Here is a 55864-nt window from a genome sequence, read left to right as displayed (position 1 = left end):
CTTGAGGGCACGAAGTACCCGCGGCACCTGATAGTCGGCCATTGCTGTCAGACCAACGGGATGAGGGGCTTCCGGGTGTTTCGACTTAACCAGACCAGAAATGGCAGACACCGCCAGCTGGGCCTTCTTGAAGTACGGGTCCTCGAATGCACGGGGAAAAGCCACGGCCAACTCCGCTGCATCGGAAACGCTCAGTGCCTGGCTCTGAGCTTTCAGGATAAAACCGCCCACAATCGCTCTCAGCCGGGCCCAGTCAGCCGATAGTTCATTTGCGACAACAACCCTTGGGGACATTGCGGGCAGCCCCGCTACAGCCTCCTGGAAGCGAGCTGCATCAAAATTGATAGCCGAGGCAGCGTCTGTATTCCAGCAATCCCTGATGATGGCGAGCATGGCATTCGAGCCGGTGACCCCCGCGTAGTGCAGCTTCTCTTTGTCTCCGTCCGCATTGATTCGCCAAAAACGAAAGGCCTGAGCAGCAAATACCGTCCAGTAGAGGGCCGCTTGCTGTAGATCCCACTGCTGATCTAGGGGGAACCAGTAGTCGAGTTGAGACCCGGCACCGGCCATGGATGCGGACTGAGCTGCAATGACCCCAACGGCTTCGTCGTCAACTGAGGCAATTTCAGGGTGATAGTCACGCTCTGCCTGAGCCAATATTGTCTGCTTAGTGGTCACCATGTCGTTCCTCTTCACGATCCGTCTTCCAATATCAGCAAACCGCCCAAAACGGCTTGTAATAAAATTTGTCGCAGCCCAGTTGTTTCATGGCCTCATGCTCAGAGATCCCATCTGAGACCATTTGGTTGACCTGCGGCTCGATCGCAAGCAGGTACTGCTCTTGCTTGCGTCCGAATCTGGCGATACCTAATGCCCAAATAATCAGTACAGTGGTTGGAATCAATGATCCGGCACTAAAAAGCTCTGTCGTTGCAAAGCCAACAACCACAATGGCCAGGGCCACAAGGTACACCGCTGCATACTCTTTTCGAGCTTCACGATAGAGGCGTTTCTCTTCTTCGATCGTCATTGGTCCGATTTCCAATCCCGTTAAATTGCGCTTACAAAGGTGTTTTGAGATAACCACGGTTTCGATCCTGGTCCTCCACAAAGACCTCAGTCACGTTCTCCGGATACTGGGCTCGGCCATGTCCAGCTGAGAAACATACAAAAGGAATCTCGCTTCCTCTTTCGTCCTTTCCCAGCATGAGTTCGCTGTGGATGACTCCGGTTTCAGGTATTGCCATTGCCTCTGCAAACACCTTCGCATCTACCCACTTTCCCTTCCTCGTTTCGATTTCCCCGAATTCCATTTTGCTATTGGTTTTTCAGCATCTCACCACGAGACACCCAGCGGACCTTGGGTGAGAAGTAGTGCTGAACAGTCTCCAGTTCCCCGGGACCCGCAATCGGCACCCATATTTCTTCGCCACGTCGTTGGGCATCTTTGAGGTGCACATCGAGACCTGAATCTCGGTACTCCCTACCAAGCCCATCAACATTTGCGGCATCAAGTGCCTGGATGTCCGGAGCGCTTTCGAGATCAGTCGTGGGGAACGCAATTACCCGGTGATTGCTCATAGCTCGAATTCCTTTTAACGACGCGCTCGGTCACGACGAACATCACAGATGACCTTGATAGCGCAAAGTACAAATAACCCAACTCCAGGGGCTGCCGACAGCACTGCTTCGAATGTGCCGTACTGTTCCCCTGCATCGAAGCCAACAATGGCCAAGGCAATGCTAAACAGGGCCATCAAAGGGATAAGTGTCCTGTTATCGTTCATAGCTTCGCTTTCCGATGTCAGTCGCAAGCCCGCCGGAGCTTTACGATAGTTTGAATTGCATCATGGGCTGAGCGCTCGGCTTCTTCATCTAGTGAGCCACCATCTTTAAGCCACTGTATTGCCTCTCTTACGGTGACCTCCGCATCTTCAAGGCGTTCAGCTAAGTTCTTCTCATTATGTAAGCTCATTTACCAATATCCCTCGGATTCCATTGCGTTATTTTGGTGAAGGGCCGAGCTCCGGCCCCTCGCGTAATTCGTTAAGCAGGTCTTCGGCCTGCCGGTTAAGAGTAGGAATTGCGCTGACCACAGTCTGCCAGACGATATCCAGGTCAATATCGAAATAACCGTGAGCAATCCTGTTCCTCATGCCCCGCATTTGCGACCAGGGCAAACCATCATTCTGAGCAACAAAATCCGGATCACTTGCCGCGATCTTCGTGGCCGCCTCGCCAATCTCAATGATGCTCATGACAACAGCTTTCTGGGTCCGCAGATCGGCCTTAAATGCCTCCAGCGTGAATCCGTTGGTGAAACTCAGAATATCTCCCGAGGAATCCACTATATGCTCAAGGTAATCTTCGGTCCGTAGCTCTTTCATACCGGCCTGGCCTCGCTGATCACAGTGTCCCTAAAGCGCCTTGAGAGGTCGCCGGGAGTTAGAAGGTCTACCTTTACACCCAGAAGGGTTTCCAGCTCATCCTGGAGCCCGCCAAGGTCGAAAAGGGTGGCTTCCGGCAATGCATCTACCAGCAAGTCAATATCGCTGGTGTCGTTATCATCCCCGTGAACAACTGAGCCGAACACCCGGATATTCGCCACAGGGTAACGACTGGCAATCGCTTTAATCTCGGCTTTGTGCAGATTGTAGATTTCAGTTGCCTTGCCCATGTGTCTTTCTCCCTCACCACACTATTCTGTCACGCGGACGCGGTTGAAAACTGCCCTGAACACCTTTTCCAAATCCTGGACCGCCGGTCGCGTCTTCCGGTCGATGGTCTCTTTCTGCTTGATGCCTGAGACTCGCATCAGATCTTTGTGATGACAGCCAGCCTCATACATCGCCTTGACCCAGCTATCACGATACGTGGCTACAGTAGCGCCCTCTATGCCTGCGTTCTCAATGAAAGACTTCAGCTTGGCTGACATTGCCCTGGGCTGATAGTCCGTCGACCCTTTCTTGCGCGGCGAGAGCTTATAAGGTTCACCACGGTCATTCAGGAAAAAGGCACTTTGGGGATCGGAGCCCCGGTACCAGGCCTGATTGCTCAAGCACAGTTCTTCAGCCAGTCGCCAGCCCATGTACCCTTCGAAAAACGGCAAAACATGGTCTTCAGTGTGAAGCTCCCGCGCCTCACCGTTGTAGGCAGTGCTGGCCGGCAAGGTCCAGATCCGGAAAAATTCACCAGACTGGTCCATCACATCTTCAAGCCGCAGCAAGCTGGCCTCGGAGGGCGTCAACCCCCAGTAAAGCGCTCCCATAATCAATGCGGCGTTGCGCTTGCCGAGCGGCGGTGCTGAATTCATGTCGATGAGGCGCTGCACATCGCTCTCGTTAAACAATCTCTCAATGGGCATTCACGTTGCTCAAATCAGGTTATAACCGAATATGTGACACAGAATAGCACGACCAAGCAAGGTGTGCAATACAGGGTATACGCTGTTATGTGACATTATTAGCGAGTGCTTATCAAGGAAACGCACCCGCAGATAAGGCTGGGGCTCGACTCATGGGAATATTGGGGTGAGATAACCTCCATGACTGAGCAGAATCTGGTTTTGTCTACAGTGTTCTGCCATTCTGATGGCACTTGAGAACAGAGTACGAAGTTGATGAGCGAGCTTCCAGAGTTAGACCATAAAGCGATCCTTGAAACGCTGAAATACACGACGGCTGATGGCTTTCGCCGTTTGCAGACCACGCTTACCAAAACGGCAAACAGTATCGAAAAAGACGCTGTGAAAGGACGCTTGGGCCTTTTGTTCACGGAAGAAGAGAAGCAGACTCTGGAGCAGGCTGCGGCTCTGTTGCGACAGGTCAAAGGCCGGGTAGAGCACGCCAAGGAAATAAAGGCTCGGGAAGAACGGCGACGCGAAAAGCTCATGCAAGCGCGGGATCAGAAGGTCCGGTCGATCGCCAAGAAAAACCTGCCAACCAGTGCTCGAGAACTGATCACTCTGACTCTATTTCTAAAGCTCCATCACCAAGACTACTCAAGATTCGGTATGTTCTACTGCCTGTATGACGACCCTGAGTTCATCCTGAACAAGATGCGTGATGAGAGCCGATCGTTTAAAGAGATTGCCAATACCATAACGGGTGATCTGACAGACTGGTTGGTGAACGAAAACGTGCTCTCTCGGTCTCTGGACGAAGAGCCTGACGAAAACATCATGGTCTCGATTCTGAAAGACTGTGAAACGAGCTATGACAGGATCCGATCACGGTTTTCAGCGGTGTTCGAAGCTATGGATCGTCGCGAAGCTATGCAGTCAGCAACGAATGTTACACGCCTGAACCCACGAAAGCGCAGCATTAGGTAAATCGTTCATTGGCGTCAGCCAGGGAATGGCGCCAGAGGTGATTGGCGCATGAATATGCCTTTATCAAGGCAAGTGCGATGGATGACCGCCAGCCCTCGCTTTAAAATTTAGCCCGCGTCTGCTTCCAGATGGTCGGCGCCCTCCCCCACCACGCCAGATTTGAAAGTCTTTACCTCCGACACATCCAGCGGGACCGTTATTCTCGGATGCTCAAGATAACGAGCCACTTCAACTGGTAAAGATCCGTCGTCGCCCAGCCAGCTTGCAACGAAATCCGATGTTGCCGGCAGGAAGCACGGAAATGCCTTATCGTGATACTTATCAAACCGCGGGTGGGAATCCCGGGTGATCACGGCGCAGCTGTAACACCCGTTTTCAAATGGGCGGTACAGAGCTCCCAGCAGAAACGGCCGCTTCCCTTCCATCAAGAACTGGTGTTTTTTCCCGTCGACGTACTTCGATTCCCCCAGGCCCGTGGCCACGACAATCGCCCTGTGGTGCTTTAAAGCTCCCGTCCAGTACGGTGATTCAAGGTTCCTCGCGTTGAACGTTGTGCGCCCCCCTACTTCCAGCCCCTCACCTTTTGCCGAGCAGTCAAACCACCAGGTGGCATCCACTGCTCGAGGACCGTCCTCTCCGGGGATGATCAGATGCCGAATGGTTCTATCCGCGTTGCCTCCAAACGCTGGATAATAGTGTTCCACCCCGGATCCGCCAGCAAAGTCACTTGCAAGGTAGCCCAGCCCGATGTCATCAAGCATTTCCTGAACCTCTGGGCTATCGGTCACCCGGCGTATGTACCCGCACATATGTCTCTCCTTCGCGCTTTAGGCTATTCCGCCACCGGTCACGACACTCGGAAAAATGCGCCTTCTCCCCTATACTGTATTTTTATACAGTATCAACGAGAAGTGACCCCCGTGTTCGCACAAGAATTTTACACCGCAGCCCAATTTGATGACTCCCGTGCCATCCCGCTTTACGAGGATAGCGTATACGCCGGATTCCCCTCGCCCGCCAGCGATTACACGGAAAAGGAATTGGATATTTCGGAGCTGTGTATCACCAACCCGCCAGCCACCTATTTTGTCCGTGTCAGGGGCGAGTCAATGCTGGGGGCTGGTATCCAGGACGGTGATGTTCTGGTCGTCGATCGTAGCCTCGAGGCGGTTCATGACGCCGTTATCATCGCAATCCTTGATGGCGAGTTTCTAGTCAAGCGCCTGGACAGATCCGGGCCCACTCCAATACTCCGGTCTGATAATCCCGACTACCCAGATATCCCCATGTCAGAGGGGCAGCAGCTGGAGACGTTTGGCGTAGTCACGTGGTGTCTGCACAGAGTTCACCGATGAGACCGGCGTGTTTCGCTCTCGTAGACGTGGACAACTTCTACGTCTCGTGTGAAAGGGTCTTTGATCCGTCTTTGAACGGCCGGCCGGTCATTGTCGTTGGCAACAATGACCAGTGCTGCGTTGCCCGCTCATCGGAAGTGAAAGCGATCGGGATCAAGATGGGGGAGCCTTTGTTCAAGCTGCAGCCTCAGATCCAGCGTCACGGCATCATTATCCGGTCGTCCAACTACAGCCTCTACGGCGCGATGTCGGCCAGATTCTCGACCATATTGTCCGCCCTGGCGCCCACCGTGCTGGAATACAGCATTGACGAAGCCTTCTTGGACCTGACCTCTCTTCAAGCCCACTATGATTTATCCGAACACGCGAGAGGGGTGAAACAGACGGTGCTCCGGTGGACTGGCCTGCCGGTCTGTGTGGGCTTCTCGACCAGCCTGACCCTGGCCAAACTCGCAAGCCGGGCTGCAAAAAAGTATCCGGCCGCCCGCGGTGTTGTCGATCTGACCGACCCAGCCCGCCAGCGACGTCTGATGGCCATCACGCCGGTTGGAGACATTTGGGGCGTTGGTCCCCGCATTGCCCGTAAACTGCGAGCTATGGGTATTGAGAGCGCCCTGCAGCTGGCTGACACGGATCCCTCACTGATTCGGTCCCGGTTTTCCGTTGTCATGGAACGCACCGTTCGCGACCTCCAGGGGGAGGCTCATCACCGAATAGAGACCAGCCCGCCAGCAAAGGGCCAGATTATTTGCAGCAAGTCCTTTGGCACCCGAGTTACCGAGCTGGCGGATATGCTGGCGGCCGTCACAAGTTATGTCGTCCGGGCGGCTGAAAAATTGCGCTCTGAGAAGCGTGTCGCGGGGAGGTTGAGTGTTTTCCTCATGACCAGCCGTTTCCTTGAACACGGCGGCTACAGCAATGAAGCTTCAAGCTCCCTCGAACGTCCTACGGCTGACACACGCAATCTGATTGTCTGCGCGACCAGGTTGACCCGTAAACTCTGGAAGGACGGGCACCGCTTCACGAAAGCAGGCGTCATGCTTACGGATTTCCGCGATCCTCTGTGTGAGCAACATGACTTGTTCAGTACGGATGCCCGGTCCCAGGGCCGGAGCCAGGCGTTAATGGACACACTGGACTGCATAAACGGGTCCGGACTGGGCCGGATACAGTTTGCCCGCCAGCGTATCAGTGAAGATTCATGGGGGATGAAACGGGAGAGGCTGTCACCAAACTATTTGTCCCGGTGGTCGGATATTCCAGAGGCAAAATAGGACTTGACCAGAGTATGGAAACGATGTGGGGCATGGTGAGGGCCCCACATCGGTTAAGGTTTATTACGGTCCCTAACGAGCAAGACTCTTAAAATGATCCAGGATCTTCTGGAAAGTTGCCATTCTTTCAGGAGAAGCCTCTATTTCAATCGATTTTTCAAGACCTTGAATCACAAGGTTAAGTTCGTACTTTTCCTGTTCGTCCTTTTCCGGACTGCTGCCAGCATCCCGAACGCGCGCACCTTCCAGGTAAATCATTAACCGAATACGCTCGTTTTGGATTTCAGCTTTTACGGATTCATCAATTGCGAGATCAGCCGGCAATTCACCTTGGTCCAGAAGCATCCATGCGGGATCGATGCCCATAAGCCTTGCAACTGAAAAGACATATGCGAGGTTGAATGTTTCGCGACGACGAAGATTCAAAATAGTAGAAAAAGACAGACCAGATTCATTCGCCAAAGAAGCAGTGCTTATTGGAAAGACCTTGCTAAGAATACGTAACTTAGTGGTACATAGAGACTGCAGGTACTTGGACAAACTTCCACCAGAATACTGGCTGTAGTCAACCTGCGACGTCGATTTTGCGACTGGCAGGTTTTCCTCATGAGCTTTGAGACTCTGGTAGTTCTGATGCCCAGCGGACTTAGCTAGGATGTTCAGAACTTCAACATGGGAGGGAATGTTTTCGTAGCCTTTGTCCTGCATTTGACGACGCAGGCTTTTAGAAACAGCAGACAGATCGACTTCAAGCTTCATAGCAAAACTCCATTTGGGGACAGTCTGTTAGTTGCCACCCTTCCAAATCAGTCCCAACAAGAGTTAGGTATGAGTTTGAATGTTTCTAAATAGGATGAATTTAGCAAAATGGTGGCGACTGGGCTTCATCCGGCCCTGCGACAAGTTACAGTTATGAATCATCGAAAGTCAATGTTGTGTTTTCACATCGGCGTGCTGGCTTACGATAAATTCCTAGTATCAGGAACCAAATGTTTACAGAGGTGGCGCAATTGGAGGCTTCGGAGATCACAGCAGCGCGGTTGGGTGGCCCGGCCACATTGAAGCATGTCTGGTGTGAGCAAGAGCAGGCCATGCTGGCCACTGACCAGCTCATCCCCGAAGACCCAGCCAAAGCACAATCACTTCGACGGGAGCTCGCAGAAGCTTACCAGGCCCACAGAACAGATCCACAAACTGCCACCGTTCTATGGCGTTGCCCGATTTGCTGGGATCCCCTTTTGCTTGCCGGCCGGCCAAGTGGCGAAGGGTTCTATATCCGTCACCGGAAAAACCCGGATTTCGCCTGCCCGAACAAAAATGGCGGCCCCCTCTCCCTCGAGCAGTGGAATGCGCTTCGCTTCAATGGCCAAAAGGAGTCATTGAGGCACATTCGATTGAAGGAGCGAATTCGAAAAATGCTCGATGCCTGGCCGGGAGCTGATTCTATTCAGGTTGAGCCAACCGTTCGCGGCGTCGACAAGCTGACCTGGAAGCGCCCCGACATTCTGGCAACAATTATGGGTCAAGAGGTTGCGTTCGAAATCCAGCTTTCCTCGACCTACCTGGACGTGATCGTTTCCCGTGAGCTGTTTTATAGGGAGCGTGGGGTAACTGTGTTCTGGGTGTTCGATCGCTTCACCCATGAAGGGCACCGGCTCTACGAAAAGGATATCTACTACCAGCACAACGCAAATGCCTTTGAGGCCAGCGACGAGGCATTAGCAGCGTCCCGCGACACGGGGATACCGCACTTCACCTGCCATTATCTGGATCCAGCACTGAGTGACGATGGCGGTATCCGCTCAACGTGGAAGAAATCCACGGTGCCCATAACGGAAATCACGCTATGCCCCGATACCTTCCGGGTGTATTGGTTTGATTTTGATTCGAAGATTATCGAGCTGACAGCTCTTCAATCCCTATCGGGATACCTGGACCAGCTGCGCCAGGTGATCAGAATTGATCAATCGGCCAGTTCCCGGCAAGCCGAGGTAAAGGAACTCGTGGATCAGATCTATCTTGCAGCGGGTATCAAAGATCCTGTGCCCTCACCTGACACGGGCGCGGTCAGAATGCTTGAAGTGATTATTTCTGCTCAGGACGGCGAGTTCGTTGGAGAGCTGAGCGCCAGCGGCAATGCAAACTGGCCTTTTTGGGCAAACACCATGTTCGAGCATTACAGCGACTTTGCGAAGGCGTTCATGAGGATCACTCAACATTATGGGATGGCCACAACGTTTACTCATAGGGCGCCATGGCAAAAGAAGAAGATGCGTGTTGCAGAAAAACGCCGGCGCGGGCAGGAAGCCGAGCGCATTGAGTGGTGGCCCCTATTTGCAATGCTTGCACCAGAGTGCCACTGGAATAAATAGCCGCCAAGGAAATCGGCTTTCGGATAGCCGAACTATCCGAAAATCGATTCAATGCTTGTTCCTGAAGACCTCGGCTTGGCTGGCAATCGCGCTCATCACATCGTTATTTTTCGCCTGATTATGGGCGTCGGGCTGCAAAATAGTGATTAGCAGGAAATGATCGTCATTCAATGCCCCTTGGCAATAGACCAAGTGGGTATCACTCGTGCGGTGATACTGAATCGTTCGAATGCCCCAGTTCGATGACTCATCCTGCAGGTGAATGTGTTGAACTTCCTCATGCCGAATCGATGGCAGACTATGGGGGTGATTGTAGGCCGCGTCGCGGCCGAACGTATCCGGTCGCGTTCCTTCGTTTTTGTATTGCTTAAAATCCTCTACCAGTTTATTCAGCTCTTCAGGAGTAAGCAGCTCCCGAATTGCCTTCGCTTTGTAAACAACAATCACTCTTCATAGTCCTCCATGTCCTCTGGCGTCATCTCCAAGACCAGCTCAGCGCCCCGCGCGCGCAGTTCTTTCAACTGAGCCACTGAAGGACGGAACCGAGCCTCAAAGCTTCGGGCCTCTGTTTGTGTTTCGATAACTTTCATCATGTACTCAAAAAGTTCTGCCCCCACCACGTACCCAGCCGGTTTGTTGTGGCTCAGGACAGCAATCGGTTGGTCACTGAAATATTGCGCCGGATTGTTCCGTAACGCGGAAATGCTGACGGTTTTTTCAGCAAGAATGGCATGAGTAGCCATGACCATACCCTCATATTCATCATGTTAATGGTATTCACAATTTAATGCACTATTTTTTGCATAACACTTTGTGCATTTGTTTGAGCATAATAATGCCCTTCCAGATTGGTGTCAAATTTTCCACGCTTTTAGACGCCTCCAAAAGCGACTCCATATCGATCCACGTTTCTGGGCTTAAAAAAGGCTTCCGAAAAACGCAGCCGTTGAAAGCCACTTCAAGAAGTGGGGGGTTCAAACAATAAACCCCGCGCCCCGGTTCGGTGTGTTCAGCGGCGTTTACTGGCACTGGAAACTGTCAGAATGGAACTCCATGCACTGGGAACAGGAGAGAGCATCCCATGGACTTGAAAGACTTTGAGATCGGATTGACGTATCGAATCAAAATCACCGATTGGGAAGCACCTGACGGTGGCACCGTCCCGGGCAAAACGATAGTGCGGCGCGTCCTCGAGCCAGCTAATCAGGCCAACTCCAAATTTGAAGATGGTCCCGCCCCCCGCCATGTGATCGCAGAATGGTCTCAATTTTTGCGAGTCCAGAACCCTGATAGCGGGCAAGTCCACTTATTGCATCCGCGGACTATTGAATCCGCGCTCACCATTCAGTAATTCCAAGGCACCAAAGGCCAAGTGTGATGGCAGTTATCAAGCGAAATTCAGCCGAATGCCCGGGAAAATCTGACAAAGCGAAAAAGCGCCCACCGACCCTTCACGATGAACTGGTTGCCCGTGCAGCCAAGTGGCTCAAAGGTAGCTGCGGGTGCAGCGTTGTGCTGACCGAACTCAAAGCATTTACTGATTCAGGGGAGTGCCCTGATGCCGTTGGTTGGCGGTCAAACTACTCGGTCTTGATCGAATGCAAGGCTTCCCGCCGCGACTTCCTGGCTGACAAGAAGAAGCATTTCAGGGCCACGCCAGGCAGGGGTGTTGGCAATTATAGGTTTTACCTTTGCCCTCCGGGCGTCATCACGATCGACGACCTACCTGAAGGCTGGGGACTGCTCTATGCAGAAGCAGGAAAGATAAAGCGAGAAGTGGCCCCAAAGGGCAACACTTGGGGTCACGGCAACAACCAAAAGTTCATGCAGCCGAGAAATACCGAAGCCGAAATCACCATGCTGGTCAGCGCTCTTCGCCGTACCAGGGGCGCGTAAGACAGCAAAAAGGAGAACTCACGTGAGCAAGTTTCCAGAAAACCCACAACGGGATGCCGCCATTTATAAAGCCGCCAGCCGAGTAGCGTTTCGGTTTAGTGCGGCTGTATCTGTAGTCGCAGCCTTTCTCTTCCTGATATCGATGCTTTTCCAAAGCCAGCCAGCCACGATTGACCTTCCGCTGGCCCTGCTTGGAACCGCATTGATCGTCTCTTGGACCTTTGCGGTGACAGCTGCACTTTGGGGCCACTACTACAACGTCAAGGCACAGAAGAATGTCGCTTCCGTCCTGGAGGGGTCTCATGCACGACACTGATCGAAGCAATGTCTTGTCGGCCTCCGGGTTCACCAACACAAACGTTGAGCATCACCAATGGGCTGCAAGGGTTGTCGCAGAAGCCCGGTCGGTTTTCGGCGAAGCCCCCATCGACGCTCATATCTGGGCGTACAGAGAACAGGGTTGTGATTACCTATCCTGTGACCTTTCCAGTTCTGGTACATGGCTGCCGGTGACGATCTGCGCGGATGGGGACACGTACTTTCCAGACATATCAGGTGGTGCGGCAGAAGCCGATGCTTGCGACATGCCGGATGCTTTGCATATCGCAGGCCTGATCGTTCGGAGTCTCGATGCCCGGGTTACGCTGGGGCGAGGGCAGAATGAATTGAATGACGAGGTGGTGTCACCACCTCGGCGGCCCGGCCAAACGAGCGGGCCTATTGATCTTGCCTTTAACTCTGGAGGGGCGGTGGATCAGAAGGCTGATGTGATTTTTGATCCACACGGAGCAAAGACACACCCAAACATCGCGGCAGTAGAACAGTACCTCGGGGGGATTGGCACGCTGGTCTTTGACGACGACACGCTGCAGTTTGCCGAGCACAAATCCTTTCCGGACACCGTGTACTCCCCTCGCCTGTCTGAAGAGCAGCTGGAAACTTTTTGCCAGGAGCATTTGGACAGATACGAGGCGTATTTCAAAGAAAATTTCGAGGCAATCGAACGTGGCGATGAGAAGCCCCCGATTGGCCGTTTTTGGGAATGATGGGGGCGAATGATGCAATTCGAACCGCAGCAGGTTGAATCCGGGAGCTGGCGTGTCTGGTGCCGTGAAGCCCTGGCTCTATCCGCCCGTCGCCCGTTCGCATTTATTATTCTGACACTGGTGTATTCAACCCTGAGTTCTCTACCCTGGGTCGGGGACACTCTGCTAATGCCCATGACACCGGTTTTCCTTGGACTGGGTAGCCGCCTCGCCAGGCAAGCGGATATCGATAGGCCAAGTAGCCGTGCTTTAACCGGCCTGTCGATGCGTTCCCTGTCGAACCTCGTTGTCGTCGGTTTGATTCCGGTTGCCATCGTCGGAGTCCTGACGGTCATCCTCAATGCTTTACCTATACCGAAATCTGAACCGTCCATTGCGGATACTTTGCCCGCGCTTCCCTGGATACCCTTTGAGGCTGGAGTTGGAGTGTTGGTCGCAATGATGTTCTGGCTGATCCTGTCCGGCAGCCTTATCCTGACCCTCCCTCCGTTGTTGGCGATCGCAGATCTGCCTTTGCGAAGCGCCGGCTCACAAGCGCTACTAGCTCTCGATCGCAATTTTATTCTTTTGCGCCTGGCGAGCGCCTGTGCAGGCATTCTCTTCCTACTGCTCTTTGCGGCCATGGCCGTTGGCGGGATCCCGGCAATTGCGGCCTTCCCGTTCATGAGTTGCCTACTCTATGTATGCTACCGACACATTTGGTGGGACCGGCTGCAAAACGAAAAGCTCCGGGCTGAATCCAATGCAAATGAAGGGGCTCCGGCCGCGGCCTGATTACTCCGCCGATTTCCGCATACCTTTTCCGGCCTTTCTCGGGCCAATGCTCACAACACCGATCCACGTCTTGACCCATAACGCGCTGAGCCTTACCATATTTTTATAGAATAGATACTCTCTGAAAAACAGAAGGGCTCAGCCATGCAAACGTCGAGAAGCAAATACATCACGCTGGAATCGATTTCTCTCACAGAGCTTTTCAAGCAGGAGGTAGGGGCCATAGGTCTTTACATTCCCGCAAAGGGTGAAGATGGCAGTTATCGTAAAAGCATCGCCAGAATTCTAGCTTCAGCCAAGACCGTTGCCGCAAAAGCAAACCTGCGATGCCTAACCCAAACTTTGCTGGTCATCAAAAATCAGGACGGCGATGACCTGCCAAGCATTGAGAAGGTGGTCCAGGTCACCGTGAGAAAACATGACGACATTTCGCCCAGCGGTGCGCGGTATCTGAAAGCAAAAGCCGCGCGAAGTGGTGCTGATAATGAGTAAGCTGAACTCTAAGGCGGCCTTCAGGTACGGGCAAAGTATGCCACTGGCGGGCGCAGATCCGGTTCATTTGTTGGGGGCATTTCTCAGCGAAATCTCAGAAACGACCGCCCAGGCGAGCTATGCATTGGATAACTCAAGGAAGGTCCGGTTTGCCCAATACTTCACCCCAATAGCGGTAGCCAACCAGATGGCAGCCATGCTGGACCTCCCGGCGCGGGCAGTAGTCGGGGATTGTGGTGCCGGTACCGGTATTTTGGGTGCGACCGTGCTCGGTACGACGATCGCCTCAGACTCCATGCAAGACAAAGCAGGTCAATATGAGCTCCAAGCGTATGAAATCGATGACCTGCTCCATCACTCATTTCGGGAGAATCTTTCTCGAGTTAACGATCTGGCTGTAGACCTCTTTCAGCCTGTCCCAACGTGCTCGTTGCACGGAGATTTCACCCGGGGGGCACCGGGTATCTTCCAGGAAGCCTATGAGCCGTTCTTGGACGCAGCGATATTGAATCCGCCGTATCAAAAGCTGCACCAATCCAGCGATCTTGCCAAGCTACTGAGGGCCCAGGCAGCCCCCACTCCCAACCTATATGCGGCCTTCATTCTACTGGCCGTCCAAATGTTACGCCCTGGAGGGCAGCTGGTGGCCATCGTTCCCCGCAGCTTCTGCAATGGTGACTATTTCCGGCCGTTCCGCCTTTGGCTGAAGGAGCAGGGTGCCATCGACTGGCTTGTTCGCTACCAGCGCCGGTCCAATGTGTTTCGGGCGGATAACGTCCTTCAAGAAAACGTGATTTTCCGGTTTCGACGCGGTGCGTCACAGCCATCGGAAATCAGAGTCTCTTTGTCAGATGACCCTGACCAGCCGCCCAAGCTGGATACCCATGTTCCCGATCGGGACATCCTGCCCGAGAACGATGACCGAATTTACGTCCCGGCGACACGGGAAGAACTGGCCGCTATTGACGTCAACCGGGCGCGGCCCTGTTCGCTGGCGGATCTTGGGCTGACCATTTCCACGGGCAAGATCGAAGACTTTCGTTACCGCGATCACCTCTCAGTTGAAAAGGCCGAAGCGGAGGCGTGGGTACCGCTTGTTTACGCACAGCACTGGGAGCGTGGACAGCACAAGATCCAATGGAGACCCGCAGTCAGCGGAAAGCCGGCTTGTCTCGATGTGTTTGATGAAAACCTTGGGCGGCGTCTGGCGCCCGCTGGCCACTATGTCGTACTGAAACGAATTTCCGCGAATGACGATCGCACCGGCCGGTGCCATCCCGCATGGATAACCCCCGATTGCCTGCCAGGTCGCCGGTGGGCCTTTGAAAACCACGTCCAGGTCATTGGCCCTGCCATTGGGAAATCCTTGCCACCCGCACTTGCTGAGGGTCTAGCCCTTTTTCTGGCCTCGCGTGAGGTGGATCTGGTGCTGAAAACGATTTCTGGCACTACCCAGCTCAATTGCAACGACATAAGGCGTCTCAGGTTTCCAAGTAAGGCTGATCTGGTTGCAATAAAGAATGGTGAAGGAAAAGGCGAACACGGGGCTGCTAGTGCAGCGTTATAAAACTCAGGAGCAAATGGAATGAAAAAAAACGACATTGGAACAATCTTCGGATTAATCGCCTTTTTTATAACGGCGCCAGGCCTCGGTTTCGGATTGTCGGCGATTGTCGGGGTTGCCGATCAATATCTTCAGGCATTTCCAATACCCTCCATGCTGATCGGCGCCCTTGCATGTACCATTGCCGTTAAGACGATGCTCAAGGTCATCAAGAATCCAGCCCCAAAGAGGTTGTGGGCCCTAGCCGCAGTAACAGCTTTCATTGGAATGATGGGAGTGATAAGCGGGATAGTAGGGTTACAGGCGGGGAATCGCTGGGCGCCGGAGGCCGTCAATACTCCGGGGGCTCAATCTCACCAGCAGGTTGATAGTATTTCTGATCGCTTTGCAGATGGAGACGGCGTGCCGGCAAAGGAATCAACGTTACCTCAGACCCCAGCGCAAGAATTCTTTGGCACCTCGCCATCAACCAATCATGATTCTGATCTCGACCCGCGGTTTGCCAACAACGTCATGGCCGTCGGACAGTTTGCACCCCTGCTCATGTTGGCAGTTATCCTTTTGACCATTCTAGGGAAGCTGGTTGCGAGTGACGAAGCCCGCAAGCAGGTAAGGCGTGCTCGAGACGAATACGGGCGCCGCCATTAAAACACCAATAAGTTGGGATCAATAATGCCGAGACCAAGTATCCACCAGGAGGCTGTTGCTTTCGCGGAGGCAAACGTTGTGGCTTGCTGCAACGAATTGCTTGAGAAGGGGACGACCGGTCAATTGAAAGATGGGAGGCTGAAAGAACTCGTAGCGATCTGCCAACGCACAGGCATCTACAATCCCCTTGGCTTGGCAGAAGAGTTTGTAAAGCAGGCAGCGATTAACAAGGTGGCCAATATGAAATCTGTAATGCAGATAATCGTGGACGGAGACCGCAATTGTCCCAGCCGGTCAAGTATCTGCGACGACATCCATGCCCAGGCCGATGCTTCACAGCTCAGTGTGGTGTCGTTTGAAGAGTACGACAGCTTTGCAAGTTTCCAACTTGAAGGCTCGATCAAGGGGATCAACCGTCTCAAGCTGAACTGGTTGATGAACCCGATCGTTCGAATTGAAGACTTAAACTGATAGGGCTCAATATGGGATGGCATAACGTCAAAATACATTACCGCATCAGCCAATATGTATACATGAACGACGGTGATATCTGTATTGGCGTGCTGGGAATGAGCAAGGTGGAAGCGGTTATCCGGATCAACACTCACGGCGAGTCGAGGATCGTAGACGACTCATGGTGCAATCGGGAACTCGCCATTTTGCACAGGCAGTTTGTCGACAATCAGGCGGAACTGCGCGAGCTGGCCCAGCGAGATGACAGGTTCAAGCGATCAATCAAGGTCTATACCTACCGTGGGTCGGAAGTCTCCGAAACCCTCTGCGAAAACCCTGGCTGGCCCAATGTCACCCATGATGGCCAGATCATGTACGTGCGCAGATTTTCTACAGACCGGGATACGGTGGTCAACTGGGCCATCGAGGCAGCGAAGGAACGAATTCAGGCCTGTAACGAGCAGTTGGATGAGATTAAGGGCTCAAAGCACTACTCGGCCTATCCGGCAGATCTTTTTCGCAAGATCTGCAAACCCTATGAAGATGGCCGGGCAAAGGGCGAACAAACACTGAAGGAGCTTGGCGCGGCCGGTTGAAAATCAACGACACAGCTTCAATGGTAGAAATTTTGGAAGGATAACTTTATGAGCGAACCAAACGAGTCCTCACCGCATAGTGCGATCAGCAAACATAACCCGAACACTTCAACAGCCTGGGGTTTCCTGGAGCTATTGGGGATCGGCGTCGGGGCAGCAAATCTTCCACTCGGCTTGATGATGATTGTTGGCTCCTATGTCGCTCAAGCAGTGACTTACAAGCAACGCCAGTCTGAAGTCGTTATGCCAGACAGTTGGTTGCAACAAGTTTCGGACAGCCCTGAAGTGTCTCGGAAGGGCCTCGCTCATCTCGCCAAATGCCTGGATAGAAAGGGGTTCGTGTCCGTCAAGGATGCAGTAGTCTGGGCAGAGATAGAGAAGACCGAAGCGGACAAAGAGCGTCGCCAAAAAGATCGGCAGGGGCGCCTGGAAGGAAGCGGTGCTGCTGCCCTGCTTTCTCGGGCTCAACGCGACTGCTCAAGCCTGCTGGGCGATATTAATGTGGATGCCGCACTGGCATCAGTAAGTGACGCCACACGTAAAACCCGGGAGCTGGGAGCTAGGATTGCGGGAAGCCTTCGCCGGTAGTCTATTGGCCGTAACCTACCGCACCAGGATGGTCGGAAGATGAGTGGCGACGTTCAACACCGGTTTTCATTGTTACAATGGGGCATGTTGAACTCGCTGCAAGCAGGAATATCAAGGCGCGATCATGAGGGTAACGTTGTATATAGTGGGCGTCATTGTCATGGCGCTCATGCTCCAAGGCCTGTCAGAAATGCAGGCTGCGGTTGAAGCTGGAGCTTCAGCAAGATCGATATTCATCGGCTCTCTCCCAATACTTCTAACCGGGTTCATTTCCCTCATGGCAATAGGCAAGGGGGTAGCCTTCTCCCCAAATGATCGTGCCGGCGAAACTCAAGATGACCTGATTCGCCAGATCAAACATTGAGCCACCAGCCACAGCTGGCATCAGCCAAACACGCAGGAGATATTGAAATGGAAAAGTACAACCTGAAATGCCGCGAATGCGATTCGGATGATCCCAATCGAGTTGCTGTCGAATTGCCTGAAGGGCTCATGGATCACCAGCTAGACCAGATTGAAGCCGGTGAAACCGTGATCGAGCTTACCGCCCAGCAGGCACTCGGTGACTCCGAACTCGGCCTTACAGACAAAGAAAAGGCTGAGATTAAGAAAAACGGCTACTACACGTATGACTTTGGCGGCTACGACGTGTGTCCTACTCACGGCTCCGATCAGGACTGACTAACGCTAATTTGCTCGAGGGCAGCGCTTACACATGATCGGATCCGCAGTGACATGCCGCCTAATTGACCTCGTGGTTAACCAGGTCCTGTTCCCAATTCGGCTTCGGCGTTGGTGGTTTTTCCGTTCTTCCCACACCGCGGGAAAATTTCCTCTGCCCATCTCCTGCCGCTCGGCGCTCATTGGCGCGGTGGTGATTCGGAAGCATCCCATTCGCCGGTTAATCCCTCTTCGCGTCAGGTGCAGGTGGCATCAAGAGGTCCATAAAGGGTTGTCCAGTTAGGATCCGGCGCCGAGCTAATTCACAACCAGGAAGGCGATTCAATGACACGCGCAACATGGTGGCTCGCCGGCGGGCTATCTATCATCCTTTTGGTCGTTACTCCGCTCGTATGGGCCTGGATTTCCAGTCCATCGTGTCAGCAACAATGGCAGGGCTACCGGGAGTACAAAGCAAACGTTGAAAGCGGTAACAGTCAGGGAGCCCCATTGAAGCCCCGAATTTACTTCGTGTCACCGGACTGTGAGATGGAGGGGGGTTAATTGATGATTGGCAAAGTGGTTGTTGGGGTTATCGGCGCCGCATGGGTTCTGGCCACATTGTGGATGATTGTCTTCTTCTTTACCCATGATGTTTCGCATTACCTCCCCTAACCATCAATATCAGGATAGAGCCCCCAAGATTCCCTTTGGGGGCTGTCTCATCAACTTCTAAGCACAACGCTCACATCTGAAATTTTGGCCCCTGGCTTTCTGTTAACGCGTCATCAACCACCGCTTGAGCGTGACGAACGTTTTCACTCACGGTGGCCGCCAAATATTCCCAGAAACCTTCCTGATTGATCGTTCTTTCCAGTGCCTCCGGCGCGATAAAGCGGCGCATTTCAAAGACGAAATCCTTACGAACGTCTGGATCGTTCAGCAATGCCAAACGTTTTTCGGAACGTTCCAGAAAATCCGTCGCAGCCTCCCCGTGGTCGAGCAGCTTGTCATCCAGAAGCTCCCAGGCAGGCTCAACTCGGCTTTGCGACAGCCAGGTAATGTCCCAAAGGTCACGATGTTTAATCCGCCCGGGGCGCATCGCAAACGCTACCAGCTTGTCCGCAAAGATTTCCTCGCGCGTCTGTGCATTAATGATCATGTTCTCGGTACCCAGGTTCACCCCATAGTGGTTCTGCAGGGTGCGCGGTTGTACCTGATAGCTGGGCACCGAGCAGATATCCAGGTGGATCCGCTGCGCCGGCATGTCCGGCCGCTCAGGTTGTGTGTTGATGCGAAGCTTCCACGTGTCGACGTTACCCTGCTTCTCGGCCTTGGGCTCAGTCACACTGATGGGCATCCCATACTTGTCCTGCAGACGGGACTCCAGGGTGTCCTTGAGGGTATCTAGGTCGGACTTCTTGAAATTGGCCCCGCCAGTAAAATCCAGATCCTCGCTTAATCGGTTTGAGCCATAGCACGCTCGCAAGCAGGTTCCGCCAATGAATGTCAGCTGGCGCAACAAGTCGGCCTGATTCAGTTCCCGCATAACGTCGTGATGCAGGATTTCCTTCTCCACAACCGGCCGTAACGCGCTCAAAGATCGATGGTTTCTCAGTGCCTCATTCACCAACGTGTTAAACATACTCATCTTTAGTCCTCCGATTGAACCAGATCCATCGTCGAGTCACGGCCAAAGCGGCGCATATCGTCCATGGCAAGTTGTGTGTTTGCTCGAAATAGCCAGCAATCGCTGTCGTAGCTCAATTGGTCTGCAATCTGGTCCAATGATCTTTCAGTGTGAACAAACTCGATCGTTCCGTATTGCCCGCAATCCACTGTGGCCGACCGGCCTGTGCTTACCAGCGTGATCCACCCGATCGGTATCTGTGAAATAACGCCGGCATCACTTAGTGCTGTCTCGAGACTGATGTAGTTGAAATGCTGAGGGCGCAACATGGCCGCCGCATGGTGAAGGACGTACCCGCTGGTGTCGGGCGCCCCGGTGTATTGGTAGATCCCCTGGCAAATTCTTTCCAGTAGCCCCCGGCGCTCAGCCCGGTGAACGATCGCCCGATAGGTACCGGCACCCGTTCCTGGGAAAAGGGATCTGAAATCGCCCGTTCGGTAGAGCGTGGGCTGACCACTCCTACGGCTTGTACGCAGCCATTCCTCGAGTCGTTGTGAAGGTTGCATAATTAACTCCGCGCTTTGTTACGCATAGTATAACAAAACGCAGACCGAAGTTGGCAGCTACTGCTCTGCCTTGGCGGGGCTCGAACGGGAAACTCCATAGAGAACTTCCAGAGAGCCGGACATATCACCCAAAAGATTCAGTCGGTCACCAATCGGCGCCGGAACCCCGTTGGTGTATCAGTGACGTCGACGCGAATAGCGCCAGCAGAAACTGGGGTACGAATTTCCATTGCTTCAACGAGACAATCGATCAGTTGGAAGCCCTCATTAATGGCTTGCTGGTAACTGACACGAAACGGAAGCCAGTTGCGGGCGGAGAAATAAAGTCCCCTGGCCCGGTCCCTATGATGAGAGTCCAAATGCACCCCGTGATGGCTCCAGCCATCCACTTCGATGTAGATTTGCCAACGAGGCAATGCAAAGTCGACGCGAAATTTTCGATCCGAGAACGGTTCCAGTTCTTCAACCAGCTCTCCGCCCTGGTGCCACCAGCCGAAGCGATCGGCCAGTAATGGCCTCAGTGCAAGCTCTCCTGGTGATCGCTCAGCAGGGAGGGTAGATGCTGCTTTACGAGCAACCTTGCTGGCGGGAGGTGAAACTTTTGACGACTTATCAATCTCAGCCTCGATTTGTTGAGCCATACCCTTACCGACCCGCCCGGCAATCACCATTTCATTGAGCTGTTTCTTGCTGGTAATCCTCATCGATTCCTCTCCATGCCACCCGTACATTGTATTGCGGCAAATGCTCTAAAAATGGTGGGGAAACAATACCAGCACCCAGCTCCCGGTTATTTTGTCTGGTTTATCCGACATGCAAACAGCCTGGCCATCGGCCACAGGGTGGTACCATTGACAGGCATCCAAGCACCCAGTTATCCCTATTTCGTGAGTCATGGCCATGTACCGACTTTATACAACCGAACTGCCTCAGCCGTTGTGGTGGTCCATCAGGAAGTCACTTGCAGCCATCCAGCAGCACAACACTCGCGCTGGATACCCACGATTTGCATTCAAAGAAGCCCCGCTGACCTTCCGTGATTTCCCCGGTGAGCATTTCCGGATGCCCATGGTGCCGTTAACGCTCAGGGCCGGAGGTCCTGCGCAAAGCGGGAACGAACAGGAAAGACGCCCATTGGCCGAGCAATGGGCGAAGATTGAAAGTGCATTGACCGCGGACTACGAGGATATAGAGCTTCGTGAGCAGGCCCGGCACCGGCCGGTCTATTTCCATACCCTTTCCGTCATGGCCGCAGGAGCCGCCATGGTCCGGATCTCTGGCGGCTGGCAAACCCGGAAAATGAGTGATGAAGGGCAAGCATCGGTAGATGGCGTCCTTCAAGCCCTCAAAGATCCCGCATTCTTTGATTCTCTCGTTAAGCCGGGTGACTGGGACGAGGCCAAGGCAGCACTCTCATACTATCGCCGCTCTGACGGCCTTGAGAGCAGCAACAGCGACTATCTTTCACGAGTTGCCGGCATAGTTACCAGTGATGCAGTCAGTATCCGCCACCTGGCAGTCGCAGGATCCAGCATCAGTGCATGGAATCGCTTTTCTGCGCCGGACGCCGGCGGCAATCAGCGGCCGCTGGCGGATATTCCGATCGGCGTACCGGGTGACCGCATTGAGCGCCCGATGCGGGTGGACAAAATCATTCCGATGGAAGGCAAATACGGGATGAATCATCTGACCTTGTTCCAGGATCGTGAAACCGGGGCTCGGTTAACCTGGCTCAACTCGGGGCAGCAGTCTTTCTATGAAGGCGACACCTATAACATCCGGGGTACTGTGAAGGAACACGAAACCCGTGAAGCTGGCGTTCAAACGAATCTGACCCGCGTCTCAACGCCAGACCTGCGGCCGCACCAAAAAATCAGGGAAGTGGCAGCGGGCAAGCTCGACTTGGACAAGCTGGACCTATCAGATGTGGCTGGATGGTTTAGAGGCGGCAGTGTCGACTGTCGTGACGTTCGTGGCAGGACACCTCTCATGCTATTGAGCGAGCTTCGTTCTACGATCGAGCATGAGCTTGTCGACGAGGCGATTGAATTCCTCGTTGATGGCGGGGCTGATGTGAGCCTTTGTCCCTCTCTGGTGCGCCCTGAAGGCCCTATGCAAAACACACCCTCGATGTCGGTGCCTTCCCCCTAGAAAGACCCTTCTTCAGTGGCCATGGCGTTCATTTGACAATGGCGAACACCATGGCCGCCTGAGCATTCCTAGCGCTTCAAGCACGTTACCAGGTCACGGGAACCGCCACCCGCTTCGAAATATCCGAGGCGAGCTTGTGTAAAGCCACTGGGGCATCCGTTATGCGGGTTGTAGCCCATGCACGACATATACCCGTTTGTGCTGCCGCCACTTTGCATGAAAAAGCCGCATGAGGTTCCGCGAGCCTGATACTTCCACTGTCTGGACGTGGCGATATTGCGGGCCGAGCGGGCCGTAGAATAGGCAGAGTTCGCGGTTGACTTTGCCTGATTGGCTACGCTGAGCGCTGTATTGTAGGTTGAAGTTCCACTGGACATGTTCGCATTTGAGCTATCCGTTGCGGATCGCTGATCGGTGTTCGAAAAGCTGTCGGCATTACGCTCCATCGTATTGTCGATGGCATTTACCCGGACTTCGTCCATGTCCCGCTTCGCATCCTGTTCGATGTCCGTCGTAAAGTCGGCTGCGAAAGAGCTCAGCGTAACCAGGGCGAGAAAAAAGCCTACCCCGGCTTTGATCAGTTGGGTTCGATTCATGTCGCCTCCTTCGGCATCCTGCACAGTAATGAAGTTATGAGCATTTCGTTGTGATCTTCACCCGGCCCTTTTGAACCGGTACTTCCCGCCAGCCGCTGCTGCCGTCGTATTGCATATAAAGCCTGACGGTCCAACTTGAACCGTTATCCGTCACGATCCGTTTAACACCGGACATGAACCGGTTCGAGCCGGATGCTGTGCCCCCAATGAATACTGAGGGGGTAGCAAAAATCTGCGGAGTGAGGCTCCCGGGACACGAGGGCTTGTCCACGGTCGTTCCGGATGGCCCCTCTGTCATGAACTGAGGGCTTTGGATCGCCCGGGCGTATGCTTCCTCCGCCAGCTTGTGGGTCTCGCTAAGCCAGGCGCCGGCAGAGCGAACGTACCCGTCATTGATGTTCACGCTCGACTTGGGATCCTGTTCAGCTGACGTTTCATTCCCATCTTTATCTCGAGCGATCAATGCCCAGTTGTCGTGCCGGGTCAGTAATGGGCCTGTCATTTCACCGACGCCATCTCTCCTGACGTAGATATCTGAGGCAGATTGACTGTCAATCTCAGCTCTCAGGTTGGCACTCAAGACATCACTGTTGTCTGCGTTAGCTATGTGGAACACATTGATGTGCTGATATCCAGCTGCCTCAAGGTGTTTACCAATAACCCGGACCAATGCACCAGCCTTTATCGGATCAGGGCCGTTATCCTGAACTATACCAAAGGAGATGGTCGCTCGCGGCTGGCTTGTGTAATCAAATGTAACAATCGGGGCACCCAGGCCGTAGAAATTGGCGAAATTTGCCGGTAAAGAACATCCAAGAAATGACTCATCCGGGTCGAAACTACCGCCACAGGTATTGTTCTTGAGCCATTCCGTTCCTGAAGCGGTGAATGTGTTGGGACCGGCTGCTGACAGTCCCGCGATCGCTGATGGATCCGGAGGCGTTTGGCCGGTGTCTGCCATGAAACCCGCCAAAGCGTTGAGGTAATCGGCCATGTAGCGCCCTTGCCGCTCTGTTTGGGCCTGCTCCTGAGTCTCATTCATGGTCTTCCGAAGAAGCACGAGCATGGCGCCGATGGCCGCTACGAATATCATCGCGCCTATCAGAAAGCTGCCCTTCTCCTTGTTTGGAGAGGTCATTCGCATACTGGTTCTCCCATTCTGAGGCGATTTGCTTGGTATTGAACATCGTTGGCCAATAGATCGCTGCGACCATCCCGGATAGCGCCGTAGGCAGACGATCCATGCTTCACCCAAAGCGAGTTGAGTCGAACTTGATTGGAAACATTCCGCCGTTGGTGGACAACCAGCTTGAGAGAGCCCGCCAATGTTGCCCTGAAGGCATCTCTCTGCCCTTCAGAACACATATTCAGAATCCTCTCGATGGTCATTTCAATGGTGTTGGCATGAACGGTCGCTATGACCAAAAGGCCATTGAGTGCAGCTTTCAGGCAATGATCTGCCGTTTCCTGGTCACGCACCTCCCCTACTGTCAGGATCCCGGGAACCCCAACCGGATAACAGCGCATGACGTCTCGCATAGCTTGCCCATAGCCACCTTGCGCGACCTCCTTCTGCCAGCAGTGGCCCGGCCCATGGTTGCCTTGCAGCAAAAACTCGACAGGATTTTCGAGGCACCAGGCCACGCCACCAAATTGAAGGAGCCGGCCGGCAACGGTACGGGCCACCGTCGTAGACTTGCCGCAGCCCGGTGGGCCGGAAACGAGTATGAGCCCGCCAGTCTGGAGGCTGGGCTTCATAAGCTGTTGGACGATCGGCTTGGGAATCCGCCCCGGCTTTAATGGCTCAACTCGCCGATCTAGTGCCCGAAGGAAAAAGGTTCGCCCTTCCAATGGTCTTTGGGCACTTCCTCTGTAGGGCTGCTCGTTGTGAACGATGCGAAAGTCGACCTGACCTTCGTTTGCTTTTTGCTGGCAAAGATTCAAGAGCTCGCGGGCTTTGGCATTCTTTTCGCCGTCACTCAAGACGTTTTCGGGATAAACCAAACTTCTTTCTGGTTCATCCTCGATCAACACCCAGTCGGTCGGCTCGGCAACGTTCACAGCACAGGCCTCGATGTTACTTGTTGTAGAGGAACGTGATATCAGCAGCACCACCAGCGCATTGCTGTGCGGCATCGGCCGGATCCACTTGGCCGGTGCTGTCAGTCACTGACGTACCGTCAATGCTCACCTCGTCGGCGGATGTGCCTGTAGCCATTTTTGAGCAAGAGTCTTCTTCGACGCCTTCCCAGACCACTTCAAAACCACGGTCTGTGTTTCCGGCAGTATCGTTAGCCGCCGCCACTGTCACGTTGCCGTTCCACTTGTTAAACGCTGAGCCATCGCTAACCATAGAACTCGGGAAGACGCCGCCATCAATAGCCGCCGATTGATCCAGATTTGAAAAGTTCGCACGCTGCGAGTAAAGATCCTTGACGTTTTTCTGAATGACGTCGAGCTTCGACTGCTCACCATCAACTTCAGTACCGCCGATAAGATCCTTCCCAGCCGCGAGAACAGCCGCGGCCACAAGCCCGGCGACAACAACACCGACAATGATTTCTGGCAATGTATACCCGGCCTGGCGTGTGGGTAGGTTCCGCATATTGCGCATGTTTGATATCTCCATTTGTGTATTCGTGCTGATAATTTTATCGCTCAACAAGGGGTAGAAATGCTTGGTGCACCTCTCGTTCAATTAGTAAGCGGCATTAATGCTGGTTGATATCGCGTACATTGCCGACACCGAAGTAAAAATCATGGCGCCGGCAAGCATCATCATTAATAGGTTCAACAGACGGGAGAGCAGGTGAACAGTACCCTTCGCTTTCTCTCTCGCTTGGTCGGCAATGAACTCAATGTTTTCACTGAATTCTTCCGTCGACCCTCGCCCATAGACTTCCAGCTCAACCTGGGTCCACATCCTGAAAAGTGGAATTTGCAACGCGGCGCCAGGCCCATCAGACATCTTGCCAGCACGAGTAGATTGCAAAACCTTCCCGACATAGTGGCTGAGGTATGGTGACGTTGAGTTTCGATTCATTCGCTCCAGCGATTCTTTCATTGGCTCGCCGGCCGCCAGCAAGTTGGCCAATGTCGAAAGGAAATTGGCACCTGTCATGGCTCGCACCACATTGAAGGGGGGTATGTGATGGAGGATTTCACGTTTCGGTCCCAGTAACCGCTTATTGAGCGTCCGGCAAAGTAAGAACAAGCCAACTAGCGCGCCCATTGTGATGGGGAACCAGATGTAAATGTGCGTCGACAACCAGAAGACTGTCTGCGCTTTTGAAGGCCAATCCTTCACCGGGAGAAGACCGACAAACTCAGGAAACAAGTTTTGCCCCAACCAGTAAAGGAGGGCAAGAAGGGCAAGGAAGATTCCCGATGGATACAGCACTCCAGAAATAACTGTGTCTCGCAGCGCTTTTGCGTTGACCGCTTCCTTCTGTGCGGCGCGAATAGAAGCAGAGTTATTCCCTTCACCACCGGCGACCAGCATCATAAGCTCGGCATCAGGGATTCGACCGCTGAGTACATTAGCGAGATTTTTCCCCCGGCGGATCCCAAAAGCGACGTCTTTGTACAGATCGCCCTCCTTTTCTACAAAGGAGCGGAATACACCGGCTTTTGCCGCCTTCTGATCAATGATCTGTGCGACTTCCTCGCAGGCCTCCTGGGGATTCTTCCCACGCTCAACCAACGTCGCGATGAATGAGTAGAAATCTACCCGCTTCTTATCCGATAACTTATTCGTTTTCATGGGTTTCCTCGCGAGCCTGCGCTGAAACTGACAGCTCTTCCCCGCCGATCATTCCTTCTGTGCCATCGGCAACCGTCCAGTCAGCCTGACGCTGGAAAAGTTCATCACCTTCACCCTCTTCAAACACACCGTCACTCATAATTTGCTGCATGTTGAGGAAGCCGAAATAGGACTCCACATCACGAGGGTCGATCATGCCTCTGAGCATTTTCTGTATGGCGTGGTCTTGGGCTGACAACCCGACAACCTGAGCATCGAGATCCTTATCCTGGCGGTTTTCAGTCAACCCGGAGCGGCGCCAGTGACGATAGGCTTCAGTAATCTCAAGGCGACGGAAATGCTTCTGCATTTCTTCGTCCGGCATGATCACCTCAGCGCAGATTGTCATCGCGTCAGTGCCATCGGGATTATCGGGTGTCGGGGTAGCCACACATATCTCGGCCTGATCGATATTGGGACAAACCTTCAACAAGCGCGTGATAAGATCCGCATCCAGGTGCTCTGCCATGTTGTCCTTCGTCAATCTGGTTTTGGTCTTATCGTTCAGCTTCGGAAGGAGCATTTGATAACACAGTGCTGAAATAAAACTAGGAGAACCGAGGGTTTGCGGTGGCACTTGCATGCCGGGACCAGCCAAGCGCTCAATGATTTCAATACCACTCTGAGCGTGAACGGTGGTTAACAGCGGGTGACCCGATTGGACGCCGCTCACCATAGCGGTAGCTGACATCGGATCCCGAATTTCCCCTATCATCAGGAAATCCGGATCGCGACGAAGTGTTCCCTTGATAGCCCGGGCGTACTCTTCACCGGAAACCTCATCGTTGTCCGATACCGAGGTTTGGAACGCTGGCAGCCGGCGCTCAATCGGAGCCTCGACCGTCAGAATGTTGCTCTCGCCTCCGGATACTTCGTTGTACCACTTCAACAACTGGGCCATCGTCGTCGATTTACCCGACCCAGTTGGCCCGGCAATGATGGTTACGCCACTCGCTTTGGAAATTGCGCCGCGGAGCATTTTTGCCTGACCGCTTGTAAACCCAAGAGATTCCAATGGCTTTACGGCCGTCAACTCACGGTTGTCATTTTCCAGAACACGGATAACGGCATGATAGGCGTCACCATCACCAGGGGCGTGCTCATATCGCAGATCCAGGTCAACGTATTCATCGACTGAGATTTGGATGCGTCGACGAAGGTCCGTTTGCCGATCCCAGCCGACACCCCCGCCACCTTCGCCCAATCCATACCCAACGCTGACAATGCTGTCAGCCCAACTGGTTGACTGCTCATCGACCTGACGCAATTTGCCACGGATTCGATACTTGATCTTACAGACTGTCGAGTAGCGGAAAAAATGGATGTCCGTGGCACCTCGCCGGTGTGCATCCATCACCAGCTGGCGAAAATCATCTTCCTCAGCTGTAAACTCATTGGCCTCCGCTGCCTTGTACGTGTTACGGATAATCGATATAACGCCCTTTGTAACCGCTACTGGCGTATGTACACCTTCCATTGGGGTCCGGGCACCACCAAAAACCTTCTGGGCTCTCAGGACAGCCTTTCTCAAGGCGTTGTAATGCTTCACTTTGGCTTCAGGCGAGATAAAAATTACGGGTTCGCCGTCTCTAGTGACACACACGACGATGTGATCTCTTGCTGCGTCTTCAACTATCGGAGCTTCATTTTCGGAGCTCACCTCTCGGACCCGTATCTCTCCGAACCGTTTATCCAGATCGGCGCTCGAGCGAATTTCCATGACGTCTTCGCGTTTCTGGCGCTCGAGAAGGCTGCGAAGCATGGTCTCATCCACCAGACGTTTCCGGACGAGGATCTTCCCGATAGGAATCTCGCGCCCCTGTTCCTTCAAACGAGCCTGGTCGTCCAAAGCACTCTGGAGCTGGTTCTGCTCAATAATTCCGCGAGCAACGAGCATTTCACCTAATTTTTGGCTTCTTCCCGGCATCTTTCTCGCTCCCGCTTAAAATCCAACGACGAGCGTTTCGTCTGTTGCCTGATGCTTGAATCGAATGACTCCGGATTCAACCGTTGTGACAACCCACTTCCCAAAATGGTCGCCTTTAGCCACCGGAACAGTGGTTCCCCTCAGAATCATCACGGCTTCTCGGTCATCACTACCTTTTCGCCGAAAGGTTCGCTTAATTCGCGCGTCCATCAGCCCCTGATAATCCGGTGAGTCTTTTGGTTTTGTATCGGAATCACCACTTTCTGACTGATTTCCTTCTACCGGCCGGGGCTGAATTTGCTGCTGGGGCGGCGGATAGTAAGTAATGTCACTGCGCTCCTTGTCGTTGGCATCGTCTTTCTCGCTAGGATCCGGTTCTTTACCAATCTTCTGGCCGTCAACCTGGGCCTTTTGGATTCGGTTGGACAGTTCCATGATCTCTGCCTGCAGCGTCATCTGCTCCTTTGTATGCTGAAGACCTTTAATCGTCTCATCGTTGATAACCAGTCCAGCAGTGGAATTTGCACTGGCTACTGCTCCGGTTGCTTCGGATTCCGCAAACCCGGACAACGGCAATGCAACCAACGCGATCGCCGCGAACAACTGAATTTTCATTTCGATACCTCCCCGTAGAAAAATCCGGAAACCTTAATTGCCTTTGCTTGCCAATCCACTTCGATCCGGTCAACGGCAACAGGGGCCTGGCCATGCAAAGGAGACTTTGCCAACTGTCGTAGTTCAGAAAGCGCAATCTCAGTTTGAAATGTGTTTTTTTCCGGGATCTGGTCAGCCGGAATCATCTGACTGTTATCGAATGTCACCGGGGAAAAACCGGTCAGACCATATGCTGCAGAGTCTCCACCACTGGCGGCTACTTCCATCAAGTGATCCCGAACACGCCCTCGAAGGTCGTGTGAGGCCACCAAGTTGGGATACCGGTCTTTTTGAATCTTCAATTGACTGACATCCTGGACGCAGGTCGCCTCCCGTGCGGAAGGTGTGAACGTCAACGAGCAGATCCCACCGATCAAGTTCTGAAGGGTAGATGGCAGCGTGTTTCCCTGATTGGCATATTTCGTACTGCAGGTCGTTTTATCGCTTGCCGTATTTTCACAGGTGGTGCTTTGAACCTCCCATTCGCCCAGGCTCACAGGAAGCTTTCCGACAATTCCCAATACAATGTCGTCGATGGACGATAAAGGTGTCTTGTCAGTGATCGCGTCAATCGTTTCCGCCAGCGATTTCTCCGCCTTCTCCCGAAGGACGGCGCGACGCTGTTCTGTGGACACTTTGGGGTGACTGGTGCTGGTCTCAGGCCACCAGTGCACGACCAGATAGCCAACAGACAGTGCGACTAAGCCGATAACGGCCAAAGACTTTGGGGACAGCCCTTTTAGAATGCCGACGACGCCGACAGATAGCTGTGATCGCTTGAGTGAGTCACGATCCACAAGAAAGCTGATTGAGGTCTCATCGATATTGTCGTCAGGGACCAAGCCTCGAGCCATGCTGCTGGCCGAACCATGGATTTTCTCTCCCTGGTCATCGGCATCCGCCATGCTCAGGTGAGTGTGAAGCTCCTCAACAATCTGCCTTTCATCACCAACAATGTCCGTCCCGTAAACGACACGTCCATTGGTGAGGGCTACAAACCAGTACGTGGGCTCATCCTCGCCATTGTCGAAACGCTCAACGACGCTATGTCGGCCTTCGGGAAAGGCATCTGCCAATGTGGCCGCCAGCGCTATTTTGGCCTTCTTGACGAGAGCCTTGTCCGTTTCCTGAGTGATGCCATAGCAAACCTCCTTGCCCAGATCACTATTGACGGTGAACTGGGTAGCGATGGTGAAGCTTTTCAGGCGTTTACGATGTTTGGTCCACTCGCCAGCCGGGACGCAATCCCAATCAAGCCCTATCAGTGCCGGGTAGGTGCTGAATGCCCCAAAATCGACATTGACTATTTGGGTCATCAGACGTGATCTCCGCTTTCGATGTAAGGCGTTATCAAAATGAGAAGTACCTGGTCATCGGTCTGCCGATTACGACCGCCACCCAGACCCCAGAATGAAGGGTCTCCAGAACCAGTAAGTTGAATTTCGTTGGAGTTTTGCGAGAACCCTGACAGAACAAGGGTTTCTCCACTCTTGAGCCATGCCCGCTGCACAAGGCTCTGGCGATCCAGTTCAGGAATCTGGACGATCGAATTCTCCACGGTTTCAAGCGAAATGAGCGATGACAACTCCATCGATATCTGCAGCTGCAACCGAGTTGCATCTTCAATTCTCGGAATGAGAGTCGCCGAAAAGCCCGTACTGACCGTATCGGTCTCAACCTCGGACGTCACACCGCTATCACTGTTGGCATCGGTCAACTGGTTCACACCCGAGATATAGGTGTTGTCCTTCACAATCCGGATGGGGGCCGGCTGGTTGGTCATCGTGGTAACAGAACGTGATGTCACCTGAGACAAATTGGCTTTAGTGGCCAGCAACTGGAGGGCCGCCTGTGCCTGATTTTTCGTCCGAATGATATTGATCGCGTTGCCCTGTGCCGGAATAACACTGCTGTTTGTGTTAACCCCGACCTGGTAGGCCCCGTCCATTACGGTGTTCAAAACACTGTCCCACGAAGCCTGAAACGCATTACCATCCTTCATTGAGACCGAAACCAACCGAAGTTCCAGATATACTTGGCGCCGGAAAAAGCTATTCAGCTGTTTCACATAGTCTTCCGCACTTGCCAGCGTGTCCGGCGTATCAGTAATCGTTACGGTGCCCGAAGCTTCGGAAATCTGTGCCTTGCCCCATGGTGAGAGCAATGAATGGATGCCCTGTTCAATCTCATCCCATGAGCCAGTGGAATTCTTGTAGGTGATTTCTTCATTCAGAGCGCTGTCTTTGATCTCGTTGGAGCCAACTTGTGCCTCGCTATCCGCGCTGCCTGGATAGCTGATCTGAAACGATCGCGTTTGGGTCCGGAAGAAAGTGACCTCATTCGTTCTCTTGTTGTAGCGCCAATCGATAGCGAACCTGGAAGCGAGGCTATCCAAGGCTCGCTTGAGGCTGGTATTGAAGCTGACGTTAATGGGGGTAGCCAGTGGCTCCATGACCAACCCAGACAGCTTTTCATTTCGACTGTTTCGAGTCAGTTGTGGCATAAGAGGGTTTGCCGGCGTCGACTGACCTGAAGCATCGGTTCCGACACTGTTGCCGCTATCGACTTCGTAGCCGTCTTTGTTGGGCTCTTCGCCCAGGTCCGGATCCAGTGAAATATTGATCCCAGTGAGATCACCAAGTCTCGAAGCAATCTCCGGTAACGTAATGCTTTGCTCTTTCAGCTCTGCGGGGGCACTTTCAAGTGTCGGGTACGCCTGTTTTTTGTGTACCTGGTCGCCCGCCAACCATGGCGTTTCTGACACAAAGGACTGTCCTGTCTCATGGACCTTCTTTTCTGTTTTCAACGTATCCAGGACAGACTGCTGACGGTCGGCAATTTCCTGCTGTCCTTTTTCCTTGTAAAACCAGTTCGCGCAACCGCTCAGCGACGTAATTCCGATCAAGACGATCAGAGCTTGGAATGTTTGGCGCTTTGACATTGATGGGATCCTCATCGTGATTAGTCGCCTGTCACAAACACCCGAAGCACCTTGTTCGGATGGATCTGGGCATCAAATTTGGATTGCTGGCGGATGATCTTAAAAAAGGACTTGGCCGCCTCCTGAAATGTGGTATCCGGGTAGGTAATTGAACCCGCGAGCTGAAGATCCCCTTCATCTGGGCCTGGTTGCCACACAACGTCATAGCCAACCATCGAGGCCCAACGCGTCACCACTTCGCTCAAGCGTTCGCCGGCGTTGGCGTGGAACGTGGCGCCTTCGTTGACCTCGAGTTCAGGGTGGTCCGGTGCCTTAATGCGATCGCCCGGGGAAAAGGGAAAGTCAGCATCGATCTTTTCCAGAGAAACGCTTTCCGCGGTCGCAGGACCGGCCAAGAGCATGGCCATCGAGAAACAGGTCAGCATGAGAGTCAGTTTTTTCATTGCGGGCACTCCGATTGGTCATTTACAACGGCGATGACGTCGCTGTTCCCGCCATAAACGCAGGACTTAACCTTGAGGCGATCAGACAGCTTCTGGACCAGCTGCAGCGGCCTGCCCCGTACAACTTCAGAGCTGGTAAACGTCTTTTGGGTGGTCATCCAGTAAAGCTGTTTGAATCCCAGGAGCTTGGCGAGATCCGTCATGATCTTCCGGCCGTCATCACCACCATTAACGTCGAACGTGATTCGTTCGTTCGGGTTGGTCGGGCTGGCAGGTCTTTCTTCTGGCTGGGCTTTCGCCACCGCATGACGAGCTTGGTCCCGTTCAGCAACTTCATTTTCCGGCTCGACCAGAAGCTTCCGCCCCTCGCGGATGTAGACTTTCTGATTCTGGAAGTCGACATGAAACTGAAGGCCATGGCGAGCACCGAGATTGCGTAAAACATCGAGCCAGTTTCCAGAATCAATATCCCAGGAAACAGTCATGGCCATCTGGGTTTCCTTGTTACGCAAGGCTTGCCATCTGTCCGGGAGCAACAAGTTCAGGGCTGCAGATAGCGGCATAGGATCGCCATAGGAGGGTGCCGGGGGAAACGATGGTGACTTGCCGTACTCCACCAGCGGCGAATAGGTCTTGTCCGCCATCACCAGGTAATCACTGGAATTGAATGCCGGCGCCGGCGCTGGCCGGGTCGCTTCTGGTTTTGGTGCAGCCCGTTCAATCGACAGTGCGGCCGTTGTGGGACCGGCGACCAGTATCAGACTGGCAGCAACGCACCACCGGATTGTCTGTTTTTTCATAAAGGACCTCATGGCTCCCTTCCGTATAACGTTCGTCGTATCGCTTATGATACAGAAAGCGATAAACAGCAAATGCCACTGCACACCTTGAGGTTATTTTTATGAGCGCCCGGCTAATGATTGTTGAGTCCCCGGCCAAGGCCAAGAAAATACAGGCGCTGCTAGGGTCAGCCTACGTGGTCAAATCCTCAATCGGGCACATAAGGGATTTACCCCAGCACGATCTCGGGGTTTCCCCCGAAACACTTATGCCCAGATACGAGGTATCCCCGGATAAAAAGAGGGTCATAAGCGGATTGAAGCGTCTTGCCAAAGGCGTGCCCATTATTGCCACCGACCCTGACCGGGAAGGAGAAGCCATTGCATGGCATCTGAAAGAGGCTTTGCAGCTAGGGGACAATTACGAGCGGGTGACATACAACCGGGTCACCAAGGGCGCAATCGAAGAAGCCATTGCCTCACCGCGTCCCATTGACATGAAACTTGTGGCTGCACAGGAGGCCAGGCGCGTTCTCGACAGACTGATTGGCTACATCGTCTCCCCTGCCCTGTCCGACAGAGCGGGCATTCCCTTGAGTGCAGGCCGGGTTCAATCGGTAGCGGTGCGGCTGATCGTCGATCGAGAGCGCAAGATCACCAACCACACGCCGGAGAACTACTACGAACCTGTATTTGTCCCCAACGATTACCCTCAAGTTGAGGCTTACCTGGTGCTCGATGGCTGGGTACCCGAAGGGCAGAGTCATCTGAAGGATCTAGCCATTGCTCGACAGTTTGACGGCAGAATTCAGGCTACGCTCATCAAGAAAGCAACCAAGGGCCGCCCTGTCCCTCCGCGTCCGCCGTTCGTGACTGTCACCATGCAAGAAGCCGCCAGCAAGCGATTCGGGATGGATGGCAGTGAAGCCGACAAGGCCGCCCAGGGCCTCTTCGACAACGGGCACATCACCTATCACCGAACCGACAGTCCGCAATTGTCCCCCGAAGGTTTTAGCGAGATCACCGATTTTCTTAGCTCGCAGGGTATCGCTACCGCGGACCAACCGCACCAGTTCAAATCAAAGGGGGACGCCCAGGAGGCTCACGAGGCGATACGTCCGGCCCACATTGAGGTTGAACATGCGGGGGCAACGGAACAGGAACAGCAGCTCTACAAACTCATTCGTGAGCGGGCTTTGCTGAGCGTGATGCCGGCTGGCGAAGATCAGCTGACTCAGATGCTGTTCGAGGGGGCGACTCCATACCTCGACCATTCCCGGAAAGAACGCCGCGCTCGTTTTCTGGCCAAGGGTCGGATCGTAAGCTCACAAGGCTGGCGGGCCTATGCCAAGCTGGAACCAGTCGAATCAAAAGACACCCCCATGCCAAATCTGGAAGAGCGCCAGTCATTTGAAGGAAAGACGACAGTCCATTCCAAGAAGACACAACCTCCAAAGCGGTATACCAAGCCCTCTCTCACCAAAGCACTGGAATCCGCGGGTATAGGTCGACCATCGACCTACTCGGCCATCATCAAAAACATCATGGACCGGGGTTACGTCCTCTCAAACAAATCTCAGAAGAAAGGCGCCCCGACTCTTTCCCCTGGAGAAAATGGCTACTACGTAGTGGACGCCCTCAAGAACATGCAGTTCATGAGTTACCGCTACACCCGTGACGTTGAAAGCTCATTGGATAGAATCGCCATGGGCGATATGGGGTATCCCAATATCGTGCGCCCGGTTTATAGGCAGATTCAGGACGACGTGGCCACCAGGCTGGAGGGGGAGTTACTGGCTAAGTCTGCAACCTGCCCTTCCTGCCAGAAAATGCTGATACAGCGACAGTCCAGAAAGAGGAGCAAGCGCATCTACTGGGTACATGCCCAGCGTGAACATGCCGAGGGATGTCACCAATTCCTGACGGACGAGGATGGTATACCTGCCATCCCTCGTGAGCCCGAAAAAGACAGTTGTCCCAACTGCCAAGCCGCCATCAAGCGACTTCCGGGCAAGCATGGTCAAGGGTTCTTCTGGGTCCATGAAGAACGCTCCCAATCCGGAAAATGCGGGCACAAGTTCATCAACGACAACAACGGGAAACCGGTGCTCAAAGAGCCCGAGAAAACTGCAGCCTGCTTGCTTTGCGGTGAGACGATTAGACGGCTTTACAGCGACAAGAAGTCCAGCTACTTCTGGCTTCATGAATCCGATGAACCCGAGTGTGGTCGGAAGTTCCTACCCGACAACGACGGCGAGCCTGAATTTCCTTCGTCTTGATCGGCTGAATCAAAAACGCCCCCGGGCGGGGGCGTTGAATGGAATGCCCCTGACCTACTTGGTCAGGGAAATATAAAGCTCTGAACAGAGCTAGAGAGAAGCGCCGGGCATGTCCAGGGGCACCAGCGTGTTAGCACTGCAGCCTGTGCCGCTGACGCTTGAGCATTTCTGAATGCCATACTGCTTGGCACTATCCCAACTATCGACAAGGAACCGCGGACCGGACGCGCCTTGAATGGCTGTCGTGCCACCGCTTGCAATGGACTGGGTATCGTCGGTCTGGAATACGACAGCCTTCTTCCCTGCCATTGACGTGTTGATTCGAACTTCCCGCTTGTGACCGTAGTTCGCCCCACCGCGATCAAGGAATGCCAGCATGTCCTGTGCGCCAACAATACCTTCAAGCGGGTGGCGAAGCTCAAAGTCTGGCGGGTCGATTGAGGCGATGGCGTCTTCCTGAAGCTTTGACGCATCCAGGATGCCGGTCCCCATGTTGGTGCCGCTGGTCAGCGGGTTCACCGCACCGGTTGCAAGTGAGGTCAGCTCATCGGCAGTAAAGCCAGGGATGTCCTGCCACAGATTGCCGATAATGCCCGCGGCCAACGGGGCTGAGAACGACGTGCCATTGACTTGGTTGCCCCCAGCCGAGGAGTACACCGGAATATCTTGGCCTGCTGCACTCAGGTCGATCGCCGCACCGCTCTTGGAGAAAGATGCAGCAGCCCCCTGCTGATCAGTCGCCCCAACAACCAGGACGTTGTTGCAAGAGGCGGGATAGGTCAGCTGGAGCGTGCCTGTGCCATCTGTGTTGCCGGCAGCGACCACAACGAGGATGCCCTTGCTGTGAGCGGTGTCGATCGCGCTCTGCAAAGCGGCCGGGCACGATGTTTGGCTGTCATTGCCCAGCGACATATTGACGATATCTGGGATCTCCGGAATTGGCGGGATCGCCGAGCCGGTATCCGGATTGGTCACTGGCTCACCAATGGCCCACTTCAGGCCGTTGACCAGCACTGCAGTAGTGTTTGAGGCAGGGTCAACCCCAAGAACACGGGACGCGTAGAACGTTGCATTCCCCAGTACGCCGGCGTTCCCGAGCCCGTCATTCTGGGCACCGCCAATGACCGACGCTACCTCTTGCCCATGGACGCCTTCGAAATTGATGTCCTTGGCATAAAAGTCCGGGCCAATCGGCAGGCTGTGAGAGTTGCTGGATGTCGCGAAGTTGTACCCACCCGCCCAGTTAAAGCTGGAGGTATCAGTGAAGCCATTGTCCAGCACCGCTACCGTGAGAGGGCGGTACGGTACACTCACCCCTACCGCGTGACTGACCGAAGACGCCCCCGGGTTCTGAGCGTTATAGGTTTCCCAGGCATATTGGCGGGAAAACAGCGGATCGTTGAACATCGCATCCACAGTTTCGCTAGATGAGGTGACCGACATTACCCGGTTGAGATGAAGCGGCTGCTCAGGAGGGGTAGGAGCATTGACGGTTTCGTTGGGTTCAGCACTGATCACGTCGTCGAGTTGGCGCAGCAGCTTGATAGAGGCCTCAACAGAGCCTGCATCGACGCTCACGACCTCAGTGCTCCCCCAATCCTGGACCGGTTCAGCAAAATCCACTTGCGCAGCAATGTTGTCGGCGCCGGGGGCTACTTCAACGATAATCTCAGCTCGCTCTGCTGCCATGGCGCTGGAAGCGGCTGCGGTGATGATGGATGTGAGAATGATGCGCTTCATTGTGCTGCTCCTGCATAGCTGTCCGCTTTGGCCCGGAATGAGGCCAGAAATTCGTACTTTTCCTGTCCGGAATCAAACTGCCAGCCACCACTGGTTTCCTGGCCCAGCGAGCGGTTACCGACAAATCGGGAGAAGCTGCCTGACGGTTCGTAATATTCGAGCGTCCCTGAATTTGGGAATGCAATCGAGGCGTCCACACCGCTGGCGGCACTGAACCGCAGATCCGCGTAGACGTTGTGCGTGTTCAAAGCGCCTTCAGCCGCACTCACACTCGCAAGCAGGTCATCATCGCTGACCCTGCCCTTCTCGTAGTCGGTTCTCACCTGATCCAGTGAATCAAGGGCAGACTCAAGCGCTTGGTAACTACCTTGCTGCTCGACTTTCCAATTGTCTTGAAGGCTCTGGAAAGTGGTGCCGTTGATGTTGCCGTCCATGTATGACTGGGCGGTTTCCAGGTCATAGTACGCGCGCGCTTCAACCAGATTCAGCAGTTGTGCTCTGCCGTTGAGAAAAGCGGCAGCTTCTGATTCGAGGGATGCTGCCGATGTGTTGTTGATCGCAATATTCATGCGGCCCACGGCCTTGCCGTCGCTATTGCTGAAGGTCAGCACAGCGCTTGACGGGCGATCAACCTGTTCAGCGGTGACTCTCACGCCCTGACCTGACAGAGAGGCGTGAATCAAGCTGGAGCTGCTTTTTACTGAGCTGGCGGAACTGGCCGATGCCGTGCCGAATGTTTCTGTTTCACCTTCATCGATTTGATGAGGCGGCAATGCCGCGGCTTTGCTGCCTCCGCCACTGTCTGATCCACCGCCTCCACCGCCGCAAGCGGTCAAAGCGAGGGTTTGAATGAGGATCAGCGCCAGTGGCGTTTTCCGGTTGGTTGTCATTACTGCGACTCCCTGCGTTGTGTGTCTTTCATTATCTATGCTAACGCTTTACGCGTTATATTGCAATCAATGAATGCGAATTAACCATGAATTTATCGGCACTTTCCATTTGTTCTTTTTGCGTTTCTCGAATTATCTTTGCCGCTACAGGGGTTAGTGCGTTACGCGTATCACCATCGTGGGCGTATATAGTGCCACCGCAAATGACGTAAGCGCCAATTCCCGAGACAGCGGCGGCGAGCTTACGGAGATCGGATTGTGAAAGGTCTTTTTTGGCTTCCAAGTAGAGACGGCCTGTATCCATTCCAATCGGACGACCAACTTGGAGTTCATCGGCCAATGCCGCAATTCTTGCAATCAAAACGTCGTGCGTCCCGGCAAGCCAATCCCGCGTCTTCTGACACTGTGTCTGAGCCGTAAACGCCGCCTCAAGAGCCAGTGCCCAGCTGGGGCTGATTTCGGCGTATTGGGACTGACAGCAAATGGAGGCTGCTGTCTTCAGGCTGGAATAAACCTGAACCAGATCTATCGCAGGAGGAGCCCCGGCCATTTCGGCTATGTCAGTCCATTGCTGAAATGTCCGCCAACAAGGCTTTTCAACGGAAAGAATCTTGTTTGGAGTTCCCGTCATGGGCCGTGGACAAGCTCCATGAATCAATGCGGGCACACCCAGCGACTCCACCCAACTGAACTGACCACTCTTTGGCATCTGCCCAGCATCAATAGCGGCGGGGTTGCCAGTACCAACAGGGAGGGTAAGCCACTCATGGAACCGCTTCGGCCTTGCAAGCTGAATAGTGATGAGATCCTGGGCAGCGCAATACCGGCCAAAGACACGACGGTTTGGTGATCCATCATTCCCAGTCAATGCCTCGGCAACGTTCTGCTTCTCGCAAGCGGTGTGATCCAACTTGAGGAAATTCAAAATTCGCTGGGTAATTGCGGCCAGCTGTCTGGCGGTCTGTGTGTCGGGCTCACCAGAGGACTCTAGCAAGCTGCAAATTTGGGTATATGTCGGCCCCAGCCACCGGTGGGCCTTCGATGAAATAGGCGCCTTGCCATCAATAGAAAGATACGGGGCCTGGCTTTTCAGGTTGTGGTCGCTAACAACCGCTTGAAGCTCTAACGTCGATAGTGTGCAAACCGAGGCAGGTGTGACCCGGGGATCAATCAGTGTGGGCATCGCCATTGTGATAAATTCGGTCACGTGCCGCGCGATCGGCTGGCCACATCAAGCCATCCACGTGGGCCGCTCTCCAGGGACTGGTACTGACTCTGAGCCAAGGCGGCGATCCAGGGCTCAAGCATTCTTTCATCGGGTAGGAAGCGCACGTTCTTGCCCAGCATCTGGTTATATCGCTTCCTTTCCGGTGCAGTAAGGTTGCGGATTGCGTTCAACCATTCCAAGGGTTGCCATTGATCTACGCCTGGCGCCATCCCCAGGGCATTAACCATGATTTCATCATTGGCCAATGGCTGTAGGTGCTTCAGGACCGTATCACCTATTTTCTCATGTCCCTGATCCCCAATTTCGCGAGCAAAATATTTCGCAACCATCGCGACACGCACCATGGTGATGATTTCACTTTGGGTAAACCACGGCGCGAAGATTAAGACCCCCTTACCCTGTTCAATTGCGGCCTCAACATGACGCGACCAGTAATAAAGGGGGTCTACGAGACGAATGTTATTTTGATCACCAACCTGCTTACGGGAGTCAACCACTTCCAAGTGCATCCCCCCATCAGGTAACGAGTCACTAACAGGGGCCTCGATGCCTGAGAAGGAACAAACCGCCCCGTTACTCTCCATCACCCTCTTTACAAGGGCCTGATGCTTTCTCAGACCCAGATTCTCAGCCGTTAGACGGAGATCAGCTTTAGGTGCAAACAGCCGGGGCACTTGCATGGTTACTGGCTCTCGTTCAGATAGGTCGTGACATCGCTTTCGGATTGGCTTTGACCGCTCACGGAAGTTCCCATTGCAGCAATGAACGGAACCAACAGAATCGCCAGGATCCCGCCGAAGATAAACCAGGGCTGGTACCCCATCGGTTCCCGGTTTTTCTTGGCCACAAGGGCACTAATGATGCCGAACCCGGTAAAGCAGATGCCGAGGCCACCAATAATGACGACAATAACGCCTACGATGGTCGAAAATTCTCCACCAAAGTTGGTGAACCAGGATGAAATGCCTTTGCCTTCAGCGAACGCTGTAACCGGGGCCATTGCCAGAGCAAGAGCAACCAGTTTCAGGCCGGCACGGACAGGTCGGAAAGTGGAGCGGGTTTTGATTTCAGTTTGCTTCATATTTACCTCAGTTTTGCTTTAGATGTTCAGTCCGCTTGAGAACTGTCCAGAGTCACCACTAGCGCTGGCGTAGACGTCATCCATCACCAGTTGGAAACACGACAGAAACGTGCCAAAAATGAGTCGGGTCATGCCTGCTTTGAACAGGTTGTATCCATCCTGTCCGGGAGTCCCGATGCGGGCGAAGGCGATCATCGCCCTAAGCCCGGCAATCCATCCAACAAGCACAAAAAACGCAAGACCGATCGTCAGCCCTGCTGCCGTTAGATCATGTGCTTGCTGGGCTGATTGCACATAGCTGGCTGCCATATCATTCCTGACAACCGAACCCCGCTCTCCAAAAAAACTCACGCTCACCGCACGCATGAGAGCTACCAGCTGTATGGTGGCAGGGCCAACTATGGCCCGAATGGCTATGGAGCCTGTGGATATCGTTTTCCCGGAGCGTGGGTTGCGCGCATTGATTAAGTCGAAGACGGCCCAAGCCGAGATCAAAATTCCGATGCCAGGCACAAACACGGTGAGAAGGACATTCTCAATTGTTGAGATGTCCCCACCCAGATTAAGGGCGTATCCAATAGCCGATTTCATCGACTCTTGGAGCATGTCGACGACAGACTCTGCATTCATCGTTACTGTCTCCGGATTACTTCACCACCAACCAAGGTGATGCTGTGCTGGCCCGGGTTGAGTGTTGCGACCTGGCCTTTTCCCGGCACTTCGGTGCCCGAGGTGACCAGGTAGCTACTGCCGTCACGCTGGTAAATGATCGCCCGCTCGGGGGTCACCCCGCGCACATACCACTCATCAACGTCGACACTTGAGTTTTGGCTGTCGGATACCGTCTCTGTTTTCTGCGGTCTCGCAATAACTGTCTTTTGATGGGTTGGCCGGTACGTCGGAACGTTCGATCCCATCAACGCCGTCACTGTTGGACCGTCCAGCTCACCAGTCACATCCAGGTTATTCTGCCGTTGGAAACGTTTGGCGGCCGCGGACGTATGCGCCCCAAATACTCCATCGATAGAGCCGGGTTGATAGCCGAAAGCTTTAAGCCGAATTTGCGCCAAACGTACTCGTTCCCGCTGAGCTTTTTCCTGTGCAGCCGTGAGCTCTTCTTTCTTGGAGTCTTTGGCGGCGTGCTGATCACTCGAGCCGTTGGTGTTCAAAGCGTCGAGCTTTTCCGCAATGTCAGAAAGGCGGGCGGTAACCTCACTCAATCGGCGGTTGATCTTGTCGCCAGAAGCGTCGATCGATCGGCTCAGCGATTTGCTCAGGCTTTGAATCTGGTCACCATTTTTGTTCAAAGCGGATTCCAAACCTTTCAGAGCGCCGCCATCGATTGGTGGGAACATCTGGTTCTGAGCTACTTCACGGCCATAATTTCGCTCCTGAACACGGGTCATCTGTACTTGTGGCTCAGGTTGTCCAGGCGTTGGCAGTGAATCCTGGTCATTCCAAGAGGACGCATTCTGTTCTGACTGCTGCGCGGGAGCATTCATCTTGGCAGAAGGTTCGGATTGAGCTTTGCCGGCACGTGCGTTCTGCTGCTCAGTCTCAACTGGCGGCAGCGGCTTTACTTTTGGTTGCTCAGCCTTGGCAACTTGCGTGGAGTCCGAGGAATTCGTCTCGGCAGCTGCAGCGATAGGCGCTCGTTGAGGTTCAGAGTTGCTGCCGCCCCCAAGTATCCCGAACGCGAACCACATGAGACCAGAGAAGAGAGCCAGCATCACAACACCGGCCGCAGTCCATACCATCCAGCCTGCTCCGGCTCTTTCTTCCTCTTCGGGTTCGGCTTCAGCACGGTTGCCCGGGCCGGGTTCATCCTCGTCCTGGAATTGATCCCGCTCTGGCTCTTCCTCAAAATCGAGGCCCGCGAGATCTTCATTCCCAAGCTCGCCCGCCAGCAGGTCTTCGTCTTCCCCGCCTAAGAGATCTTCATCAGGCGTCTCAGGAATGCTGAATTCGCCATCGTCCTCGAATTCAAAGTCATTCTCCGGGGCGCCCCTTCTCAAATCGTCATCGCTCATAGCTTTCGCATCCACCTAAGCATTTTTACCGTATTGTATCGGATCGCTGATTCTATAAATCGCGGTTCATCGCTTATTCCTCGCCACGCCCTCATCCGCGGACGGGATCGCTCTTACCTGCGTTGCGAAGTGCTTTAATACCGGTGTTTTTTACACGCGGGCCGCAAACCGTATCCTTGAACAAAACGCCAAAGCGCTCTTTCGGATCGACCGTGACTGTGATCGGCCTGTCGATATTGTCTGCAAAGACTTTTTGCCAGACCTCCCCAAAATCGCCGAGCAGCTGCCAAGTAACTTGTTTGGCATCAGGTTCGCGATACTCGGTCGTAGATCCGTTGACTGTTGATGTCTGAGATTGCGTCTCTCGGGCTTCCGCCAAATCCTTGAAGCCGCCGAGAATCGATGCCAGGCCAAACCCGCCATACCGATAGATGATGTGGTAATCCACGTCACTGGAAACCGCCCACAGCGTTGTTTCTGGATCAAGGACGTAGCCCTTGCTGTCATAGCTTTCGCCGGCCGGGGAGATCAATCGCTCAACGGTGACGTTCATCTTCGCGCCCAGCTCGTTCAGCTTGAATGAGCCCATCCCAATCCACCCATTGAGATTCCCTTGCAGGAAGGTGATTCGAACGGGGCCCTTGTGGTCAGTATTTAATGCGATGTCATTGACGGCATACACAATCTCGCCACCCCGAACCAATGGCTCGGAGGGACATTGACCTTCCCCGACATCGTTTTGTGGGGTGTTGCCTGGAACTTGCTGGTAACTCTGACTACTAGCATTTCGCTGCTGACCAGCTTGCCGGCGCACTCTTCCAGTAGTTTCTTGGCCAGGCTCTACAAAGGAAACACTCGCTATCTCCGGTGGGCTTTGGTAAACCTTTTTGATCTGGCTCACGGCCTCTAATCGTTGCCGCTTTCGGTCGCGGATTTCTTCTCGAGTCATCCGGTATTCAGCCAGCTTTTGAGGCTTCTCTTTCTCTTTGCTCGATCCACTATTCGGCGGCGTGTAGGTGTAGGCATCTTCCGCGCTCGACTCAGATTTCAAGCCGGACGGTTCGGATTCCTTTTTATCGTCCTTTTGGGGCACCTTAATGATTTCAACATCATCAAAGGTTGGTGCCGGATGCACATTATCGTTGCTGGCGGCCTCCTGGTTATAGAGTTTCGCTGCCTCTTTCGCCTCATCCGTAAGGTCTGGTGATGTCATATCGCCCTTTACGCTGTCATCGTGCCGGGCTTCTACGGTACCGCCGCCTCGAGTAGCAACTGCATTCGTCGATTTCTCTTGCGCAGACTCGCTGGGTCCAAACAAGACGCCACTGAACCACCATAAAATGAAGCAAGCCATCAAAATGGCGATCGCAACTATGAGCAATGTCGGCCGCCCCTGGCGAGACATCAGGAACTTGATGGCTGACTGTTTCTTCTCGGAGCCGCTTTCAGCACCGCTATCGTTGGTCTGATTTGAGCTGGAAGCCATCAACATTACTCCTTGAGCGTGAGGTAAAGGCGTTGACCGGATTCGTTTAACGCCATCACGGGATTTATTCGAGGCAACACATAGATCCGCATACCGTCACCCACAGGAACCACGGAGTCGGCTCCACTGATTGGTGCCGGGGAGGAAATTGTGCGTGCGGTCAGCAGATACAACTTGGACGCATCACCCTCATCGATCCATGCTTCAGTCTCTGGGTCACTGACCTGAATCTTTTTGAAGCCATCTGGTGTGACCCGGTAAGCCAATTTGTTCAGGATGGCATCGAGTGACGGCCCCTCTTGCTCCTGGGGGCTGCGGCCCTGCTCTGCCTGAGCCTGAAAACGCGGTCTTCCCCCAGTATTCGAAGCAAGTTGTAGGGCCTGACTATTCGGCCCCCGCTCCAGGATCTGGATTCTTTTCAACGCGTGGTACTTGTCTTCGGTCGCTTTCACGCGAAGGGTGATCGGCATTGAAAGATTTTTGAGGTACACACTCACGCTTTTCTCGCCGGCATGGTTTTTCGCATAGAAGACGAGAGCGTTATCTGACCCCTCAACCTTCTTGACGGTTGCCACACTAGCCGTCTGGGCCAGATAGCGAATAGGCCATGACTTACCGGTCATATCGGTGAAAACAACCGACGAGGGGTAATCAGGAACCACATTAATCACAGGGATTCTCGATGATGAGGGCCGGATCCTCGAAATATCCTGAATGGCTTTTACATCACGAAGGGGCCTATACGTCGCATTCTGTTCCTGAAGCTGGCGCTCTCTGGTTTGGACCACCTCATGGGGTTTAAGCCAAAATGCAGGCTTCAGGTCCTCCGGAAGCTCGGCCAGATCACTTTGCTCATCACCCTGGCTCTGGTTGTTAGCTACTGCCTTTGGAATGCCACCAGGTTGATTTGCGCCATCACCGGCCGCATACGTTGCACTCGGCGCCGCCAAGCTTAAACAGAGGGTGAACAGAGCCATCGTTCTGATTGACGTCATCTCTTTACTTCCTCTTCCTGGGGCTGACACCAAACTTGGCCAGAATGAGTCCGCCTGGGTACTCCAATGGGTTGGCACGGGCGATATAGGCTTTGAAAATAATGTCCTGATTGATGCGCTCTCGCCGACCACGCTCTTTCTCGCCGGCGTCGTAAATCAGTTTCATGGGGATTTCGACCACCCATACTCGGGTGCCCTTCACCACAAAGTCATTTTGAACCAACGGTTCATCAACGATCCGACCCTGCAGGATGAGGAAGTCACTGGTCACTCGATCCAAGATGCCACTCTTGTCGAGCATTTCCCTGAAGCTGTCGAGAGTGACGGGCTTCATAAATTTCAGGAGCTTGTTCAACTCACCATGGTAATTGGCGTAATTGAAGTCATACATCGTTGGGATGTGCCGTCTCACCCAATCGATTAAGACCTGTCGATTGGCCAGCGGTTTGTCGAGAAGGGGGAGTTCCTGGATACGGCCATCGGTCGTCATACCAAGCAACTTCGGTTCAGGCCGCGTCCAGTTCTGAACGGAATTCCATGTCAGTGATACAGCGGCCACAAGAAACAACCCAACAATCAGTCGAGTTTTAAGGCGGGAGGTGTTGTGTCCCATGACAACCAACGCCGCAGCCATTTCAGCACCATGCGATGCCTTAACGTCCTTGGGGGCTGCAGCCCGCTTAGACGGCCCCGAGCGAGCGGAAGATGAAGCGCTAGACCGCTGTTTCCCTCTCCCTTGCGTTTCGGCTGCACGCCTCTTATTGGCACTACTTCGTTGTACGGTCTGGCGTGTTGGCTGATCTGCCATATGGATTGGTCCTTGGTCAGTTCTTTAGCTCCCGTCATTTTACTGACGAAATCGGGCTATAAACGCCGGTGTCCGCATCCACCCAAAACTTATTGAGATCATCTATCCCGCAAAGCTGTACCCCTCCATAGCACAACAATCACATTTGTTAGAATATCCCCAATTCTATAAACAGACAGAGGGTGTTCTATGGCTGAATCCAACCTAAAGAGCTTTTTTTTCCGGGAACTTCCAATAGCCATCGTGACATCGGCGGTGCTTTTGGGAGGGTATTTCTACTTCGTGCATGACTCAGGCCGTCACGAGGGATCCCGCACCACCGACGCCAGCACTTCAAAAGTCAATTACAGTCCAAATGATGCAGCCGCTATCGTCAGCAAACGGCTTCCACAGGTTGCCGTTGTTGGCACGAAAGCGGGGCCGGATAACTCAGTTGAGGTGTTTATCCAGGTGCCGGGCGTCCTCAACATGCAAAGCGTTTATGTCCTCTCAGACAACAAGACCGTCATCTCCGGATTCATCCTGCCCCAAATGGATGGGGGCGCTATCCCTGGTGGGCAAATGACCATCCCCGATGGTCGCCCTACAGTTAATCCAAATACGCCGCGGCCAAAGCGAGACCAAATTCAGGAGCTACTTCAGGGGCATATGCCGGAAACCGGGAATGAGCGCCGGGTTACCGGCGCCGCAAGCACGCAGGTCTCGGTGCCGAAGCCTCACGTATCTAAACCACCCAAGCCTCGAATGCCTCAACCATCCAAAGCCCCGAATAACGAAGTGCCTACCCCTGACCTGCCGGCCTCAGCGCTGCAGGTTAAAGGCAGCGACGACAATTCAGGTGCAACTCATACGGGTGCCAGCGGGGGAATCAGTCCTCAGCAAGCTGATGCGTCAACATCTACTGCAGTTTCCAAGGAGCTGGTGGATCGCGATAGGTTCAAGGAGCTTGTGCAAGACTCCCTGGATAATGGTGCCGTCATTGCCAAAATCCGAAACAGCGGAAGTGAGGCCGCCCAGCAGCAGAGTTACTTGAAAGCAGTAAAGGCCACGCCATCAATTAAACAGGGGCATGGGGCCCGAGAGCTATACGTTTTCTTCGACCCGAACTGTCCCGTGTGTCACAAGCTCTACCGCCAGCTGGCCAATCAAGTTAAAAACGGGGAACTGACGCTGCACTGGATCCCTGCTGTGGTCTTCTCAGACCAGCCATCCAGCATGGCGGCATCTGCGCTAATGCTTTCAGCGATCGACCAGGGTAACGACGATGCGGCCTTGGACATGTTGCGACAGGTAATGACCATGCCAGGCGGGGCCTCTGAGCTCTACTCGAGTAGCTACAGCGCAGACAACGACAAGCCCTTCATTAAGGCAGCAGCCTCAAATACGGCTTTGATGACAGCTGCTCAGCCGGCTACTCCGTTGCTGGTTTATAAGAACCACCAAGGCAATCTTGAGCTTGATGCCGGTATTCCGAGCGCTGGCTTTGTAAATCGAATCTCCGCAGATTGATGATCTGATCAAAGGGCGTTCAGGTTGGAATTTCTGGACGCCCGGTTCGAAATTCTTGCGGATCACATTGCAGTTTGTTATTTATAGTATCGACATCACCTGTTAAACAATAAGGGCGGCGCATATGGAACTCCCTGGACTGACTCAAGAGCAGATTAACAACCTGCCGGAAGACCCGAATCCCAAAACACAAAATGGCCTGGTTCGAGTTCCGGCATCCGAAGTGAAACCAAACACCTTCGAGGAAGCCCGTTTGCTTTATGGCGCTGCGAAAGCATTTCGTGTTGAAGCTCAGGGCTGGGTCGAGGAGCAGGGACGTGAGCTCAATGACACCCTCTTCGATGAAGAGACAATGGCTAACGGCAAGAACTTCAAAGTTGATCCTGAGAATGCTTCGTACAGCATGTACCGCCAGGTCGAGTGGATCATGAGCCGCGTGTCATACGGTTTTTATTTCGCGGAGCAAGAGGGAAGCCTGGACACATACAAACGCGACCCTCGCGTACAGGATGCCCTCGGCTTCTCCAGAATGGTGATTCGTGCTGGATCAGAATCACGTACTCTGGGCCTGCGCACCCAACTCGAACAGAACGAGGGCGTGAACGAGAAACGCGCCGAGCGCATCAAGTACAGCTTGGACTTCTTTGACAATGTTCTGGATTATCTCGGGCGCCCGAAAGACAGCGCCGAACTCGAGGCCTGGAACAGAACCTACTTTCAAGCGCTTGGCCCTCATTCGTAGGTACCCAAAAACGAAAAAGGCCGTAGATCTCTTCAAATCTACGGCCTTTTTTTTGCCTGACTGATTGGGGGGGGAGGACCAAGAACGCCGGCATTTTGCCGGCGTCAGTGGGGAATTAAAGCGAAGGTCCCGCAGGTGCGTGTTCGGCAACGTGATCCATTTCCTCCGCTTCAGCTTTTTGCACAGTCATAATGCCAAGGGCTTCTTTCAGCCGAGCCAGCAGATCCTTGAGGCCTTGGAAGGCATCGCTCAGTCCCGCTTTGAAACCACCGTTCTCGTCTTCCATTTCTTCCAGCAGGTCTTTGTGGCGATGGAAGGGGCTTACGTTGTTGTCCGGATCAAACATGGCCTCCAGATCATCCACAAGCTCTTCCTTCTGCTCAGAGTCAGATTGGCTGTAATTAGACTGAGGGTCAGCAATCCACTCGCGGCATTGCTGACCGATATCCTTCGTGAAAGCTTCCAAGCCTGCTCGCTCGCTTTGAAGAGCCTCATTCCGTTCATCAGATCCGGAGTCCATGGTACCCAGGTAATCGGCCACCTGGGCCAACCGGGCATCGATTTGCGAAGCCATATCATGGATATCGGCCTTTGCTTGCTCATTCGCCTCGATGTTCTTGCTCGCCCAGGCGTTGATTCGATCACCAACGTCATGCGAGTGAACAAACTGATTTGTCGCCATGCTCGTCTCACCGGCGATCATAAGCTCGGGCGGAACGGCCGGGGTGCTGTTATCGGTGATCAGGTTCGTTACATCAGCCGTGATTTTCGGTTCTACGATTGCCTGGTGACTTGAGTCGTAATTACCCATAACCGGCTGTTCAATTTGGACGCCGATCAGTTCCAGGCTTTTCTCAACCCCCTCACCGAATGCGGCCTTTTCATCATTGCTTGCCTCAAGATAGTGGGGGATGTCGACCTGGGGTTCATTCAACCGATGATCGGCGATTTCATCTGATTCCGCATAAGCTCGGTGGTCTTCTTCCCGGCGCTGCGAGACGTTATGCCACAGCTTGGTGCCAAGCATGCTGGTAAGGTTCCACCCTTCCGTAATCGTGCTCTTGATCGCATAACCTGCAACACCGGCCAGGCCATATGCCAGTGTGATCGCGCCAAATACAGCTGATTCTACTGCCGTAGTTGGTTGGGGTAATGCGCTTCTTGGCCTTTGGTCTTCCAGCTCCGCCTCGGCATCTTCATCCTCGGCGCCAGGAAAGCGGTCTTCCGCCGACTCGTCGCTGTCCAACTCATCTTCCGGCCGGCGCATGTTTTGTGGCGATGGACCAGCAGCTTCGAGTGGCGTTGGCAAGATGATCTGGCTCACCGTCAATGCAGTGATCGCTCGAGGGACAACAGCAAGCGTCTTGCTGGCAGAGCCAACCTGTTGGACAAGATCCCGGTATGGGGTGCCTTCCGGCATAAAGTCGCTGACCTTTTCCAGCTTACCGGTAACCGGGGAGAAAACATGGGCGTCAATCTCAATCTGGCTGGGGTCACCGCCATATTCGATTGCTTCCTGGAGTGTCGCGAACGCTTCCGCTACCTCATCATTGGCAAGGCGTACCGTGTTTGTTTCGGGATCCATGACAAACAGGTGGCTGTCACGACCGGTAATCGTCATCAGTGGGGCAAAAACTGTCGGGCTCGGGTCTGGGCTCACTTCTAACCCGGCAAGCTCATCAAACAAAGCCTCGTTTTCGGGCGGCATTTCCAGAGCATCACTGGTACCGGCAAAAGGGTTGTTGCTATCAGCCATGTTTTTCTCCTTGCTGTCATTCATTAATCCTATTGTCGCCGGTCGGCAGAGCGGGGTCAGCCGACTTTGTTGGATTAACCAGACAGGTTACTAGGGAAGATCAAATTCTTTTCTTGGGCCTGACTTTGAAGCCATGAAATCGCTCGAACCTGGTCCTGCGGCCGCGAGAGAAAATAGCCTTGTGCAATGTCAGCACCGGCGTCCTTCATCAGCTTCCACTGGTCATGAGTCTCTATGCCTTCTGCGACGACCTGCGCGCCCTTTTCATGGGCCAGCTCAATAATTTTCTCTACAAGCTCCATATCCGGCTGACTTTCCGCCGCCTTATGGATCAACGTCTTATCCAGTTTCAGCTCATCGAACGTCAGCTCGTTAATGCGGGCAAAATTGGAAGAACCAGCACCGAAATCGTCGATCGCTATTCGACAACCTTGGCGTCTTAACCTCCCGATAACACTTTGTAGAATGGGGAGCTGCCCGGGGCGGAGGCTGGCATCTTCTGAGATTTCCAAGGTGAGGCGCCATGCGTCACTCAGCTCTGCCACGCGGGCTTCAACGGCATCTACGTTCTCAACCAGATAATCACCATTCACATTCAGTGATATCGACGCTCCGGATCCAGGAGACAGCTTGTCCATAACACCCATGGTTTCGATTGCCTGATCCCATGTCAGGTCTGTTAATGCGCCCATCATTTCTGTGCTTGCTGCAATCTCAACCATATCGGCCGGGTTGCTCGGAAGGTCATGATACTGACTCTGCGCTGGCGGCTGAGGCGGTCGCAACAATGCCTCAAAACCAACGATCTTCCCCGTACTGAACTGCACGAGGGGTTGATAGAACTGACTAAGATGCCGATGCCTGACGGCGTTGATGAGATCCTGCTGAGCCCGAGTGTGGTTCCGATGGATAGCATTGGTCATCTCATCGTATACATGAACCGGTTTTGCCTGAGACATCCGCGACCATTGGAGTGCAACCTGAGCCCGGTGCGCTGTTTTGACGGTGCTGGGCTGACCGGTACCGCGGGCCATTCCGATGTATGGGCGGAGGATTAGGGTCTGCTCTACATGGCTGACCGCCCCACCTTCTCCCTTAACTCCAACGCGGAATTCGAGTGGTTGAGAAAGGATGTGGCTGAGCGCTTCGATATGTTCATGCGTAATGGCCCCCGGTTTCATGACGCACATGAAACCGCAGGCCCCCTCCTGGGAGAGCTCAATCAAATTCGGATCCATGTGCGCGCGAATAACGTCCATTATGTGTGCTGAGACAACCTGTAGGCGGTCCATTCCCAGGAGGCTATTCACCACACTCACCAGATCAGGGAGCTCAATACAGGCGATATCATTCGCCTTTGAGGACTGTTTCATTGTTTCTGGCGCCACACTCATTCCACACCACCTATACAAATTTGAACGGTTTGTATTGTGACAGTTGTGGCACACCAGAACGCTCAGGGTATCGAATGTCTAACTTTTCATACGGATCGGTCACCCGATGGTCATCCCTGGGTTGTCTGCTTCCACCTCCGGAAAGTTATCATCGGCCTCCACTTTCAGCTCATCAGACTCGCCTTCAGTGCCCGGGGTGTTCTGATCGTAAGTGTGTTCAACTTGGTTAACAGGCATCGCCTGATTCGTAAAGAACGACTGTTGTTCTCGTAACGCCAGACGACCGTCATAGAAGTTCTGGAACAAGACCTCGGTTGACTCAAACCCATATTTATCCGGAGTTGAAGAGACCTGCCGGCACCACCGCTGAACCTGCTCGAATACCGTTCTGGCCGGCTTGCTATCCGATAGATCAAGATTACCTTTCACCCACTGTTGATACGCGTATGCCTGTGCCTCCCGTGGATTGTCACAGTGGTCGATCAGATACTCCCGGTTGTCTTCGACCAGGGCAGCAGCCAAACGGTCATAGAGCATTTCCCCTTTGCTAAACGCGTTATCCAGCATTTCCTGCTCCTTCTCAGTGATCAGGAAGGCCTGAGCAAAGTGGAAAGCCTCATGATAAATATTTGAAAAGGGTCCGTTCGATGTGATTTCCAGCAACGCGCGTATACCGCTAACATCGTTCCGGTATTCTTGGCCGATAGCCCTGAAACGCCCCCCGACTGGATTGCCATTTGGGTCGGTGATTTCCGACTTGACGCTCACCAGTACGTCGGGGCCGCACATGCGGGCAATTTCCTGTATTGCGCACTCTGCAAACGCCCGGCGATCAGCTGGCTGGATCCGGCTAACGCTCTCGTCATGAGAGTACAGGTAAGGCATTTCGGTTTTGCCAAGATGCTCGTGATCGATCTCTGCGTAACCTGTCTCAACAACTTCGAACAGATTCCGAAATGCATAATCCAAGCGATCAAGGTGCTCCCCCGCCGGATACAATTGAGGTCCTTTGCTGACGCTCAATCCTGAAGCCCCCCAAGCATCAAACTTGTCCGGCCGAACCAGGTAATCATTCCTGAAACCCGGTTGCATATCGGATAAACGCTTATGAATCCAGGTTTCAAAAGCGCGGGCGAACAACTCCTTTGGGTCTGACCAATAACGTTCAATGCGTGATTTTGAACCCTTTTTGCTATCTCTGAAGTCAGCTCGTACAGCCTCATTAAAAAAGGTGGTGGCATCTTTGTTCGCCCGACGGTCACTGCTGCGAAGAATTGGGGTTAGGGTGAACCGTCCCAGGGCTATCTTGTCGCTTGGGTCGTTGGATTCCATATCGTCGACCGGTTCATAGCAGATGTTCGCCATGATCGTTGTAAAGGCGTCATAGACCGTTTTGCGAAGTCGACCAATTTGCTCTGATTTCAGAAATCCCATCGGCTGCTGCATGGCAACCATCTCAGAAAGATCACCGGGGCCTCGGCTCTGCCCTGTAACCTGGCGAGAAAAGTAATTGGCGATGGTATGCCCCATCTCATGCGCGAGAGACCCCGCGCCCTTCATTCGCGTCAGGTTAATGACATTGTTGCCTGGTTCGAAGTGAGCCAATGCGGCATTCCGTCCGCCACGCCCTCGGGAACCAAATGCAAGACCGAGCGTCCCTCCCATGCTCAGGGTTTGGGGCTGAACATCCAGTGCTCTGGCCATGTCCATGAAGGCATCGTAAGCGTGGTTCAGGTACATAGTCCGCTCACGCTGAGGCATGGATTCCCCATACTCAATGCCAGAAAACCCGAATGTTTGAAGCAAATCCAGCTCGGTAACATCACGCTCGTGGCGGTGGTCCTCGCCCTCCAGTCGCTGGATCTTCTCCAGCATTGGCATGGCACCAAACTTCTCCTGAGCACCTGATCCCGAGTTATTGGCCGCACGTTTTCTGCCAACTGAGGATGGCCAGTCGACGTTATCTCGTGACTGCAGTTTTGCCAGGTTGTAAATTTTAGTGAGGCCACCCGAAGCAGTTTCGACAAACCGAAACTTGCTTCCCAAAATCTGTCTTGCCGGTATGTCCAGCTCCTTCAATTCAGAGAAAATCCCTTCCAACGAATCCAGAAATTCACCCTGAATCGCATTTAGAAGGTCATCATCAGTCCTAATCTGATCGAACCAGTCACGGTATAGAAGCATCGCTGTCGCAAATGGCTTATTAAGCTCTGGCAAATCAGCTGGCGGCTTTGATGGAGACTGTTTTCGAAGCTCGTTCCAGAAGCACGCCACCAAAGGTTCCATTGGTGTAGTTCCGTCTTCAGGCGATCGAACACCAACCCAGTCTGGCGTTTGCCATAGCCTGGTTTTGGTAATCATGCCTTTACGCTCTACCGGGTCACTTCCAGCGATTCGGTCAAGAACCTCGTGGCGGGATCCTCGGAGATCCTTCACCGATAGCCCATAAACTAGACCAGTGTTTTGTCGCCCATGTTTGGCAACTCGGCTATCACCGGCCGGATCCGCACTCTGTTTCTTGACTTCATTCAGTGCGCTGAGGGCTTGTGGTTTGAGGGCACTCAAAGCGTCGAATGTTCGGGATTTGTTTCGCTTGCTGGCCGTTGGATGGCGGCGTGACCATTCATAAACCGCTTTCTCTGCAGCTTGAAACCGATTGAAGTCGGCCTTCTGGATATCACGATATGAGACAGGGAGCGTGTAATAGCGAATAGAGCGCGCTGAATTTTTGACCGACACGCAAATCATTTCCGCATCTTGATTTACGAGCTTGGTGAAAGCGTCGTCTGTGATGGCCTCAATCGCTCGCGACCCAGTTTCCCCAAAATGCGTGCTAACCCAAAACTCAATCGCCTCTCGAAGCAATTGACGATTTCCTGGATTGTTCCTGGCTTCAGAGGTCGAATGTATGAGCGCCTGCTGACTACGTGTTACCGCATCGTTTAGCGCTTGTACCCATTGCACGTTTTGGCTACCCGGCTCCGCCGCTTTTTCACCACTAGAGAGAGTGTGAAAACTTACAACGTCATTCAGCCCGTCACTCGGCTTTTTGGAGCCCAGCAAGCCGAGGTAGGGAATTGAGGACCAGGAGACTGGAATGCTCCCCATATCATTAATTGGCACGTCTTTGGGCATAGCTTGAATAGGCAACTCATTCACAGAGTACGCAGCCAGAATCCGGCCAAAAGCAGCACGCTTATGCTTCCTGCTCCGAGCTTCATCGGACCCTTGAGACCCCGTTGCCGGTTCTTTGTAACCATAAACCGCACGCCCCTCATATGCCTGTGCCCCCAAAGACTTTAACTCCGGAGTATCACTGCTCAATTCAATGCCGAGTGTTGCGTACCGCGGTTCTCCATTTACGTCCAGTTCAACGGTATAAGCTTCGCCAACAATGCGCTGCTCAACCGAGCCGTTCTCGGTAGTTGTACCAAGCGCAGCCACTTCTCGATTCGAAGAAACCAATCGAGCGCCGTTCATTTCGGCAATTTCACCGGCGAGCATGACATCAACGCTCAGATCTATACCCATGGCGGCTAGTTGTTGGGCTACCGTCAAAGGGCGCCGAGAAAACTCGCTCACGAGTGTCGAGCACATCCATAGCACCGGGTGTGTAGTGTTGCCGATATCGTCCATCGAGCGATTAGCCGCACTGGAAATCGCCATGAGAATATTATGGTTCGTCTCCACACGAGACTTTAAATCCGGCTCGACTTGCCCATTACGTACAGATTGAAGGACACGCCCCGCTTCCATCGGGTCGTGATGAAGAACGCCCCGAGAAAGGCCTTGAATTACAGACTCTTTGGATTGGTCTGAATCAGGGTCATATTCATTGAGGTAGAAATTGAGGGTTTGGCGTAAAGACGGCCGGTATCCCGGGATCAACTCAGCAATATTGAATCCCCCGATATTGCTGAACTTCCCCACCAGTCGCTCTATCGCATCGTCAAAAACTGAATCGCTAATACCTTTAGTGTGTTCAGTCCGCCATGCGTCGAGCTCGCCCATCAGCTTCCAAGCTCGACGAGGATGAATGCCCACTGCATACAGTTGGTGGTCTTTTATACTTTCAACCACGTCCTCAGTTGTATGGCGATCGGAAGGGATCAGCATCGAGGTGTTGACGGGGATTACCGCCAGCGAAGGGAATGGTGTATCCAGATCAAGATCAGGCTGTGCCCGATTGAACTCATCCAGGAGAAAATCACGGATATAGCGACGGGCATCCTGGGTAGTTGGCGTTTCATTGTCGAGATCCGTGCTGATCCCTGAGGACGACGCCTTGAAACTCAAAACAAGCTCGCCCTCATCTTCCATTTTGGAGACGAAGGGGGATAGCGGATGAATACCTCTAATATGCTGGCTGGCCAGGCCAACCCTCAGATA

General features: G+C 53.6%; 60 protein-coding genes (1 of these 60 cut by a window edge). 21 read left to right on the top strand and 39 right to left on the bottom strand.

All coding sequences use genetic code 11. The features are described from left to right. The 8 genes from EZI54_RS07035 to EZI54_RS07005 all read right to left on the bottom strand — a co-directional run. A protein-coding gene (locus EZI54_RS07035) for a queuosine salvage family protein (protein WP_131480430.1) crosses the window boundary here: on the bottom strand, positions 1-681 show its 5' portion. Its footprint begins 225 nt before the window's first position; 681 of the gene's 906 nt are visible here — the first part of the coding sequence; its start codon is at positions 679-681; its stop codon lies beyond the left edge, outside the window. Positions 682-712: 31 nt separating this feature from the next. Next, positions 713-1030, bottom strand: a complete 318-nt coding sequence (locus tag EZI54_RS07030) for a hypothetical protein (protein ID WP_131480428.1) — start codon at positions 1028-1030, stop codon at positions 713-715. Positions 1031-1317: 287 nt separating this feature from the next. Next, positions 1318-1581 (bottom strand): hypothetical protein, encoded by a 264-nt coding sequence (locus EZI54_RS07025; protein ID WP_131480426.1) that lies wholly within the window; start codon positions 1579-1581, stop codon positions 1318-1320. A 14-nt stretch (positions 1582-1595) separates the two neighbouring features. Next, positions 1596-1787 (bottom strand): hypothetical protein, encoded by a 192-nt coding sequence (locus EZI54_RS07020; RefSeq protein WP_131480424.1) that lies wholly within the window; start codon positions 1785-1787, stop codon positions 1596-1598. Between the two features lie 17 nt (positions 1788-1804). Then, on the bottom strand, positions 1805-1975 hold the full coding sequence (locus EZI54_RS24385; RefSeq protein WP_165495704.1) for a hypothetical protein: 171 nt from the start codon (positions 1973-1975) through the stop codon (positions 1805-1807). Positions 1976-2003: 28 nt separating this feature from the next. Next, positions 2004-2387, bottom strand: coding sequence for a HepT-like ribonuclease domain-containing protein (locus EZI54_RS07015; RefSeq protein ID WP_131480422.1), 384 nt, complete (start codon positions 2385-2387; stop codon positions 2004-2006). Beyond that, the gene (locus EZI54_RS07010) at positions 2384-2677 is read right to left on the bottom strand and encodes a nucleotidyltransferase family protein (protein ID WP_131480420.1); all 294 of its coding nucleotides are present in this window, start codon (positions 2675-2677) and stop codon (positions 2384-2386) included. Before EZI54_RS07010 ends, EZI54_RS07015 begins: the two co-directional genes overlap by 4 nt. Positions 2678-2698: 21 nt before the next feature. Beyond that, entirely contained in the window at positions 2699-3364 is a 666-nt protein-coding gene (locus tag EZI54_RS07005) for a site-specific integrase (RefSeq protein ID WP_131480418.1), read from the bottom strand. Positions 3365-3619: 255 nt separating this feature from the next. Here EZI54_RS07005 and EZI54_RS07000 point away from each other — a divergent pair, with 255 nt between their 5' ends. Further along, the gene (locus tag EZI54_RS07000; RefSeq protein WP_131480416.1) at positions 3620-4330 is read left to right on the top strand and encodes a hypothetical protein; all 711 of its coding nucleotides are present in this window, start codon (positions 3620-3622) and stop codon (positions 4328-4330) included. 107 nt (positions 4331-4437) lie between these two features. On the opposite strand, the gene EZI54_RS06995 is transcribed toward EZI54_RS07000, so the two are convergent. Then, positions 4438-5091, bottom strand: coding sequence for an SOS response-associated peptidase family protein (locus EZI54_RS06995; RefSeq protein ID WP_242674373.1), 654 nt, complete (start codon positions 5089-5091; stop codon positions 4438-4440). A gap of 159 nt (positions 5092-5250) precedes the next feature. Here EZI54_RS06995 and umuD point away from each other — a divergent pair, with 159 nt between their 5' ends. Together umuD and umuC are read left to right on the top strand one after the other, a co-directional pair. Further along, positions 5251-5685, top strand: a complete 435-nt coding sequence (gene umuD, locus EZI54_RS06990) for a translesion error-prone DNA polymerase V autoproteolytic subunit (protein ID WP_242674372.1) — start codon at positions 5251-5253, stop codon at positions 5683-5685. Next, the gene (umuC, locus tag EZI54_RS06985) at positions 5682-6959 is read left to right on the top strand and encodes a translesion error-prone DNA polymerase V subunit UmuC (protein WP_131480410.1); all 1278 of its coding nucleotides are present in this window, start codon (positions 5682-5684) and stop codon (positions 6957-6959) included. Before umuD ends, umuC begins: the two co-directional genes overlap by 4 nt. A gap of 72 nt (positions 6960-7031) precedes the next feature. On the opposite strand, the gene EZI54_RS06980 is transcribed toward umuC, so the two are convergent. After that, a complete protein-coding gene (locus tag EZI54_RS06980; RefSeq protein WP_131480408.1) occupies positions 7032-7718 on the bottom strand; it encodes a hypothetical protein in 687 nt (228 codons plus the stop codon). A 230-nt stretch (positions 7719-7948) separates the two neighbouring features. Here EZI54_RS06980 and EZI54_RS06975 point away from each other — a divergent pair, with 230 nt between their 5' ends. After that, positions 7949-9331, top strand: coding sequence for a DUF6035 family protein (locus EZI54_RS06975; RefSeq protein ID WP_131480406.1), 1383 nt, complete (start codon positions 7949-7951; stop codon positions 9329-9331). Positions 9332-9379: 48 nt separating this feature from the next. Here EZI54_RS06975 and EZI54_RS06970 read toward each other — a convergent pair whose 3' ends face one another. Beyond that, on the bottom strand, positions 9380-9778 hold the full coding sequence (locus tag EZI54_RS06970) for a type II toxin-antitoxin system YafO family toxin (protein ID WP_131480404.1): 399 nt from the start codon (positions 9776-9778) through the stop codon (positions 9380-9382). Continuing rightward, a complete protein-coding gene (yafN, locus tag EZI54_RS06965) occupies positions 9775-10074 on the bottom strand; it encodes a type I toxin-antitoxin system antitoxin YafN (RefSeq protein ID WP_131480402.1) in 300 nt (99 codons plus the stop codon). Before yafN ends, EZI54_RS06970 begins: the two co-directional genes overlap by 4 nt. 338 nt (positions 10075-10412) lie before the next feature. Here yafN and EZI54_RS06960 point away from each other — a divergent pair, with 338 nt between their 5' ends. The 13 genes from EZI54_RS06960 (at position 10413) to EZI54_RS06900 (ending at position 18069) form a co-directional block, all read left to right on the top strand. Continuing rightward, positions 10413-10682: a hypothetical protein gene (locus EZI54_RS06960; RefSeq protein ID WP_131480400.1), complete on the top strand. Its 270-nt coding sequence runs from the start codon at positions 10413-10415 to the stop codon at positions 10680-10682. Positions 10683-10708: 26 nt separating this feature from the next. Continuing rightward, positions 10709-11227: a hypothetical protein gene (locus tag EZI54_RS06955; protein ID WP_207389174.1), complete on the top strand. Its 519-nt coding sequence runs from the start codon at positions 10709-10711 to the stop codon at positions 11225-11227. Between the two features lie 22 nt (positions 11228-11249). Continuing rightward, complete coding sequence (locus EZI54_RS06950) at positions 11250-11543, top strand: hypothetical protein (RefSeq protein WP_131480399.1); 294 nt, start codon at positions 11250-11252, stop codon at positions 11541-11543. Further along, on the top strand, positions 11530-12273 hold the full coding sequence (locus tag EZI54_RS06945; protein WP_131480397.1) for a hypothetical protein: 744 nt from the start codon (positions 11530-11532) through the stop codon (positions 12271-12273). The genes EZI54_RS06950 and EZI54_RS06945 overlap by 14 nt, the downstream gene beginning before the upstream one ends. Before the next feature lie 9 nt (positions 12274-12282). Beyond that, positions 12283-13047 carry a hypothetical protein gene (locus tag EZI54_RS06940; protein ID WP_131480395.1) on the top strand — a complete coding sequence of 255 codons (765 nt, stop codon included), beginning with the start codon at positions 12283-12285 and terminating at the stop codon, positions 13045-13047. 144 nt (positions 13048-13191) lie between these two features. Then, positions 13192-13539 (top strand): hypothetical protein, encoded by a 348-nt coding sequence (locus tag EZI54_RS06935; RefSeq protein WP_131480393.1) that lies wholly within the window; start codon positions 13192-13194, stop codon positions 13537-13539. Next, positions 13532-15106 (top strand): Eco57I restriction-modification methylase domain-containing protein, encoded by a 1575-nt coding sequence (locus EZI54_RS06930; protein ID WP_131480391.1) that lies wholly within the window; start codon positions 13532-13534, stop codon positions 15104-15106. Before EZI54_RS06935 ends, EZI54_RS06930 begins: the two co-directional genes overlap by 8 nt. 18 nt (positions 15107-15124) lie before the next feature. Next, positions 15125-15751, top strand: a complete 627-nt coding sequence (locus EZI54_RS06925) for a hypothetical protein (protein WP_131480389.1) — start codon at positions 15125-15127, stop codon at positions 15749-15751. A 24-nt stretch (positions 15752-15775) separates the two neighbouring features. After that, positions 15776-16222, top strand: coding sequence for a hypothetical protein (locus EZI54_RS06920; RefSeq protein ID WP_131480387.1), 447 nt, complete (start codon positions 15776-15778; stop codon positions 16220-16222). Between the two features lie 11 nt (positions 16223-16233). Next, complete coding sequence (locus EZI54_RS06915; RefSeq protein WP_131480385.1) at positions 16234-16800, top strand: hypothetical protein; 567 nt, start codon at positions 16234-16236, stop codon at positions 16798-16800. 48 nt (positions 16801-16848) lie between these two features. Continuing rightward, positions 16849-17388 carry a hypothetical protein gene (locus EZI54_RS06910; protein ID WP_131480383.1) on the top strand — a complete coding sequence of 180 codons (540 nt, stop codon included), beginning with the start codon at positions 16849-16851 and terminating at the stop codon, positions 17386-17388. A 160-nt stretch (positions 17389-17548) separates the two neighbouring features. After that, a complete protein-coding gene (locus tag EZI54_RS06905; RefSeq protein ID WP_131480381.1) occupies positions 17549-17752 on the top strand; it encodes a hypothetical protein in 204 nt (67 codons plus the stop codon). 47 nt (positions 17753-17799) lie between these two features. Then, the gene (locus EZI54_RS06900) at positions 17800-18069 is read left to right on the top strand and encodes a hypothetical protein (protein WP_131480379.1); all 270 of its coding nucleotides are present in this window, start codon (positions 17800-17802) and stop codon (positions 18067-18069) included. A 724-nt stretch (positions 18070-18793) separates the two neighbouring features. On the opposite strand, the gene EZI54_RS06895 is transcribed toward EZI54_RS06900, so the two are convergent. The 3 genes from EZI54_RS06895 to EZI54_RS06885 all read right to left on the bottom strand — a co-directional run bounded on the left by EZI54_RS06895 (position 18794) and on the right by EZI54_RS06885 (position 20948). After that, complete coding sequence (locus EZI54_RS06895; protein WP_131480377.1) at positions 18794-19699, bottom strand: nucleotidyl transferase AbiEii/AbiGii toxin family protein; 906 nt, start codon at positions 19697-19699, stop codon at positions 18794-18796. 2 nt (positions 19700-19701) lie between these two features. After that, positions 19702-20244: a type IV toxin-antitoxin system AbiEi family antitoxin gene (gene abiEi / locus EZI54_RS06890; protein WP_131480375.1), complete on the bottom strand. Its 543-nt coding sequence runs from the start codon at positions 20242-20244 to the stop codon at positions 19702-19704. A 137-nt stretch (positions 20245-20381) separates the two neighbouring features. Further along, the gene (locus EZI54_RS06885; protein WP_131480373.1) at positions 20382-20948 is read right to left on the bottom strand and encodes a hypothetical protein; all 567 of its coding nucleotides are present in this window, start codon (positions 20946-20948) and stop codon (positions 20382-20384) included. 196 nt (positions 20949-21144) lie between these two features. On the opposite strand from EZI54_RS06885, the gene EZI54_RS06880 reads away from it, so the two are divergent. After that, positions 21145-22395 (top strand): hypothetical protein, encoded by a 1251-nt coding sequence (locus EZI54_RS06880; protein ID WP_131480371.1) that lies wholly within the window; start codon positions 21145-21147, stop codon positions 22393-22395. A 68-nt stretch (positions 22396-22463) separates the two neighbouring features. On the opposite strand, the gene EZI54_RS06875 is transcribed toward EZI54_RS06880, so the two are convergent. From EZI54_RS06875 to EZI54_RS06825, 11 genes are all read right to left on the bottom strand, one after another. Further along, complete coding sequence (locus tag EZI54_RS06875; RefSeq protein ID WP_131480369.1) at positions 22464-22991, bottom strand: hypothetical protein; 528 nt, start codon at positions 22989-22991, stop codon at positions 22464-22466. A 34-nt stretch (positions 22992-23025) separates the two neighbouring features. Beyond that, entirely contained in the window at positions 23026-24135 is a 1110-nt protein-coding gene (locus EZI54_RS06870) for a hypothetical protein (RefSeq protein ID WP_131480367.1), read from the bottom strand. Beyond that, complete coding sequence (locus EZI54_RS06865; protein ID WP_131480365.1) at positions 24126-25127, bottom strand: ATPase, T2SS/T4P/T4SS family; 1002 nt, start codon at positions 25125-25127, stop codon at positions 24126-24128. Before EZI54_RS06865 ends, EZI54_RS06870 begins: the two co-directional genes overlap by 10 nt. Further along, on the bottom strand, positions 25069-25605 hold the full coding sequence (locus tag EZI54_RS06860; RefSeq protein WP_207389173.1) for a type 4 pilus major pilin: 537 nt from the start codon (positions 25603-25605) through the stop codon (positions 25069-25071). Before EZI54_RS06860 ends, EZI54_RS06865 begins: the two co-directional genes overlap by 59 nt. A gap of 84 nt (positions 25606-25689) precedes the next feature. Continuing rightward, positions 25690-26754, bottom strand: a complete 1065-nt coding sequence (locus EZI54_RS06855) for a type II secretion system F family protein (RefSeq protein ID WP_131480361.1) — start codon at positions 26752-26754, stop codon at positions 25690-25692. Beyond that, on the bottom strand, positions 26741-28720 hold the full coding sequence (locus EZI54_RS06850; protein WP_131480359.1) for a GspE/PulE family protein: 1980 nt from the start codon (positions 28718-28720) through the stop codon (positions 26741-26743). Before EZI54_RS06850 ends, EZI54_RS06855 begins: the two co-directional genes overlap by 14 nt. Before the next feature lie 15 nt (positions 28721-28735). Next, positions 28736-29335, bottom strand: a complete 600-nt coding sequence (locus EZI54_RS06845) for a hypothetical protein (protein ID WP_131480357.1) — start codon at positions 29333-29335, stop codon at positions 28736-28738. Further along, positions 29332-30690, bottom strand: a complete 1359-nt coding sequence (pilO2, locus tag EZI54_RS06840) for a type 4b pilus protein PilO2 (RefSeq protein WP_131480355.1) — start codon at positions 30688-30690, stop codon at positions 29332-29334. Before pilO2 ends, EZI54_RS06845 begins: the two co-directional genes overlap by 4 nt. Then, entirely contained in the window at positions 30690-32315 is a 1626-nt protein-coding gene (locus EZI54_RS06835) for a hypothetical protein (RefSeq protein ID WP_165495703.1), read from the bottom strand. Before EZI54_RS06835 ends, pilO2 begins: the two co-directional genes overlap by 1 nt. Positions 32316-32335: 20 nt before the next feature. Further along, the gene (locus EZI54_RS06830; protein ID WP_131480351.1) at positions 32336-32758 is read right to left on the bottom strand and encodes a TcpQ domain-containing protein; all 423 of its coding nucleotides are present in this window, start codon (positions 32756-32758) and stop codon (positions 32336-32338) included. After that, entirely contained in the window at positions 32755-33558 is an 804-nt protein-coding gene (locus tag EZI54_RS06825) for a hypothetical protein (protein WP_131480350.1), read from the bottom strand. The genes EZI54_RS06830 and EZI54_RS06825 overlap by 4 nt, the downstream gene beginning before the upstream one ends. Positions 33559-33659: 101 nt before the next feature. On the opposite strand from EZI54_RS06825, the gene EZI54_RS06820 reads away from it, so the two are divergent. Continuing rightward, positions 33660-35816: a type IA DNA topoisomerase gene (locus EZI54_RS06820; protein WP_131480348.1), complete on the top strand. Its 2157-nt coding sequence runs from the start codon at positions 33660-33662 to the stop codon at positions 35814-35816. A gap of 90 nt (positions 35817-35906) precedes the next feature. Here EZI54_RS06820 and EZI54_RS06815 read toward each other — a convergent pair whose 3' ends face one another. From EZI54_RS06815 to EZI54_RS06770, 10 genes are all read right to left on the bottom strand, one after another. Beyond that, complete coding sequence (locus EZI54_RS06815) at positions 35907-37556, bottom strand: S8 family peptidase (RefSeq protein ID WP_131480346.1); 1650 nt, start codon at positions 37554-37556, stop codon at positions 35907-35909. After that, on the bottom strand, positions 37553-38446 hold the full coding sequence (locus tag EZI54_RS06810) for a hypothetical protein (RefSeq protein WP_131480344.1): 894 nt from the start codon (positions 38444-38446) through the stop codon (positions 37553-37555). Before EZI54_RS06810 ends, EZI54_RS06815 begins: the two co-directional genes overlap by 4 nt. Before the next feature lie 55 nt (positions 38447-38501). Continuing rightward, positions 38502-39653 carry a hypothetical protein gene (locus EZI54_RS06805; RefSeq protein WP_131480342.1) on the bottom strand — a complete coding sequence of 384 codons (1152 nt, stop codon included), beginning with the start codon at positions 39651-39653 and terminating at the stop codon, positions 38502-38504. After that, the gene (locus EZI54_RS06800; protein ID WP_131480340.1) at positions 39650-40177 is read right to left on the bottom strand and encodes a hypothetical protein; all 528 of its coding nucleotides are present in this window, start codon (positions 40175-40177) and stop codon (positions 39650-39652) included. The genes EZI54_RS06805 and EZI54_RS06800 overlap by 4 nt, the downstream gene beginning before the upstream one ends. A gap of 179 nt (positions 40178-40356) precedes the next feature. Continuing rightward, positions 40357-40755 (bottom strand): DUF3995 domain-containing protein, encoded by a 399-nt coding sequence (locus EZI54_RS06795; protein ID WP_131480338.1) that lies wholly within the window; start codon positions 40753-40755, stop codon positions 40357-40359. Between the two features lie 18 nt (positions 40756-40773). After that, on the bottom strand, positions 40774-41385 hold the full coding sequence (locus tag EZI54_RS06790; RefSeq protein ID WP_131480336.1) for a hypothetical protein: 612 nt from the start codon (positions 41383-41385) through the stop codon (positions 40774-40776). Positions 41386-41387: 2 nt separating this feature from the next. Beyond that, positions 41388-42785: a peptidoglycan-binding domain-containing protein gene (locus EZI54_RS06785; protein WP_131480334.1), complete on the bottom strand. Its 1398-nt coding sequence runs from the start codon at positions 42783-42785 to the stop codon at positions 41388-41390. A gap of 91 nt (positions 42786-42876) precedes the next feature. Then, on the bottom strand, positions 42877-44271 hold the full coding sequence (locus EZI54_RS06780; protein ID WP_165495702.1) for a DotG/IcmE/VirB10 family type IV secretion system protein: 1395 nt from the start codon (positions 44269-44271) through the stop codon (positions 42877-42879). A gap of 5 nt (positions 44272-44276) precedes the next feature. Then, positions 44277-45266 (bottom strand): DotH/IcmK family type IV secretion protein, encoded by a 990-nt coding sequence (locus EZI54_RS06775; protein WP_131480330.1) that lies wholly within the window; start codon positions 45264-45266, stop codon positions 44277-44279. A 4-nt stretch (positions 45267-45270) separates the two neighbouring features. After that, positions 45271-45900 (bottom strand): DotI/IcmL family type IV secretion protein, encoded by a 630-nt coding sequence (locus EZI54_RS06770; protein ID WP_131480328.1) that lies wholly within the window; start codon positions 45898-45900, stop codon positions 45271-45273. Between the two features lie 363 nt (positions 45901-46263). On the opposite strand from EZI54_RS06770, the gene EZI54_RS06765 reads away from it, so the two are divergent. Then, positions 46264-47583 (top strand): hypothetical protein, encoded by a 1320-nt coding sequence (locus EZI54_RS06765; protein WP_131480326.1) that lies wholly within the window; start codon positions 46264-46266, stop codon positions 47581-47583. Between the two features lie 124 nt (positions 47584-47707). After that, positions 47708-48325, top strand: a complete 618-nt coding sequence (locus tag EZI54_RS06760; protein WP_131480324.1) for a hypothetical protein — start codon at positions 47708-47710, stop codon at positions 48323-48325. Positions 48326-48440: 115 nt separating this feature from the next. On the opposite strand, the gene EZI54_RS06755 is transcribed toward EZI54_RS06760, so the two are convergent. The 3 genes from EZI54_RS06755 to EZI54_RS24380 form a co-directional block, all read right to left on the bottom strand. After that, positions 48441-50081: a hypothetical protein gene (locus EZI54_RS06755; RefSeq protein ID WP_131480322.1), complete on the bottom strand. Its 1641-nt coding sequence runs from the start codon at positions 50079-50081 to the stop codon at positions 48441-48443. 74 nt (positions 50082-50155) lie between these two features. Then, positions 50156-51475: an EAL domain-containing protein gene (locus EZI54_RS06750; protein WP_131480320.1), complete on the bottom strand. Its 1320-nt coding sequence runs from the start codon at positions 51473-51475 to the stop codon at positions 50156-50158. A 99-nt stretch (positions 51476-51574) separates the two neighbouring features. Beyond that, a complete protein-coding gene (locus tag EZI54_RS24380) occupies positions 51575-55795 on the bottom strand; it encodes an LPD1 domain-containing protein (RefSeq protein ID WP_207389172.1) in 4221 nt (1406 codons plus the stop codon). Positions 55796-55864 lie beyond the last annotated feature (69 nt).

It is taken from the genome of Marinobacter halodurans, assembly GCF_004327985.1.
Classification (GTDB): Bacteria; Pseudomonadota; Gammaproteobacteria; order Pseudomonadales; family Oleiphilaceae; genus Marinobacter_A; species Marinobacter_A halodurans.
This window is presented reverse-complemented; position numbering and strand designations above follow the sequence as displayed.

Bases quoted from the DNA above. Each gene is read 5' to 3' on its own strand.
- EZI54_RS06785 (WP_131480334.1), bottom strand. From the start codon at position 42,785: ATGAGCGATGACGATTTGAGAAGGGGCGCCCCGGAGAATGACTTTGAA.
- EZI54_RS06855 (WP_131480361.1), bottom strand. From the start codon at position 26,754: ATGAAAACGAATAAGTTATCGGATAAGAAGCGGGTAGATTTCTACTCA.
- EZI54_RS07025 (WP_131480426.1), bottom strand. From the start codon at position 1,581: ATGAGCAATCACCGGGTAATTGCGTTCCCCACGACTGATCTCGAAAGC.
- EZI54_RS06945 (WP_131480397.1), top strand. From the start codon at position 11,530: ATGCACGACACTGATCGAAGCAATGTCTTGTCGGCCTCCGGGTTCACC.
- EZI54_RS06920 (WP_131480387.1), top strand. From the start codon at position 15,776: ATGCCGAGACCAAGTATCCACCAGGAGGCTGTTGCTTTCGCGGAGGCA.
- EZI54_RS06830 (WP_131480351.1), bottom strand. From the start codon at position 32,758: ATGAAAAAACTGACTCTCATGCTGACCTGTTTCTCGATGGCCATGCTC.
- EZI54_RS24385 (WP_165495704.1), bottom strand. From the start codon at position 1,975: ATGAGCTTACATAATGAGAAGAACTTAGCTGAACGCCTTGAAGATGCG.
- EZI54_RS06905 (WP_131480381.1), top strand. From the start codon at position 17,549: ATGGCGCTCATGCTCCAAGGCCTGTCAGAAATGCAGGCTGCGGTTGAA.
- umuC (WP_131480410.1), top strand. From the start codon at position 5,682: ATGAGACCGGCGTGTTTCGCTCTCGTAGACGTGGACAACTTCTACGTC.
- EZI54_RS06865 (WP_131480365.1), bottom strand. From the start codon at position 25,127: ATGCCGCACAGCAATGCGCTGGTGGTGCTGCTGATATCACGTTCCTCT.
- EZI54_RS06760 (WP_131480324.1), top strand. From the start codon at position 47,708: ATGGAACTCCCTGGACTGACTCAAGAGCAGATTAACAACCTGCCGGAA.
- EZI54_RS06995 (WP_242674373.1), bottom strand. From the start codon at position 5,091: ATGCTTGATGACATCGGGCTGGGCTACCTTGCAAGTGACTTTGCTGGC.
- EZI54_RS06940 (WP_131480395.1), top strand. From the start codon at position 12,283: ATGATGCAATTCGAACCGCAGCAGGTTGAATCCGGGAGCTGGCGTGTC.
- EZI54_RS06975 (WP_131480406.1), top strand. From the start codon at position 7,949: ATGTTTACAGAGGTGGCGCAATTGGAGGCTTCGGAGATCACAGCAGCG.
- EZI54_RS06935 (WP_131480393.1), top strand. From the start codon at position 13,192: ATGCAAACGTCGAGAAGCAAATACATCACGCTGGAATCGATTTCTCTC.
- EZI54_RS07005 (WP_131480418.1), bottom strand. From the start codon at position 3,364: ATGCCCATTGAGAGATTGTTTAACGAGAGCGATGTGCAGCGCCTCATC.
- EZI54_RS06845 (WP_131480357.1), bottom strand. From the start codon at position 29,335: ATGAAAATTCAGTTGTTCGCGGCGATCGCGTTGGTTGCATTGCCGTTG.
- pilO2 (WP_131480355.1), bottom strand. From the start codon at position 30,690: ATGACCCAAATAGTCAATGTCGATTTTGGGGCATTCAGCACCTACCCG.
- EZI54_RS06960 (WP_131480400.1), top strand. From the start codon at position 10,413: ATGGACTTGAAAGACTTTGAGATCGGATTGACGTATCGAATCAAAATC.
- EZI54_RS06900 (WP_131480379.1), top strand. From the start codon at position 17,800: ATGGAAAAGTACAACCTGAAATGCCGCGAATGCGATTCGGATGATCCC.
- EZI54_RS06860 (WP_207389173.1), bottom strand. From the start codon at position 25,605: ATGCGCAATATGCGGAACCTACCCACACGCCAGGCCGGGTATACATTG.
- EZI54_RS06930 (WP_131480391.1), top strand. From the start codon at position 13,532: ATGAGTAAGCTGAACTCTAAGGCGGCCTTCAGGTACGGGCAAAGTATG.
- EZI54_RS06750 (WP_131480320.1), bottom strand. From the start codon at position 51,475: ATGAGTGTGGCGCCAGAAACAATGAAACAGTCCTCAAAGGCGAATGAT.
- EZI54_RS06880 (WP_131480371.1), top strand. From the start codon at position 21,145: ATGTACCGACTTTATACAACCGAACTGCCTCAGCCGTTGTGGTGGTCC.
- EZI54_RS07000 (WP_131480416.1), top strand. From the start codon at position 3,620: ATGAGCGAGCTTCCAGAGTTAGACCATAAAGCGATCCTTGAAACGCTG.
- EZI54_RS06780 (WP_165495702.1), bottom strand. From the start codon at position 44,271: ATGGCTTCCAGCTCAAATCAGACCAACGATAGCGGTGCTGAAAGCGGC.
- EZI54_RS24380 (WP_207389172.1), bottom strand. From the start codon at position 55,795: ATGGAAGATGAGGGCGAGCTTGTTTTGAGTTTCAAGGCGTCGTCCTCA.
- EZI54_RS06815 (WP_131480346.1), bottom strand. From the start codon at position 37,556: ATGAAGCGCATCATTCTCACATCCATCATCACCGCAGCCGCTTCCAGC.
- EZI54_RS06895 (WP_131480377.1), bottom strand. From the start codon at position 19,699: ATGAGTATGTTTAACACGTTGGTGAATGAGGCACTGAGAAACCATCGA.
- EZI54_RS06870 (WP_131480367.1), bottom strand. From the start codon at position 24,135: ATGCGAATGACCTCTCCAAACAAGGAGAAGGGCAGCTTTCTGATAGGC.
- EZI54_RS07030 (WP_131480428.1), bottom strand. From the start codon at position 1,030: ATGACGATCGAAGAAGAGAAACGCCTCTATCGTGAAGCTCGAAAAGAG.
- EZI54_RS06790 (WP_131480336.1), bottom strand. From the start codon at position 41,385: ATGAATGCAGAGTCTGTCGTCGACATGCTCCAAGAGTCGATGAAATCG.
- EZI54_RS06850 (WP_131480359.1), bottom strand. From the start codon at position 28,720: ATGCCGGGAAGAAGCCAAAAATTAGGTGAAATGCTCGTTGCTCGCGGA.
- EZI54_RS07020 (WP_131480424.1), bottom strand. From the start codon at position 1,787: ATGAACGATAACAGGACACTTATCCCTTTGATGGCCCTGTTTAGCATT.
- EZI54_RS06925 (WP_131480389.1), top strand. From the start codon at position 15,125: ATGAAAAAAAACGACATTGGAACAATCTTCGGATTAATCGCCTTTTTT.
- EZI54_RS06755 (WP_131480322.1), bottom strand. From the start codon at position 50,081: ATGGCTGATAGCAACAACCCTTTTGCCGGTACCAGTGATGCTCTGGAA.
- EZI54_RS06835 (WP_165495703.1), bottom strand. From the start codon at position 32,315: ATGTCAAAGCGCCAAACATTCCAAGCTCTGATCGTCTTGATCGGAATT.
- EZI54_RS07015 (WP_131480422.1), bottom strand. From the start codon at position 2,387: ATGAAAGAGCTACGGACCGAAGATTACCTTGAGCATATAGTGGATTCC.
- EZI54_RS06955 (WP_207389174.1), top strand. From the start codon at position 10,709: ATGGCAGTTATCAAGCGAAATTCAGCCGAATGCCCGGGAAAATCTGAC.
- EZI54_RS06810 (WP_131480344.1), bottom strand. From the start codon at position 38,446: ATGACAACCAACCGGAAAACGCCACTGGCGCTGATCCTCATTCAAACC.
- EZI54_RS07010 (WP_131480420.1), bottom strand. From the start codon at position 2,677: ATGGGCAAGGCAACTGAAATCTACAATCTGCACAAAGCCGAGATTAAA.
- EZI54_RS06770 (WP_131480328.1), bottom strand. From the start codon at position 45,900: ATGGCTGCGGCGTTGGTTGTCATGGGACACAACACCTCCCGCCTTAAA.
- abiEi (WP_131480375.1), bottom strand. From the start codon at position 20,244: ATGCAACCTTCACAACGACTCGAGGAATGGCTGCGTACAAGCCGTAGG.
- EZI54_RS06765 (WP_131480326.1), top strand. From the start codon at position 46,264: ATGGCTGAATCCAACCTAAAGAGCTTTTTTTTCCGGGAACTTCCAATA.
- EZI54_RS06775 (WP_131480330.1), bottom strand. From the start codon at position 45,266: ATGACGTCAATCAGAACGATGGCTCTGTTCACCCTCTGTTTAAGCTTG.
- EZI54_RS06795 (WP_131480338.1), bottom strand. From the start codon at position 40,755: ATGAAGCAAACTGAAATCAAAACCCGCTCCACTTTCCGACCTGTCCGT.
- EZI54_RS06820 (WP_131480348.1), top strand. From the start codon at position 33,660: ATGAGCGCCCGGCTAATGATTGTTGAGTCCCCGGCCAAGGCCAAGAAA.
- yafN (WP_131480402.1), bottom strand. From the start codon at position 10,074: ATGGCTACTCATGCCATTCTTGCTGAAAAAACCGTCAGCATTTCCGCG.
- EZI54_RS06875 (WP_131480369.1), bottom strand. From the start codon at position 22,991: ATGAATCGAACCCAACTGATCAAAGCCGGGGTAGGCTTTTTTCTCGCC.
- EZI54_RS06980 (WP_131480408.1), bottom strand. From the start codon at position 7,718: ATGAAGCTTGAAGTCGATCTGTCTGCTGTTTCTAAAAGCCTGCGTCGT.
- EZI54_RS06825 (WP_131480350.1), bottom strand. From the start codon at position 33,558: ATGAAAAAACAGACAATCCGGTGGTGCGTTGCTGCCAGTCTGATACTG.
- EZI54_RS06885 (WP_131480373.1), bottom strand. From the start codon at position 20,948: ATGAGGATTACCAGCAAGAAACAGCTCAATGAAATGGTGATTGCCGGG.
- EZI54_RS06910 (WP_131480383.1), top strand. From the start codon at position 16,849: ATGAGCGAACCAAACGAGTCCTCACCGCATAGTGCGATCAGCAAACAT.
- EZI54_RS06915 (WP_131480385.1), top strand. From the start codon at position 16,234: ATGGGATGGCATAACGTCAAAATACATTACCGCATCAGCCAATATGTA.